At 59.0% G+C, this 55089-nt stretch carries 60 protein-coding genes (2 of these 60 only partly in view); 32 read left to right on the top strand and 28 right to left on the bottom strand.

Annotated features, from left to right (window positions below):
• A protein-coding gene (locus tag Q1A44_RS01945) for an ABC transporter ATP-binding protein (RefSeq protein WP_299618792.1) crosses the window boundary here: on the bottom strand, positions 1-173 show its 5' portion. 928 nt of this gene lie to the left of the window's left edge; only the first 173 of its 1101 coding nucleotides appear in the window; its start codon is at positions 171-173; the stop codon falls past the left edge of the window.
• Positions 174-352: 179 nt separating this feature from the next.
• On the opposite strand from Q1A44_RS01945, the gene Q1A44_RS01940 reads away from it, so the two are divergent.
• Entirely contained in the window at positions 353-1513 is a 1161-nt protein-coding gene (locus tag Q1A44_RS01940; RefSeq protein ID WP_299618789.1) for a M24 family metallopeptidase, read from the top strand.
• 247 nt (positions 1514-1760) lie between these two features.
• On the opposite strand, the gene Q1A44_RS01935 is transcribed toward Q1A44_RS01940, so the two are convergent.
• A complete protein-coding gene (locus Q1A44_RS01935) occupies positions 1761-3158 on the bottom strand; it encodes an aspartate aminotransferase family protein (protein ID WP_299618785.1) in 1398 nt (465 codons plus the stop codon).
• Positions 3159-3305: 147 nt separating this feature from the next.
• Between Q1A44_RS01935 and Q1A44_RS01930 the strand changes: the two genes are divergently transcribed.
• Genes Q1A44_RS01930 through Q1A44_RS01910 form a run of 5 tightly spaced genes read left to right on the top strand, consistent with a single transcriptional unit; the run spans position 3306 to position 8576 of the window.
• Positions 3306-4388, top strand: coding sequence for a polyamine ABC transporter substrate-binding protein (locus Q1A44_RS01930; protein ID WP_299618782.1), 1083 nt, complete (start codon positions 3306-3308; stop codon positions 4386-4388).
• 60 nt (positions 4389-4448) lie between these two features.
• Positions 4449-5573, top strand: a complete 1125-nt coding sequence (locus Q1A44_RS01925; protein ID WP_299618779.1) for an ABC transporter ATP-binding protein — start codon at positions 4449-4451, stop codon at positions 5571-5573.
• The gene (locus Q1A44_RS01920; protein ID WP_299618776.1) at positions 5570-6445 is read left to right on the top strand and encodes an ABC transporter permease subunit; all 876 of its coding nucleotides are present in this window, start codon (positions 5570-5572) and stop codon (positions 6443-6445) included. Before Q1A44_RS01925 ends, Q1A44_RS01920 begins: the two co-directional genes overlap by 4 nt.
• Complete coding sequence (locus Q1A44_RS01915) at positions 6442-7260, top strand: ABC transporter permease subunit (protein WP_299618772.1); 819 nt, start codon at positions 6442-6444, stop codon at positions 7258-7260. Before Q1A44_RS01920 ends, Q1A44_RS01915 begins: the two co-directional genes overlap by 4 nt.
• Positions 7257-8576 (top strand): FAD-binding oxidoreductase, encoded by a 1320-nt coding sequence (locus tag Q1A44_RS01910; protein ID WP_299618769.1) that lies wholly within the window; start codon positions 7257-7259, stop codon positions 8574-8576. The genes Q1A44_RS01915 and Q1A44_RS01910 overlap by 4 nt, the downstream gene beginning before the upstream one ends.
• On the opposite strand, the gene Q1A44_RS01905 is transcribed toward Q1A44_RS01910, so the two are convergent.
• Positions 8573-9241: a flagellar hook capping FlgD N-terminal domain-containing protein gene (locus tag Q1A44_RS01905; RefSeq protein WP_299618765.1), complete on the bottom strand. Its 669-nt coding sequence runs from the start codon at positions 9239-9241 to the stop codon at positions 8573-8575. The genes Q1A44_RS01910 and Q1A44_RS01905 overlap by 4 nt on opposite strands.
• 3 nt (positions 9242-9244) lie before the next feature.
• Complete coding sequence (locus tag Q1A44_RS01900) at positions 9245-11158, bottom strand: flagellar hook-length control protein FliK (protein WP_299618762.1); 1914 nt, start codon at positions 11156-11158, stop codon at positions 9245-9247.
• A 116-nt stretch (positions 11159-11274) separates the two neighbouring features.
• Here Q1A44_RS01900 and Q1A44_RS01895 point away from each other — a divergent pair, with 116 nt between their 5' ends.
• From Q1A44_RS01895 to Q1A44_RS01870, 6 genes are all read left to right on the top strand, one after another.
• Positions 11275-11556 (top strand): rod-binding protein, encoded by a 282-nt coding sequence (locus tag Q1A44_RS01895; RefSeq protein ID WP_299618759.1) that lies wholly within the window; start codon positions 11275-11277, stop codon positions 11554-11556.
• Positions 11546-11905 carry a flagellar biosynthesis protein FlgN gene (locus Q1A44_RS01890; RefSeq protein ID WP_299618756.1) on the top strand — a complete coding sequence of 120 codons (360 nt, stop codon included), beginning with the start codon at positions 11546-11548 and terminating at the stop codon, positions 11903-11905. The genes Q1A44_RS01895 and Q1A44_RS01890 overlap by 11 nt, the downstream gene beginning before the upstream one ends.
• A 207-nt stretch (positions 11906-12112) precedes the next feature.
• On the top strand, positions 12113-13432 hold the full coding sequence (locus Q1A44_RS01885; protein WP_299618753.1) for a flagellin: 1320 nt from the start codon (positions 12113-12115) through the stop codon (positions 13430-13432).
• A 72-nt stretch (positions 13433-13504) separates the two neighbouring features.
• Entirely contained in the window at positions 13505-13882 is a 378-nt protein-coding gene (flaF, locus tag Q1A44_RS01880) for a flagellar biosynthesis regulator FlaF (protein WP_299618750.1), read from the top strand.
• The gene (gene flbT, locus Q1A44_RS01875; protein WP_299618747.1) at positions 13879-14280 is read left to right on the top strand and encodes a flagellar biosynthesis repressor FlbT; all 402 of its coding nucleotides are present in this window, start codon (positions 13879-13881) and stop codon (positions 14278-14280) included. The genes flaF and flbT overlap by 4 nt, the downstream gene beginning before the upstream one ends.
• 3 nt (positions 14281-14283) lie before the next feature.
• The gene (locus tag Q1A44_RS01870) at positions 14284-15072 is read left to right on the top strand and encodes a DUF1217 domain-containing protein (protein ID WP_299618744.1); all 789 of its coding nucleotides are present in this window, start codon (positions 14284-14286) and stop codon (positions 15070-15072) included.
• A 103-nt stretch (positions 15073-15175) separates the two neighbouring features.
• Here Q1A44_RS01870 and Q1A44_RS01865 read toward each other — a convergent pair whose 3' ends face one another.
• Positions 15176-16552 (bottom strand): FliI/YscN family ATPase, encoded by a 1377-nt coding sequence (locus Q1A44_RS01865; protein WP_299618740.1) that lies wholly within the window; start codon positions 16550-16552, stop codon positions 15176-15178.
• Between the two features lie 82 nt (positions 16553-16634).
• Between Q1A44_RS01865 and Q1A44_RS01860 the strand changes: the two genes are divergently transcribed.
• The 9 genes from Q1A44_RS01860 to Q1A44_RS01820 are packed head-to-tail and all read left to right on the top strand — an operon-like array spanning position 16635 to position 21177.
• On the top strand, positions 16635-17027 hold the full coding sequence (locus tag Q1A44_RS01860) for a FlgB family protein (protein ID WP_299618737.1): 393 nt from the start codon (positions 16635-16637) through the stop codon (positions 17025-17027).
• Between the two features lie 12 nt (positions 17028-17039).
• Positions 17040-17432, top strand: a complete 393-nt coding sequence (flgC, locus tag Q1A44_RS01855) for a flagellar basal body rod protein FlgC (protein WP_299618734.1) — start codon at positions 17040-17042, stop codon at positions 17430-17432.
• A gap of 26 nt (positions 17433-17458) precedes the next feature.
• Entirely contained in the window at positions 17459-17743 is a 285-nt protein-coding gene (fliE, locus tag Q1A44_RS01850) for a flagellar hook-basal body complex protein FliE (RefSeq protein WP_299618731.1), read from the top strand.
• The gene (locus Q1A44_RS01845; RefSeq protein ID WP_299618728.1) at positions 17744-18013 is read left to right on the top strand and encodes a flagellar biosynthetic protein FliQ; all 270 of its coding nucleotides are present in this window, start codon (positions 17744-17746) and stop codon (positions 18011-18013) included.
• Position 18014: 1 nt separating this feature from the next.
• Complete coding sequence (locus tag Q1A44_RS01840) at positions 18015-18734, top strand: flagellar hook-basal body complex protein (RefSeq protein ID WP_299618725.1); 720 nt, start codon at positions 18015-18017, stop codon at positions 18732-18734.
• 10 nt (positions 18735-18744) lie between these two features.
• Entirely contained in the window at positions 18745-19530 is a 786-nt protein-coding gene (gene flgG, locus Q1A44_RS01835; protein ID WP_299618722.1) for a flagellar basal-body rod protein FlgG, read from the top strand.
• Positions 19530-19949 (top strand): flagellar basal body P-ring formation chaperone FlgA, encoded by a 420-nt coding sequence (gene flgA, locus Q1A44_RS01830; RefSeq protein WP_299618719.1) that lies wholly within the window; start codon positions 19530-19532, stop codon positions 19947-19949. The genes flgG and flgA overlap by 1 nt, the downstream gene beginning before the upstream one ends.
• Positions 19946-20683: a flagellar basal body L-ring protein FlgH gene (flgH, locus tag Q1A44_RS01825; protein WP_299618716.1), complete on the top strand. Its 738-nt coding sequence runs from the start codon at positions 19946-19948 to the stop codon at positions 20681-20683. Before flgA ends, flgH begins: the two co-directional genes overlap by 4 nt.
• A gap of 11 nt (positions 20684-20694) precedes the next feature.
• Entirely contained in the window at positions 20695-21177 is a 483-nt protein-coding gene (locus Q1A44_RS01820; protein ID WP_299618713.1) for a flagellar basal body-associated FliL family protein, read from the top strand.
• Here Q1A44_RS01820 and Q1A44_RS01815 read toward each other — a convergent pair whose 3' ends face one another.
• The 6 genes from Q1A44_RS01815 to Q1A44_RS01790 all read right to left on the bottom strand — a co-directional run bounded on the left by Q1A44_RS01815 (position 21178) and on the right by Q1A44_RS01790 (position 27141).
• Positions 21178-21576, bottom strand: coding sequence for a hypothetical protein (locus Q1A44_RS01815; protein ID WP_299618710.1), 399 nt, complete (start codon positions 21574-21576; stop codon positions 21178-21180).
• Between the two features lie 3 nt (positions 21577-21579).
• Positions 21580-22665 (bottom strand): flagellar biosynthesis protein FlhB, encoded by a 1086-nt coding sequence (locus tag Q1A44_RS01810; protein ID WP_299618707.1) that lies wholly within the window; start codon positions 22663-22665, stop codon positions 21580-21582.
• A complete protein-coding gene (locus tag Q1A44_RS01805) occupies positions 22662-23411 on the bottom strand; it encodes a flagellar biosynthetic protein FliR (RefSeq protein ID WP_299618704.1) in 750 nt (249 codons plus the stop codon). The genes Q1A44_RS01810 and Q1A44_RS01805 overlap by 4 nt, the downstream gene beginning before the upstream one ends.
• Positions 23412-23428: 17 nt before the next feature.
• The gene (gene flhA, locus Q1A44_RS01800; RefSeq protein ID WP_299618701.1) at positions 23429-25525 is read right to left on the bottom strand and encodes a flagellar biosynthesis protein FlhA; all 2097 of its coding nucleotides are present in this window, start codon (positions 25523-25525) and stop codon (positions 23429-23431) included.
• On the bottom strand, positions 25518-26222 hold the full coding sequence (locus Q1A44_RS01795; protein ID WP_299618698.1) for a transglycosylase SLT domain-containing protein: 705 nt from the start codon (positions 26220-26222) through the stop codon (positions 25518-25520). Before Q1A44_RS01795 ends, flhA begins: the two co-directional genes overlap by 8 nt.
• An 88-nt stretch (positions 26223-26310) precedes the next feature.
• Entirely contained in the window at positions 26311-27141 is an 831-nt protein-coding gene (locus Q1A44_RS01790; RefSeq protein WP_299618693.1) for a 3-keto-5-aminohexanoate cleavage protein, read from the bottom strand.
• 163 nt (positions 27142-27304) lie between these two features.
• Between Q1A44_RS01790 and Q1A44_RS01785 the strand changes: the two genes are divergently transcribed.
• Positions 27305-27691: a RidA family protein gene (locus Q1A44_RS01785; protein WP_299618690.1), complete on the top strand. Its 387-nt coding sequence runs from the start codon at positions 27305-27307 to the stop codon at positions 27689-27691.
• A 3-nt stretch (positions 27692-27694) separates the two neighbouring features.
• Here Q1A44_RS01785 and Q1A44_RS01780 read toward each other — a convergent pair whose 3' ends face one another.
• The 4 genes from Q1A44_RS01780 to ilvD form a co-directional block, all read right to left on the bottom strand.
• Positions 27695-28066 carry a hypothetical protein gene (locus tag Q1A44_RS01780; protein WP_299618687.1) on the bottom strand — a complete coding sequence of 124 codons (372 nt, stop codon included), beginning with the start codon at positions 28064-28066 and terminating at the stop codon, positions 27695-27697.
• Positions 28067-28082: 16 nt separating this feature from the next.
• Entirely contained in the window at positions 28083-28856 is a 774-nt protein-coding gene (locus Q1A44_RS01775) for a DUF6478 family protein (protein ID WP_299618684.1), read from the bottom strand.
• 81 nt (positions 28857-28937) lie between these two features.
• A complete protein-coding gene (locus Q1A44_RS01770) occupies positions 28938-29549 on the bottom strand; it encodes a hypothetical protein (protein ID WP_299618681.1) in 612 nt (203 codons plus the stop codon).
• A complete protein-coding gene (ilvD, locus tag Q1A44_RS01765; protein ID WP_299618678.1) occupies positions 29530-31293 on the bottom strand; it encodes a dihydroxy-acid dehydratase in 1764 nt (587 codons plus the stop codon). Before ilvD ends, Q1A44_RS01770 begins: the two co-directional genes overlap by 20 nt.
• Positions 31294-31473: 180 nt before the next feature.
• Here ilvD and Q1A44_RS01760 point away from each other — a divergent pair, with 180 nt between their 5' ends.
• The 5 genes from Q1A44_RS01760 (at position 31474) to Q1A44_RS01740 (ending at position 38430) form a co-directional block, all read left to right on the top strand.
• Entirely contained in the window at positions 31474-34557 is a 3084-nt protein-coding gene (locus tag Q1A44_RS01760) for an ABC transporter transmembrane domain-containing protein (RefSeq protein ID WP_299618675.1), read from the top strand.
• Positions 34558-34568: 11 nt separating this feature from the next.
• The gene (locus Q1A44_RS01755; RefSeq protein ID WP_299618672.1) at positions 34569-35459 is read left to right on the top strand and encodes a CPBP family intramembrane glutamic endopeptidase; all 891 of its coding nucleotides are present in this window, start codon (positions 34569-34571) and stop codon (positions 35457-35459) included.
• A 58-nt stretch (positions 35460-35517) separates the two neighbouring features.
• Positions 35518-36447: an acetyl-CoA carboxylase, carboxyltransferase subunit beta gene (gene accD, locus Q1A44_RS01750; protein WP_299618669.1), complete on the top strand. Its 930-nt coding sequence runs from the start codon at positions 35518-35520 to the stop codon at positions 36445-36447.
• Complete coding sequence (locus tag Q1A44_RS01745; protein WP_299618666.1) at positions 36444-37724, top strand: folylpolyglutamate synthase/dihydrofolate synthase family protein; 1281 nt, start codon at positions 36444-36446, stop codon at positions 37722-37724. The genes accD and Q1A44_RS01745 overlap by 4 nt, the downstream gene beginning before the upstream one ends.
• A 130-nt stretch (positions 37725-37854) precedes the next feature.
• Positions 37855-38430: a hypothetical protein gene (locus tag Q1A44_RS01740; protein WP_299618663.1), complete on the top strand. Its 576-nt coding sequence runs from the start codon at positions 37855-37857 to the stop codon at positions 38428-38430.
• Here Q1A44_RS01740 and zapE read toward each other — a convergent pair.
• Positions 38427-39482 (bottom strand): cell division protein ZapE, encoded by a 1056-nt coding sequence (gene zapE / locus Q1A44_RS01735; protein WP_299621315.1) that lies wholly within the window; start codon positions 39480-39482, stop codon positions 38427-38429. The genes Q1A44_RS01740 and zapE overlap by 4 nt on opposite strands.
• A gap of 136 nt (positions 39483-39618) precedes the next feature.
• On the opposite strand from zapE, the gene Q1A44_RS01730 reads away from it, so the two are divergent.
• Complete coding sequence (locus Q1A44_RS01730; RefSeq protein ID WP_299618659.1) at positions 39619-40860, top strand: MFS transporter; 1242 nt, start codon at positions 39619-39621, stop codon at positions 40858-40860.
• Here the strand turns inward: Q1A44_RS01730 and Q1A44_RS01725 are convergent.
• The 7 genes from Q1A44_RS01725 to mbfA form a co-directional block, all read right to left on the bottom strand.
• On the bottom strand, positions 40857-41771 hold the full coding sequence (locus tag Q1A44_RS01725) for an alpha/beta hydrolase (RefSeq protein WP_299618656.1): 915 nt from the start codon (positions 41769-41771) through the stop codon (positions 40857-40859). The genes Q1A44_RS01730 and Q1A44_RS01725 overlap by 4 nt on opposite strands.
• Entirely contained in the window at positions 41768-42682 is a 915-nt protein-coding gene (locus Q1A44_RS01720) for an ornithine cyclodeaminase (RefSeq protein ID WP_299618654.1), read from the bottom strand. The genes Q1A44_RS01725 and Q1A44_RS01720 overlap by 4 nt, the downstream gene beginning before the upstream one ends.
• A complete protein-coding gene (locus Q1A44_RS01715) occupies positions 42679-43299 on the bottom strand; it encodes an HAD family phosphatase (protein ID WP_299618652.1) in 621 nt (206 codons plus the stop codon). The genes Q1A44_RS01720 and Q1A44_RS01715 overlap by 4 nt, the downstream gene beginning before the upstream one ends.
• Positions 43296-43745, bottom strand: coding sequence for a YaiI/YqxD family protein (locus Q1A44_RS01710; RefSeq protein WP_299618649.1), 450 nt, complete (start codon positions 43743-43745; stop codon positions 43296-43298). The genes Q1A44_RS01715 and Q1A44_RS01710 overlap by 4 nt, the downstream gene beginning before the upstream one ends.
• Positions 43742-44572: an S-formylglutathione hydrolase gene (fghA, locus tag Q1A44_RS01705; protein WP_299618646.1), complete on the bottom strand. Its 831-nt coding sequence runs from the start codon at positions 44570-44572 to the stop codon at positions 43742-43744. The genes Q1A44_RS01710 and fghA overlap by 4 nt, the downstream gene beginning before the upstream one ends.
• A 99-nt stretch (positions 44573-44671) precedes the next feature.
• Positions 44672-45595: an AEC family transporter gene (locus Q1A44_RS01700; RefSeq protein ID WP_299618643.1), complete on the bottom strand. Its 924-nt coding sequence runs from the start codon at positions 45593-45595 to the stop codon at positions 44672-44674.
• A gap of 32 nt (positions 45596-45627) precedes the next feature.
• Positions 45628-46602, bottom strand: a complete 975-nt coding sequence (gene mbfA / locus Q1A44_RS01695; RefSeq protein WP_299618640.1) for an iron exporter MbfA — start codon at positions 46600-46602, stop codon at positions 45628-45630.
• A gap of 137 nt (positions 46603-46739) precedes the next feature.
• Here mbfA and Q1A44_RS01690 point away from each other — a divergent pair, with 137 nt between their 5' ends.
• The gene (locus Q1A44_RS01690) at positions 46740-47357 is read left to right on the top strand and encodes a TetR/AcrR family transcriptional regulator (RefSeq protein ID WP_299618637.1); all 618 of its coding nucleotides are present in this window, start codon (positions 46740-46742) and stop codon (positions 47355-47357) included.
• A gap of 85 nt (positions 47358-47442) precedes the next feature.
• Positions 47443-49101, top strand: a complete 1659-nt coding sequence (locus tag Q1A44_RS01685) for a DNA polymerase Y family protein (protein ID WP_299618634.1) — start codon at positions 47443-47445, stop codon at positions 49099-49101.
• A gap of 32 nt (positions 49102-49133) precedes the next feature.
• On the opposite strand, the gene Q1A44_RS01680 is transcribed toward Q1A44_RS01685, so the two are convergent.
• Entirely contained in the window at positions 49134-50657 is a 1524-nt protein-coding gene (locus Q1A44_RS01680) for an ABC-F family ATP-binding cassette domain-containing protein (protein WP_299618631.1), read from the bottom strand.
• A 296-nt stretch (positions 50658-50953) separates the two neighbouring features.
• Here Q1A44_RS01680 and Q1A44_RS01675 point away from each other — a divergent pair, with 296 nt between their 5' ends.
• Positions 50954-51634, top strand: coding sequence for a dimethylsulfonioproprionate lyase family protein (locus Q1A44_RS01675; protein ID WP_299618628.1), 681 nt, complete (start codon positions 50954-50956; stop codon positions 51632-51634).
• On the opposite strand, the gene paaK is transcribed toward Q1A44_RS01675, so the two are convergent.
• Together paaK and paaI are read right to left on the bottom strand one after the other, a co-directional pair.
• Positions 51631-52935: a phenylacetate--CoA ligase PaaK gene (gene paaK, locus Q1A44_RS01670; RefSeq protein WP_299618625.1), complete on the bottom strand. Its 1305-nt coding sequence runs from the start codon at positions 52933-52935 to the stop codon at positions 51631-51633. The two genes, Q1A44_RS01675 and paaK, sit on opposite strands and share 4 nt — an antisense overlap.
• The gene (paaI, locus tag Q1A44_RS01665; protein ID WP_299618622.1) at positions 52932-53366 is read right to left on the bottom strand and encodes a hydroxyphenylacetyl-CoA thioesterase PaaI; all 435 of its coding nucleotides are present in this window, start codon (positions 53364-53366) and stop codon (positions 52932-52934) included. The genes paaK and paaI overlap by 4 nt, the downstream gene beginning before the upstream one ends.
• A 111-nt stretch (positions 53367-53477) precedes the next feature.
• Between paaI and Q1A44_RS01660 the strand changes: the two genes are divergently transcribed.
• Complete coding sequence (locus Q1A44_RS01660) at positions 53478-53825, top strand: DUF2794 domain-containing protein (RefSeq protein WP_299618619.1); 348 nt, start codon at positions 53478-53480, stop codon at positions 53823-53825.
• A gap of 133 nt (positions 53826-53958) precedes the next feature.
• Here Q1A44_RS01660 and Q1A44_RS01655 read toward each other — a convergent pair whose 3' ends face one another.
• Both Q1A44_RS01655 and Q1A44_RS01650 read right to left on the bottom strand, forming a co-directional pair.
• Positions 53959-54732, bottom strand: coding sequence for a C40 family peptidase (locus Q1A44_RS01655; protein ID WP_299618616.1), 774 nt, complete (start codon positions 54730-54732; stop codon positions 53959-53961).
• On the bottom strand, positions 54729-55089 hold the 3' end of the coding sequence (locus Q1A44_RS01650) for a M17 family metallopeptidase (protein ID WP_299618613.1). It continues 1022 nt past the right edge of the window; 361 of the gene's 1383 nt are visible here — the last part of the coding sequence; the start codon falls outside the window, past its right edge; the stop codon is at positions 54729-54731. Before Q1A44_RS01650 ends, Q1A44_RS01655 begins: the two co-directional genes overlap by 4 nt.

The raw sequence follows: 55089 nt of genomic DNA, 5'->3' as shown, positions 1-55089 counted from the left end.
GCCAGCATCATCAGGCAGGTCGTCTTGCCTGAGCCGGAGGGCCCAAGCATCGTGAGGAACTCGCCTTGCGGCAGTGAAAGGTTGAGGTCTTTGACAACGAGCGTTTCGCCATCATAGCTTTTCTGCACGCGCTCGAATTCGACGAACGCCTGTTTGGTCGCACTATCAGCCAAAGGTGGCTCCCCATTTTATCCCAGCGGTGGTCCGCTTTGTTACGCATATGTAAAACGGCACATCGTCCGCATTGCAACCGGCTTGCCCCGAATCCGGGGTTTGATTGTGCAATCTGGTCGATTTCACTGCAATTTCAGGCTTCTTTGGGTCAAATGGCTGCAACCAGCAGGAGGGAACGATGGGAATCAAGGATTTGCCGTTTGCCAGAACAGAGTATTCCGCGCGGCTGAAAAAGGTACGACATGCCATGGCGGCGCGCGATATTACCTGCCTTTTTGTCACCGACCCGTCGAACATGGCCTGGCTGACGGGCTATGATGGATGGTCTTTTTACGTTCACCAAGGGGTCGTCGTCACCCATGATACCGGTCCGCTTTGGTGGGGCCGGATGCAGGACAAGGCGGGCGCGCTGCGCACTGTTTGGATGGATGATGATCGCGTCGCGGGATATGCCGAACACTTCATCCAGACCACCGACTGCCACCCGATGGAGGACCTGGCGCAATATCTGGGCGGTCGGGTCGGCGTCGAAATGGAGAATTATTACTACTCCGCCAAGGCACACGCCGTGCTGGCCCAGGCAGGGGTGGACATGGTTGACGCAACTGCGCTGGTGAACTGGTGCCGGGCCGTGAAATCGGACGCCGAGATCTGGTTCATGCGCAAAGCGGCCCGCATTTCCGAGGCTGTGGTCGACGGAATGGCCGAACGTATCGCCCCCGGCGTGCCCAAGAACGAGGTGGTGGCAGACGCCTTTCGCGATGCTATCCGGGGTGTGGGCGATGATTGGGGGGATTACCCGGCTATTGTCCCGCTTGTGCCCTCGGGCGCGGATGCTGCCGCCCCGCATCTGACGTGGGACGGCCGCCCATTCGTCGAGGGCGAGGCGACCACAATCGAGATTGCAGGCTGCTATCGCCGTTACCACGCGCCTCTATGCCGGTCTGTATTTTTGGGAACGCCCCCAGATGAGATGAAGCGGGCAGAGGGCGCAATCCTTGAGGGATTGGAGGCAGGGATCAATGCCGCGCGCGCGGGCAACCGCACTTGTGACGTAGCAGAGGCGTTGAATGGCGCGATGCGCAAGATCGGCATCGAGCGCACGCCACGCTGCGGCTATCCCATCGGTCTCAGCTATCCGCCAGATTGGGGCGAGCGGACGATGTCGTTTCGCGCCACCGATCAGACGGTGCTTGAGCCAAACATGACGTTTCACTTCATGCCTGGCCTTTGGATGGACGGCTGGGGGCTGGCCATTACGGAAAGCATCCGCATCACCGATAGTGGGGCCGCCGAGTGCCTTGCTGATCGACCCAGGGGTATAATTGTAAAGACCTGAGGGGGCCCGTCTGCCCCCCGGCTTCGCCTCCCCCCGAGGATTCTTGGAGCCAAAAGAAAACAACCAAATATTAAGGTTAATGCGTTGGTATGTGGACACGGTACAGGCGGGGACGCCGATGGCCGTGCCAGAAGAAGAAAAACTTCTTTGTTTTGGGAGGCATCTTAAACGGTGTCTCCCATATTCTTTTGGCCCTAAATATCCCGGGGAGTGTGAGGGGCTGGCCCCTCACGGCAGAACAGACAACTCACGCGGCCGGTTTGAGCATGTCACCGTCTTTCAACTGCGCGTAGCATTCGTCTAGTGCCAGGCGCGCGCGTTTACCCATCTCTACAATCTCGTCAGGATTGATCACAAGCGGGGGCGAGATCACCATGCGATCATAGACGTGGCGCATGATCAGGTTGTTGGCAAAGCAACGCTCGCGGCACATGAAGCCAGCGGTGCCCGCATCCATTGCGAATTTTGCGCGGCTTTCCTTGTGGGGCGTCAGCGCAAGCGAACCCATCATGCCGGTGATCGTTGTCTCGCCCACCAACGGGTGATCATTCAAGCTATGCCACATCTCGGCCAGGGCCGGTGCCGCCACGTCGCGAACATGGTCGATCACGTGTTCTTCCTCGAGGATGCGCAGGTTTTCCAAAGCCACGGCAGAGGCCACAGGGTGCCCGGAATAGGTGTAGCCGTGGTTGAATTCGCCCGAGCCGATCACCTCGGCCACCTCGTCACAAACAATCGAGCCACCAATGGGCTGGTAGCCAGAGCTGAGGCCCTTGGCGATCGTCATGATGTGCGGTTTGATCCCGAGCGTCTGTGAACCAAACCAATTGCCGGTGCGACCGAAACCGCAAATGACCTCATCCGCGATCAGCAGGATCTCGTACTTGTCGCAGATGCGTTGGATTTCCGGCCAGTAGGTGCTGGGCGGGATGATCACGCCGCCCGCCCCCTGGATCGGCTCGGCAATAAACGCGGCGATGCGGTCCTCGCCATGGGAGAGAATCGCCTGCTCCAACTCCTGAGCGCGGGCGTGCCCGAAATCTTCGGGCGTCATGTCGCCCCCTTCGGCCCACCAGTTGGGTTGATTGATGTGGTGGATGTCGGGGATGGGCAGGCCACCTTGTTCGTGCATGGGCGTCATGCCCCCCAAAGACCCGGACCCGACGGACGACCCGTGATAGGCGTTCTTGCGGCTGATGATCACAGTTTTGGTCGGCTTGCCCTTGATCGCCCAATAGGTGCGGACCATGCGGATGTTGGTGTCGTTCGCCTCGGACCCGGATCCGGCAAAGAACACGTGATTCAGATCACCTGGGGCCAGTTCCGCGATCTTTTGGGCCAGGGCAATCGCGGGGACGTGGGTCGTTTGGAAAAACGTGTTGTAATAAGGCAATTCGCGCATTTGCCGGGCGGCCACATCCGCCAGTTCGCCCCGGCCATAGCCGATGTTCACGCACCAGAGGCCCGCCATACCGTCCAGAATTTCGTTGCCCTCACTGTCATGCAGATACACGCCCTTGGCCCGGGTGATGACCCGCGCTCCTTTGGCTGCCAATTCGCCCCCGGCGGTAAAGGGGTGCATGTGATGCGCCGCGTCCAGCGCTTGCAGCTCGGACGTGGGCAGGTGGTTGGTGATTGCGGGCATGGAAACCTCTGAGATTTGAACGTGCCGAGAATATGAGCATCGCGCGCGCCGTCAATGCGCCAACTGCGATGCCGCTGGACGCCCGTCAAAAAACTTGGTTTCATAATGGCGGACCCGGAAAAACCGGGCGTGTTACGGGAGTACACCATGAAGAAGATGATGCTGAGCACCGTTGCAATCGTTGCCCTGACCGGGGCTGCGCTTGCCGATGAGGTGCGCGTTTACAACTGGTCTGATTATATCGACGAGGAACTGCTGACAAAATTCGAGGAAGAGACGGGTCTTGACCTGATCTATGACGTTTTTGACAGCAACGAAGTGTTGGAGACCAAGATGCTGGCCGGGTCGTCCGGTTACGATGTTGTTGTGCCATCCGGCACCTTCCTGCAACGCCAGATCAGCGCGGGGGCGTTCCAGAAACTGGACGTGAGCCAGCTGCCCAATGCCGAAAACCTGTGGGATGTGGTCGAGGCGCGTACGGCGCAATACGACCCCGACAACGCCTATTCGATCAACTATATGTGGGGCACCACCGGGATCGGCGTGAACGTGGGCAAGGTTCAGGAAATCCTGGGCGCGGATGCGCCGCTTGGCTCGCTTGAGCTGATCTTTAACCCCGCCAACATGGAAAAGTTGCAAGCCTGCGGCGTGCATTTCTTGGATGCCCCAACCGAGATGATCCCGGCGGCGCTGAAGTTCATTGGCGAAGACCCCGACAGCCATGACCCCGAGGTCATTGCCAAGGCCGAGCCGATCCTGACTGGTGTGGCCCCTTATGTGCAGAAATTCCACAGCTCGGAATATATCAACGCGCTGGCCAATGGTGACATCTGCGTGGCCTTTGGCTGGTCCGGCGATATCCTTCAGGCCCGCGACCGGGCGGCAGAAGCCGAGAACGGCGTAGAAATCGCCTATAACGCGCCCAGCGAAGGTGCGCTGATGTGGTTTGACCAAATGGCCATTCCCGCGGATGCCCCGAACCCAGAAGGCGCACACAAATTCCTGAACTTTATCATGGATGCGCAGAACATGGCGCAGGCGTCGAACTACGTGTACTACGCCAACGGCAATGCCGCCTCCAAGGAGTTTCTGGTCGAGGATGTGATCGGTGATCCGGCGATTTACCCCGACGAGGCAACGCTGGAAAACCTGTACACGACCACGCCTTATCCGGCTCGCGTTCAACGGACTGTGACGCGCATGTGGACCAAGGTCAAATCGGGCACCTAAGCCCCGATCTCTGGGCGCGAGGGACCCCTCGCGCCCATCTCATTTTGAACGGAATTCCCCTTGGCAGAGACTGTTTTCGCCCCCTGGGACGACCCGGACGCCAAACCGCTCATCCGGTTTCGCAACGTGACCAAACGCTTTGGCGACTTCACAGCCATTGATGATTTGACGCTGGATATATTTGCGCAGGAATTCTTTGCCCTGTTGGGTCCATCGGGCTGTGGCAAGACAACGATGATGCGTATGCTGGCCGGGTTTGAAAACCCCACTGAGGGTGCCATTGAACTGGCTGGTCAGGACATCGCAGGCGTGCCCCCGAACAAGCGGGCGGTGAACATGATGTTCCAGTCCTATGCCTTGTTTCCGCATCTGTCTGTCTGGGAAAATATCGCCTTTGGTTTGAGGCGCGAAAGCCGTGACAAAGGCGCGATTTCGGCCCGGGTCGAAGAGATGCTCAAGCTTACCCGGCTTGAGAAGTTCGCCAAGCGCAAACCGCATCAGATTTCCGGTGGCCAGCGCCAGCGCGTGGCCCTCGCTCGGTCCCTGGCCAAAGCGCCCAAGCTGCTGTTGCTTGATGAGCCACTGGGCGCACTGGATGCCAAATTGCGCGAGGCGACGCAGTTCGAACTGATGGATATTCAGGAAAAGACCGGTACCACTTTTGTCATCGTTACTCATGACCAGGAAGAGGCAATGACCGTGGCCAGTCGTGTGGCCGTAATGGACGAGGGGCGGATCATGCAGGTGGCGACGCCAGAGCATATCTATGAGGCCCCGCAAAGCGTCTATGTCGCGGATTTTATCGGGGACGTAAACATCATCCGCGGTACGACCAAAGCCGCAGGAGAGGACCGTTACCAAATCAACTGGGCCGATGGGCACAGCCCCCTTCACGCTGTCAGCAACCGACCTTTTTCCGATGGCCAGAATTGTCATCTGGCGATCCGCCCGGAAAAAGTGTCGATCCACTCCGGACAGCCGCAAGCCGACAATGCGGTGCAGGGCAAAGTGCTTGATATCGCCTATCTCGGGAACCTCAGTACCTATCACGTGGAACTCGCCAGCGGTGAGATTATCAAGGCACAAGTCGCCAACACCCGCCGGATCTCGCGCCGTGATTTCACCTGGGAAGACCCGGTCTGGATCAGCTGGACAGAAACCGCCGGAGTGCTTTTGGACCAATGAAGCGCGGCGTTCTCATAGCGGTACCATATGTCTGGCTGCTGGCGCTGTTTCTGATTCCGTTTGCGGTCGTTTTCAAAATCTCGCTGTCTGACATTGCGCTGGCCATTCCGCCCTATACGCCCACGGCGAAAGACGGCATCTGGAACATGCTCACGCAGCTGGATTTCGAGAATTTTGTCTTTCTGACCCAAGATGATCTGTATTGGAAAGCTTATCTGAGCTCGCTCCAGATCGCGTTGATTTCGACCATTCTGACGCTCATGGTCGGCTATCCGATGGCTTACGCGATGGCCCGCGCGCCCGAACAATGGCGGCCCACCTTGCTCATGCTGGTCATTCTGCCGTTCTGGACGTCGTTTCTGATCCGGGTCTATGCGTGGATCGGCATCCTGTCGACCGAAGGGTTCCTGAATCAGTTCCTGATGTGGACTGGTATCGTCGGTGAACCGCTGACCATCCTGAACACCAATACTGCGGTCTATATTGGCATCGTTTACACCTATCTTCCGTTTATGATCCTGCCGATCTATTCGGCTTTGGACCGGCTGGACGGGTCACTGATCGAAGCGGCCGAAGATTTGGGTTGTTCCCGGCTCAAAGCCTTCTGGCTGGTCACCATCCCGCTGTCGAAAAACGGCATCATCGCGGGCTGTTTTCTCGTGTTTATCCCGGCGCTGGGCGAATTCGTGATTCCCTCGCTCTTGGGTGGGTCGGGCACTTTAATGATCGGTAAGGTCCTGTTCGAAGAGTTCTTTTCCAACCGCGATTGGCCTGTCGCCTCAGCTGTTGCAGTGATCCTGCTGCTGATCCTGATCATCCCCATCGTGCTCTTCCAACGCAACGAACAACGCCAGGCGGAGGCCGAGGGATGAACCGCCTCAGTCCCTTCAATGTCGTTTCGCTGACCCTGGGGTTCGTGTTCCTCTACGTGCCGATGCTGATCCTTGTGATCTACAGCTTTAATGAATCCAAACTGGTGACGGTCTGGGCCGGGTTTTCGACGAAGTGGTATGGCGAGTTGTTGGCCAATGACGCATTTCTTGATGCGGCTTGGGTGACCCTGAAAGTCGCCGTGCTGTCGTCGACAATCGCCACCATCCTCGGCACGATGGCAGCCTATGTGCTGGTGCGCGGCGGGCGGTTCTTTGGCCGGACCCTGTTTTCTGGAATGATCTATGCCCCGCTGGTGATGCCCGAAGTGATCACTGGTCTGTCGCTCTTGCTGCTGTTTATCGGGATTGGGCTGGATCGCGGTGTGCTGACCATTGTGCTGGCACATACGACCTTCTCTATGTGTTTTGTGTCGGTCGTGGTGTCGTCGCGGCTGATGACCTTCGATCAATCACTCGAAGAGGCGGCACTTGACCTCGGGGCCTCGCCGTTTGAGGCGTTCCGTCTGATCACTCTGCCGATTATTGCGCCTGCGGTCATTTCTGGCTGGCTCTTGGCATTCACGCTCAGCCTTGATGATCTGGTCATTGCGTCTTTCACCTCCGGTCCGTCCGCCACGACTTTGCCAATGAAAATCTGGTCGTCTGTTCGCCTCGGCGTCAGTCCCGAGATCAATGCGCTCAGCACGATTCTGATCGGGTTGGTGACGGTTGGCGTGATTGCGGCATCACTGGCCAGCAAACAGGCGGCCCTTCGCGCCAAACGGGACGAGCAACAGGCCGCGCGCACCGCATGAAGCGCATCTTTTCCGACTATGCCTATGGTGAAGGTCCCCGTGACGGGTGCTGGTGGGACGAGACCTGTGATTTGCCGCCGCAGCCGGTGCTTGGCGGTGACATCACGTGTGATGTGGCGATCATCGGTGGCGGATTTACGGGCCTGTCCGCTGCATTGCATCTGGCGCAATCCGGCGCATCGGTCGCCCTTATCGAGGCAAAACACATCGGTTGGGGCGCATCCGGGCGCAATGGCGGGTTCTGTTGTCTGGGCGGCGGCAAAGCGTCGGATGCCATGCTTGATCGCCGTTTCGGTAAGGACGGACGATTGGAATGGCGGCGCGCTGAACGTGCCGCAGTCGAGCTGGTTGGCGCGCTGATTGATATGTACGGCTGGGATGTTGACCGCCATTCAAGGGGTGAAACCCTGTTGGCACATCGGCCGCGGGATGTGGCTGCGTTAGAGGCCGAAGCGGAAAAAGTGGCCGAGAATTACGGGGTGACAGCCGAACTCATCGCCAGTGATCAGTTGCGTCCCCTAGGAATGAGGGGGCCCTTTCATGGTGCGTTGACCACGCCGGTCGGGTTCGGGCTGAACCCGCGCAAATATCTGCGCGGGCTTTTGGATGCGACGCTGCGCGCAAGGGCGCAGGTGTTCGAGCGCAGTACTGTGGTGGCCATTGACGGCCCGGTTGTTACGACTGATCAAGGCAGGGTGCGTGCTGAACGGATCATTCTGGCGACCAACGGTTATTCCAGCGAGGATCTGCCGCGCTGGATGGCCGCGCGCTATATGCCGACGCAATCGACTGTGATGGTTACCCGGCCACTGACCGATGACGAGATTGCGGCGCAGGGCTGGCACATAGATCAGATGGCCTATGATACCCGCAATCTCTTGCACTATTTCCGCTTGATGCCGGATCGCCGTTTCCTGATCGGGATGCGCGGCGGGCTAAGGTCGTCTGAGTGTGCGGAGGTGCAGGCGCGCGCTGCGGTTGTTCGTGACTTCCAACGCATGTTTCCGGCCTGGGCGCACGTGGATGTCACGCATTGCTGGTCTGGTTTCGTGTGTCTGACAAGGGATCAAATGCCATTTGTCGGCCCGGTGCCCGGTCATCCACACTTGCTGGCGGGCTTTGCTTTCCACGGCAATGGTGTTGCCATGGGCAGCTTTGCGGGCCGCACCCTGGCCGACTTGGCACAAGGGCAGACGCCAGCGTTATATCCAAAAGCCGTGCAGCGGCCTGTGGCGCGGTTTCCATTAGGCCAATTCCGCCGTGCGATCATGCCACCGGTCTATGCGGCCCTCGGGCTGAGGGACAGGTGCGGTTAGGTCACGGGCGGCTCGCGCAGGCCCGCGACATTGTTGGCCAGGATCATGTAGCCACTTTCCAACACCAACAGAGTTGTACCGTTTTCGATGCGCGCTTCGGTGACGCGGGAATAGGACATTGCGGGTTCGGTCACCAGGATTTCACCATTTGCACTGCTCTCGATCTGGAAGGTGTATTCGCCGTGAGGCAAGGGCACGCCGTCATCGTCAAGGCCCGTCCATTCAAAGGGTTCCGCGCCCGTTGGCATCGGCACGCGCTGAACCTCATTGCCCTGTTCATCATTCACGATCAGTACGACGGTGTCGGCAGTGATTGGTGGATTGGGCGCAATTGTAACCGAATCCCCCTCAAATTGTGCGGGGCCTGTGACCAACGCCTCCATTCCAATCCAGTTTGCCGCGCTGGACATATCGCTGGTGCCAAGGTTGAACAGCAACTGTTCCATCAGATCGTTTGTTGTGACCTGTTGTTCGACCATCGAAAACTGCGCCAGCTGGGCGGCATATTCCGAGTTGTCCATAGGTTCGAGGGGATCCTGATACTGCGCTTGTGCCGTCAACATTTGCAGAAACACTTCGAAATCAGAGCTGAGCACGCTGCTGCTTGCTGCGGCAGCAGATTGGGATGTGGTATTCGCGCTGGGTGCGATCTGGTTCAGTTCCATCGGTCAAAGCCTTATGTCTACGCCCTCGGCAACGATCGCCAGGCGGGGTGTGTTGGGAATATCGTTCGACGTGTCGTCAGCGGACTCTAGAGTCAGCGCGACTGCATCCGGGTCGCCACCATCGCCGTCGCCATCCATGTCAGCAGGATCACCACTTTGACCAAAGGCAAAGGCGATTTCGTCATAGCCCAGGTCGGAAAAAGACTGGCTCAGATCGTCGATGTTGCGTCGCATCAGGTCTAACGTATCGGCGCGGTCCGCAAGAATGTTGACTGTGATGCCTGCTTCGCTCGCGGTCAGCGTCATGCGGACGCGCCCAAGCTCGGCCGGGTTCAGCGCGATTTCAAGCGGTCTGTCCGGGTTGCGGTGCAGGATTTGAGCCATTTGTTGGGCAAGCTGGGTGGGCATTTCTGGCCGGGCTTGCAAGACTTGCGTGGTTGTCGTGGTGTGAGGGCGAATATCCCAAGCGATGTTTTCTACGGCCTCACCACTGAGCGTTTGGAATGGATCAGAGATGCGCACCGCCAAAGGTTGTGTCGTCGCCTGTGTGCTGGCTACCGAAACGGTTGGTCTTGGTGCCTTTATTTGGCGCGGGTCACCGTTTGAAGGCTGGCTGTTGTGCGACACCGTGCCGTCGCGGTGGTCCGACAAGGCCACGATCTTGCGGGCCTGTGGCACAGAAATCTGAGTTGATGCGGGCGCAGTTGGCTCGGTAGGTTGAGCGGTGTTTGAATGCGCCGCTGGTTGGTTTGCAACTGGCAATGCGGTGCGCTGTGACCGGCGAGCCTTAAGGTCGCTTTCAATCGGGCGCGGCCTCGGGTCTGCGTTTGCTGCCTGTGCAAAAGCTATTTCGGTGTGGGCCAAGACACCAGTCGATTTTGGGTTTGATGTCGTGAAAACAGGCATAACCTCGCGGGCTGTGGCCGTTGGAGAAACGGTAGAGTTGTGACTGTTGGGTTGCGTGGGCACCGCACCGGAGTTCTCCTCGACGTTCGAACCAACCGTATTCGCAGTTACCTGAATGGCCGCAATAAGTTGTGTGCCTGTATCCGTTTTTGTTGGACCGGATGTTTGAATTGCGGCCGTTGTAGCTGCTGGAGATGTGGGCGGCTGTACGCGCAAGAGACCGGCCGCTTCACTCGCTGACGCTGCAACGGTGTGCGGCGTTCGCGTAGACGGTGGGCTTGCTGTGAGCCGGGGCTGCACAAGAAAATTCTCTGGCTCTTTCACAACTGGCGCATTGTTGGCGTGGGCTGGACGAGCTTTTTGCAGGTCGTTGATCGGTAAATAATGAGCGGCGCTGCCCTTTGGATTTGTGCGACCGGCATCGGGTTGATCTGCAGCCGGCCCCCTCATTTGAGGTAAGACCTCCGTGTTTTCTGGCTGTTGCCAATTCGCGTGGGCCGGAGGCAATTTTGCGATGCGTTCGTCCCCACCTGGCTCGGGCATAGTGAGCGCTTCCGCCGGTCCGGGATCGATTTCTGGCACGGTAGTCGGCATCATAAACGCTGTGGCAACAGTTTCACTGAGGCTTTTGGCTCTGTTCGGTCGATCGGGAGTCGCCAAAGCAGCCTTTTCCTCAAATCCGTTCGTCTCTTCGAGGTCAGTCGCTTGGTTGGTATCCCAAGATGCGTCTTCAGCTGAAAGTAATGGAGCATCGTCTTGTCCCGCGGCGGAACGCGACGGATGAATCTCTGATTCTGGCGTTTCAGATGGAGCCGTCGCCTCATTCTTCGCCAACGGCTCCACGACCTCTTTGATCACTTGTTGCTGCCCCGCGTCAGCGTCGCGTCCTTCATTTCGAAACACATTTGCGAAATCGGTGCGACCATCTCGCGAGAGTGACTGCGGCGCGTCGGCATTCGCCTGCGCCTTGTCCCTTGCGGCGGTCAGATTGGACAAAACTGTGATCTGCATATGCGTCTCCGGCGAATTCTTTCGCGTTGGCGCAACATGGCCTGTGGATGGTTACTGGTTCTTTACCGCTTTGCGTGCATCATCAGAAAAATCTGTAGAATTGAAAGGAAACCTGGATGGAGATGCAATTGATTGGAGCCGCTTCCGTGGCCCAGCCGCAGTCGAAAGACGCGGCTTTGCGTGGTGCGGCACAAAAGCTAGAGGCGACGTTTCTGGCCGAAATGCTGAAAGCGGCGGGTTTGGGCGAAAGCCGATCCGGCTTTGGCGGCGGCACTGGAGAGGACCAGTTTACGTCTTTCTTGGTGCAGGCGCAGGCCGAAGAAATGGTCGAGGCTGGTGGCATTGGCCTCGCTGAGGCCCTGTTTGATGCATTGAAGGAGCGTGAAAATGACCGCTGATACGTTGCAGGGTACTATAGACTCTATGGACGACCTTTTGGATGCGGAGCGTACGGCGCTGTTGGCAGGAAATATCGAAGAGGTGTCGCGCCTGCATTTACGCAAAGAAGAATTGATCGACCAGCTGAACGCGCTGGATGCCGAGGATACTGCGCGTCTTGCAGCACTGAATACCAAGGTAGAACGCAATCAGGCCCTGCTGAACACTGCGCTGGATGGCATCCGATCCGTTTCCCGTCGGTTGGCCGCAATTCGGCGGGTACGTCAGTCCTTGGACACTTACGATTCGCGCGGCTGCAAAAAGGCAGTGGATTTGGGCGTGAATCGTTCGATCGAAAAGCGGGCGTGAAGACGGTTGAATCAAATGCGAACAACAAGAGTGAGATCGCTTAGGGAAGCATTAGTCAAATAGACGGCATGGTGCGCCTGCACTCAACGCGAGTGGCGCATGACCCCGATGAAGGGGAGTGCATTTGTCAGAACGGCAATTGGTCCGTCCCACGGGGGGGCGGGACGTAAACCTTGGCGCAAAGCGCCGTGACAAAAGGAAATGCACATGTCGAGCATTCTTACAAACAACAGCGCAATGGTTGCGTTGCAAACGCTGAAATCCATCAACAAAGACCTGTCGATGACTCAAAACGAGATCTCGACCGGCAAATCGGTCTCAAGCGCCAAAGACAACTCGGCCGTTTGGGCGATCTCCAAAGTGATGGAATCCGATGTCGCCGGTTTCAAGGCCGTGTCTGAAAGTCTTTCGCTCGGCGAAAGCACCGTGGCCGTAGCAGCAAACGCGTCTGAAACGATCACTGATCTGCTGAACGATGTCAAAGGTCGGATCGTTGCTGCACAGGAAGAGAACGTTGATCGCGATTCGATCCAACAAGACATCACGGCCCTGACGGAACAGATCGGCTCGGTCGTGGCGGCGGCTCAGTTCAACGGTTTGAACCTGATTGACGGCACCAGCACCGAAGACGTCCAGATCCTGTCCTCTCTCAACCGGGACAACAGTGGTGCAGTGACCGCGGGCCAAATTGATGTTGTGCGCCAGAACCTGTCCACAACGACACCGGCAAGTGCACAGGCCTTTGGTACAGGTGTGTCCACTCAGCCATTGGCCAATGACGCAATTCAGGTTGGTGCGGCCAACACTGGCTTTGCTGCCGCGGCCACTGACCCGGTTTCCTCTGTCACAGTGACGGGTGGTAACAGCACGACTGTAGCCTTTGGCGCGGTCTCTGCTGGCAACAGCTACCAACTGACTTTGGATGGTCTGTCGATCAACACCGCCGATGGCAGTTCTGCGACAGGCCGTCGTGACTTCCAGTTCGTCGCGAGTGCGGAGGATGGTCAGGCAGATGTGATCAACGGCTTGGCAAACCAGCTGACAGCCTTCTTTGACGCCGCAACAGACGGCGCTGATGGTTACGGTGTAACGGTTGATATTGCCGCTGGTACGCTGACGTTCTCGACCGGTGCAACGGCGGGTGACGTGGATGTTGGCGCCGTGTTCCAAAATGGTGGTACGCCCGGTTCAACCGCGTCGACCGGTGGTCTCGGAGCGCTTTCGACTCTTGATGTGACATCGGATTCGGGTGCTGCGTCCGCGCTGACTGCGATCGATGGCCTGATTGAGCAGTCGATCAACGCCGCTGCGTCCTTTGGTACAGTACAGAACCGCATCGAAACGCAATCTGACTTTGTCAGCAATCTGACAGACTCGTTCAAGTCGGGTATCGGTTCGTTGGTCGATGCGGATATGGAAGAAGTGTCGGCGCGCTTGCAGGCCCTGCAAACCCAACAGCAGCTGGGCGTGCAATCGCTGTCGATCGCGAACCAGGCGCCGCAGACAATCCTGTCGCTGTTCCGCTAATCCAAAAGGGCCAGGCGTTGGTGACCCATCGCCTGGCCCACACTTCTCTCTCCATTTGACATAGGTGAATACGTGAACGCTACGTCTCAGGCCCTGCGCGGATATGCGGAAAACGCTGTTTCCACACGAAACGGCCGCCGTGCCGAATACGACGTCATCGCGCGCGTGACGCAACAGCTTCGCGACACGGCTGTTCGGTCAAAAACGGATTTTCCTGGCTATGCAGAGGCGCTGCATCGCAACCAGAAACTTTGGGCTGCCTTGGTTGTGGACATTGTCGACAAGAACAATCCACTGCCGGAAGAGTTGAAAGCGCGCATCTTATATCTTGCAGAATTTACACAACATCACACGCGCAAGATATTGCGGGAAAAAGCATCGATCATGCCGCTGCTCGAAATAAATATGGCCGTCCTGCGTGGCCTGAAAAAGGAAGGACCTTCGCAATGAGTGGTCTCATTCTCAAGCTGAGCCCCAGAGAACGCATTTTGATTAATGGTGCTGTGATCGAGAATGGAGACCGGCGCAGTCGCCTCGCCATCATGACCCCGGATGCCAATATTCTGCGCCTGCGGGACGCGATCCATCCTGAAGATGCGAAAACGCCTGTCCGACGTGTCTGCTATGCTGTTCAACTTGTGTTGTCCGGGGATGCAGAACCAGCTGAAGCACGTCGCAATTTGCTGCGCAGCGTCGAAGAGTTGAGCCAGGTATTTATTGACCACGACAGCCGCAAACATCTTGATCAGGCGTCTCACGCACTTGTCGACGGTGACTATTATCGGTGCCTGAAGGCGTTGCGCACTCTGTTGCCGCGGGAAGAGCGGTTGTTGGCAGCTGGAGCGTAAGACATGTTCCAACCTGTCCTTCCTTCATCCGGGCTGAGTGGCTGGCAGTTTTTGCAGCGCACCTATGATCGTCAGCTTGAAACCTTCAATCAGTCAGTCGCGCTTAAACGAGATACCGAGTATTTTGCCGAGAATATCAGCAGTGTGACCTCCGCCGAAGACCTGGTGGCGGATCGTCGTCTTTTGACCGTCGCGTTGGGCGCGTTTGGTTTGCAGGATGACATTAACAACAGTTTCTTTATCCAAAAGATGTTGAGCGATGGCACCACTGCGGATGACGCTTTGGCCAACCGCTTTACTGACAGCCGATACCAAGATTTTTCGGCGGCTTTTGGACTTGGTCCGGGTGAAATTCCAGGCGCGCTATCACCAGATTTTGCGGGCGATATTATTGCCAGATTTCAGGCCAACAGCTTTGAAGTGGCAACCGGCGCGCAAGACGACACAATGCGCATTGCGCTTTATGCGGAGCGGACAATGGGCGAGGTCGTCGGCACGGAAGGAAGTGATGCTTCCAAATGGTTTACCATCATGGGACAGCCGCCGCTTCGCAGCTTGTTTGAAACCGCGCTCGGGCTTCCAACGGCGTTTGGCCAGGTGGACATCGACCAACAGTTAACCGTCTTTCAAGATCGGAGCGCAGAAATTTTCGGGGTAACGGATCCATCTCAATTTGCTGATCCAGAGGTGCTCGACAATGTGATTTCAACTTACTTTGCAAGGTCGCAATTGAGCTCATTTGGAAACGGTGCCAGTGGTGCAGCGATCGCGCTCACACTGCTGAGCAGTTGAGAGGCCTGGTAGTTCCGCCCGCAACTTGGACACCGAAACGACACTTTTTGAAGAACACTTCCCACACCTGGCCAACAGAGTTTATTGCGACGCCAAATCATCTTTAACTTGATTGACGCGCCATCGGCATCGGGGCCTTTTTTGTATTGCTGGCACGGCCTGTACGTCTGAGAATTAGACGTATTTGGTCAAAGCTGTGCGCAGGGTCCTGATCATGCGCGACTGCCATTGCTTCGTCCAGTGGGCTGAAGAGCTGTATTGCCTGGTCAATTTCGTTGTCCGTTCCTTGCGTATACAAGCCCGCCGAAATCATCATTTGGTTCTGCGCATAAGTACTGAAGTACTTTCGTATCTGGGCGATTGTCTTGTTCTCCTCGTCGGTCGCGGCCGCAGGCAGGCTTCGGGAAACGGAACGCAGTACGTCAACCGCCGGAAAACGGCCACGTTCCGCGATTGATCTGTCCAGAACGACGTGCCCGTCCAGCACACCGCGCAGAATATCGGCGATGGGTTCATCCATATCTGATCCGGCAACCAAAACGCTGAACACCGCCGTGATGTCGCCTTGCGTGTCTGACCCGGGGCCGGCTCTTTCGCAAAGCGACATGATCAGATGGGCCGTTGTCGGCGGGAATCCACGCAGAACCGGCGCTTCGCCAGCGGCCACGGCCACTTCGCGGTGAGCTTCTGCAAACCGCGTGATCGAATCGGCGAGAAACAATACCGACAATCCTTGATCCCTGAAATGCTCGGCTACGGCCATCGCCGTCCAAGCGCACCGGCGGCGCATCAGCGGGGATTGATCGGAGGTTGCGGCCACGACAATTGTGCGCGCCCGCCCCTCTGGGCCGAGAACGCTATCGACGAAATGGCGCACCTCGCGCCCGCGCTCGCCAATCATTGCGATCACGACGATATCTGCGGTAATGCGTTTGGCAAACTCGCCCATCAGGCTGGTTTTTCCGACACCGGAACCTGCAAACAGGCCGACCCGCTGACCACGCACAATTGGCAACATCGTGTCAAAAACGATATGTCCGGTGTTCAAACGTGCGCCCATCGGCTTGCGCGTGGCGGCGGCAGGCGGTGCGCAGCGCAAAGGTCGGGCAAGTGCACCACTGATCACGGGCGCACCATCCAGCGGATTGCCGTCTGGATCGATGATTCGGCCAACCCAGCTTGAGTCCGGCGCGATTGTCCCGCCGCGGGTCAGCACCACGCGATCCGCCATTGCCACCCCATCCACTGCGGCATCCGGCAGCAACGTTATTCCCTCTGGTGTGAGTTGAATAACCTCACCTTTCAGAACCTTGCCATCGCGGCAGGAAACTTCGGCGCGGTCGCCAATGCGCGCGATATGATCCAGCCCCGTCACCTGTAAAATGCCACCTTGAACGCGGGTGACGCGCCCAACACTGCGCGTGATTTCAAGCGCACCTAATTGCGATTGCAGGGTTTTCAGTCGAACAGCTCGCCGCATCGGATCCTCCGGATGTCTGCAAACTGTTTTTAAAGGAATCAGGGTTAAGCCTTGATTGAAATCACTCGAGGGAGAAGCCCCGATGTTCCAGAACCTCGCCGTCTTTGAAACGGCCCACGCAATGGCAGTGCACGCCGGGAAAAAGCAGGCTGTCGTTGCCCAAAATGTCGCCAATGCCGACACACCGGGCTATATCGCCCGCGATCTCCCCAGTTTTAAGGACATGTATGCGCCGCGCGAAACGGGTGGTCAAATGGCACGCGCCACGCGGGATGGCCACTTGCACGGCGTCCGGGCTGGTGCGGTGGCGGACATTATGGTGCAGGACAAAACTTTTGCCTCACCGGATGGAAATACCGTCTCGATCGAGACTGAAATGCTGCGCGGAACGGATGCCAAGCGGCAGCATGACCGCGCCCTCGCCATCTATAAATCCGCCATAACCGTGCTGCGCAGCAGCCTTGGCCGACAATAAGGAGGGCGGGAGATGAGCGAATTTGCCAAAGCCTTGTCAATCTCAGCCAGCGGCTTGCAAGCCCAGTCTTCGCGTTTGCGGCATTTGTCCGAGAACATCTCGAACGCGGATACGCCAGGATACAGGCGCAAAACCATTGCTTTTGAAACGGCGTTCAACGGTTCTCGAGGTGTTGCCGAGGTTGAAGCGGGCCGCGTGTCGCTCGATATGCGCGAGCTGGAACTGATCCACGATCCGTCCCACCCGATGGCGGATGAGACCGGGCATTATCAAGGGTCCAATGTTGAGCTTCTGATCGAGCTTGCGGACGCCCGTGAGGCGCAGCGCAGCTATGAGGCAAACCTCAAGATGTTTGAGCAGGCGCGACAGATGTCGTCCAGCCTGATGCAGTTGTTGCGCCGTTAAGCGGCGCATTTGAAAGGAGATCCAGAATGGATATTGCAGCACTCTCAGCGGTACAGAAATACGCGGCATCCCGCCCCGCAACCGAACCATCGACCCAGGACGGGGGCAGCATGTTTGGCCGTGTCGCCATGGATTTCGCCCAGACGGTGGCACAGGGCGAAAAAGTGGCCAAACAGGCGATGACTGGCGATGCAGACCCGCATGCGCTGGTCCAAGCCTTGGCTCAAACCGAGTTGGCCGTCGAGACGGCCGTGACCGTGCGCAACAAGGTTGTTGAGGCGTATCAGGAAATCCTGCGGATGCCTGTCTAGATGCTGAACGAAGTGATCTTTTTCGACACGTTGCGGCAAGGGCTTTGGGTGGCGGTACTGGTTTCCATTCCGATCCTGACCGTGGCCTTGGTCGCGGGTGTTTCTATCGGTTTGGTACAGGCGCTGACCTCGATCCAGGAAATGACACTGACCTTTGTGCCCAAGCTAGCGGCCATCGTGATCGTATTCTGGATGTCGATGGGCTTCATGACCCAAACCATGGTGTCGTTCTTTCAAGATCGCATCATCCCATTGATCATAGGAGGATAATTTGGACAGCACCGGATACATCACGTTGACCCGTCAGTCGGGCTTAATGCGTGAAATGCAAGTGGTCGCCAACAATATTGCCAATGCGGCTACGACGGGCTTTCGTCAGGAAGGCGTTGTGTTCTCCGAATATGTGCAAAGTATTCAGGGGGGCGGGTCGCTGTCGATGGGCAACGGCAACGTGCGCCAGACCTCTCTGGTGCAGGGGGCGTTGAATGAAACCGGCGGCACGTTTGATTTCGCCATTGAGGGCGACGGTTACTTTCTGATTGAAACGCCTCGCGGCGAACGGCTCACCCGGGCGGGCAGCTTTACCCCGAACGGAGAAGGTGACCTGGTCACTCATGACGGTTTTCCGGTTTTGGATGCGGGTGGTGCACCTATTTTTGTCCCGCCTGATGCCCAAACCATCAGCGTCGGAACCGATGGCACGATCAGTGCGGATGGCGCTCTTGTCGGTCAAATTGCTGTCGTGGTTCCCACTAATCCGACAATGATGGCACGTGAAGGTGGAGTGGTGTTTCGGGCCGATGACGGCTTTGAACCTGCTGAAACCGCCCGTGTCCTGCAAGGCTTTGCGGAGGCGTCCAACGTTGATCCGATCTCGCAATTGGCCCGCATGATTGAAGTGCAACGGTCTTACGAGATGGGTCAGAGCTTTCTTGATTCCGAAGATGAACGCGTGCGCCGTGCGATGGACGCGATGATGAAATCCAACTGAGGAGACTGACATGCGCGCCCTACAAATCGCTGCAACTGGAATGCTGGCCCAGCAGATGCGGGTCGAGACGATTTCCAATAATCTCGCGAATATGAGCACCACCGGCTACAATGCGCGTCGCGCAGAATTTGCCGATCTACACTATCAACAAATGGTGCGCCCCGGTTCGATCAACGCCTCTGATGGCACGGTTCTGCCGACCGGTGTGCAACTGGGTTTGGGTGTGCGTCCGGCTGCGGTTTCGGTGCACCTGGCGCAGGGTTCGCTGGCGGCGACTGGCGGGGACTTGGATGTGGCCATTGATGGCAAGGGCTACCTGGAGGTGACCCTGCCGTCAGGCCAAACGGCCTATACCCGCGATGGTGCTCTCAAAAGCACTGGCGAAGGTGTGATTGTGACTTCCGACGGTTATCCTGTGTCACCCGAGATCGTGATCCCAGCCGATGCGCGCAGCCTGTCGATCAATGCGGATGGCGAAGTCTACGCCTATTTCGCTGACGCAACGGCCGCGCAGTTGGTGGGTCAATTCGATCTCACGGGCTTTACCAATCCCAAGGGCTTGGAGGCGATGGGCAGCAACCTGTTTGCCGAAACTGAAGCGTCAGGGCCACCTTTGGTGTCGACCCCGGGCCAGGACGGGCTGGGCAGTTTGCGCCAAGGCTATCTTGAAGACAGCTCCGTTGATGCGGTGCGCGAAGTGACTGAACTGATCGCCGCACAGAGGGGTTACGAGATGAACTCCAAGGTGATTTCTGCCGCCGATCAGATGATGGGCGCAATGACGCAGGTGCGTTGATGCGGTTTGCTCTGATCCTTTTGGTGGTTCTGTGCGGGCAGCAAGCCGTGTCCGATGTGGTTACGCCGGTGCGCACCCTGCGGCCCGGAACGTTGATTGCGCCCGCAGACCTGACAGTCAAACCGGGCGAGCGGCCCGGTGCATTTGACCGCATCTCTGATGTGGCGGGGCAAGAGGCGCGTACGGCTCTTTATGCTGGTCGGCCTATTCCGTTTGATGCAATCGGCCCGCCGGCCCTCATCAATCGCAATCAGATCGTTTCGCTGCGGTTTGAAGGGAACGGCTTGATGATCGCCACAGACGGTCGCGCCCTTGAGCGTGGCGGCATTGGCGACCGGGTGCGGATCATGAATCTCAGTTCGCGCGCAACACTCTTTGGATACGTGCAAGCGGATGGAACGGTAAAGGTGACACAATGAAAAACCGGGCAAGAACTGCATGCGGCGCTTTGTTGTGCCTTGGATTGGTGGCCTGCGGTCGCGGAGATCACCTCGGCAAAGCGCCATCCTTTTCCGATCCGCTGAAAACGCGCGAGCACACAGCCATGGTTGCCAGCAGTTTGCCAACGGTGGTCGAGGAACGTTCGGCCATTGATCAGGCGTCACTTTGGAGCAGGCATCGCGGCTCCCTTTTGGGGGATCGCCGGGCCATTCAGCGTGGCGATATCATGACCGTCGTGATCGAAATCGACGATGAAGCAGAGATCTCTAATCGAACAAACCGGTCGCGCTCGGGTTCGGAAACTCTCGGTGTGCCGCAACTGATCGGCCTCCCGCAACGGCTGGATGAACGCCTCCCGGAAGGGGCAAGTTCGTCTGAATTGGTGTCGATTAATTCCGGCAGCAATTCTACAGGTGATGGGTCGGTGCGGCGCAACGAAAAGCTGACCTTGCGGGTTGCGGCCACGATCATCGACGTCTTGCCGAACGGGGTATTGTCGATTGCAGGTTCGCAAGAGTTGCGGGTGAACTTCGAAATGAGAGAGCTGTTGGTCTCCGGCTATGTCCGACCTGAAGACATCTCGCGCAAGAACGAGATCACATATGACAAGATCGCCTCGGCGCGTGTCTCGTATGGCGGTCGCGGACAAATCACAGATGTTCAGCAACCACGTATCGGCCAGCAGGTGCTGGACGCCGTGTTGCCGTTCTAGGGGGCCGCGAGATGAAGAAACTTTTGCCGCTGATATTGTTGCTGGTTGGGTCTGGTGCGGGTGTCGGTGCTGGAATTTTCCTGCGTCCGGCGCCTGATCCGGCTGACCCTGCGATGGCCAAGGAAAAGGTCTCGGTTGAAAAGACTGCGGCCGAACAGTCAGGCGGCACAGAGCATGAGTACGTCAAAATGAACAACCAGTTCGTCGTACCCGTTGTCGATGGGGCCCAAGTCAGCGCATTGGTGGTCATGTCGCTCAGCCTTGAAGTGCCGGCTGGGCAAAAGGACGCGATTTATGCCAGAGAGCCAAAATTACGCGATTCCTTCCTGCAAGTTCTGTTTGATCACGCCAATATTGGCGGGTTTGATGGCGCTTTCACCGATGCCAACAACCTTGATGTGCTGCGCGGTGCCCTACGTGAGGTTGCGCAGAAGGATATGGGTGATCAAATCACCGACGTGCTGATTGTCGAGATCGCCCGCCAGGATTATTGATCACAGTACCGTTCGGTCGATTGCCTGTGCCAATGCCTGATCGCGCCGCGCCCGCAGCTTTGCGTCGCGCTCGTTTTCGGCCAATGTTTCCGAAACCTGCATTTTGCCAAACGCTTTTCTGTGCCGCGCCATATGTCCTTCTTTCTGAGCCATCACCTGGGCTAACTCGATATTCAGCTGGTCTTGAGTCTTGGTCACCCAACGCAACCAGATCACATCGGCACCAATGGCACGCATTTGGCATTGTTCAGGCGGCAGGGCACGGCCTTCGGCCACATAACCGCGCAGCTTTGCCAATTCAGCCCTAAGCGTGTTTTCGCGCTTTAGGATCTGGGCAAGCTGTTGCTGACTGTGGCGGTATTTCAACGCGGTCAGTGCATGGAGTTGGTCAAAATTCATCGGTCAAGCTCCGCGTCTGGCGCGGTCGCGCATCTGGTCTGCAAAACGGATTGCAGCAGCGACGGCCTGGTAGTGATCGGGCGCAATCTCGTGTCCGATCTCGGTCACCGCATAAAGCGTGCGTGCGGTGGGTGGATCGCTATGGATAGGCACGCCTGCCTCCATTCCGGTTTCGCGGATCCGCAGGGCAATTTCGTCCACTCCCTTGGCCACACAGACCGGTGCGGTGCCAACATCGCGTGCCCATTTGAGGGCCACGGCGTAATGCGTTGGGTTGACGATGATCACGTCTGCCTTTGGCACATCGCCCATCATCTGCTGCGCGGCGATGGCCTGCGCGCGCGACCTGCGTTCTTGTTTCAGGTGCGGGTCACCTTCGGAATTCTTGGTCTCGTCCATGATTTCCTTGCGTGACATTCGGTTCTTGCGAATGTGTTCCTGGTGCTGCCAAAGCGCATCGATCCCGCCGATAACGACAGAGACGAGCACCACCACCAACAAGAATGCCACGCAGAGTTCGGCCAGTAATTGCACCACGATCCCGGGGCTCGCGTGAATAACAGAAACCATCTCGGGCAGGCGCGCGTTCAGAAACGCAGCGAGGCAAATGGAATAGATCAGCAGTTTCGCAAAGCTTTTGCCAAACTCGAAAAACCCGCTCCGCCCGAATTTCTGTTTCGCGTTCTGGATCAAAGACAGGCGTGACATCTTGGGCTGAAGCTTGGTCGGGGCCACGACAAACGCGCGTTGCGCCAGGATCGCAGTGAGCACAGCAAGCCCTGGCAGCACAAAGATCGGGGCCAAGGCCAGCCCTGATTGAAGCAAAACGCCACTCATCGGTGCGGCTGGCCCGCCTTCGAAAACCACCTGCGCCATGCTGTCGGCCTGATCAATCATCACTTGAAGCTGTATGCCAAGCGACTGGACGACCTGGGCCCCCATTGCAAGGAAGGCGAGGGTCAGCCCCGCGTATCCTGCCGCTGTTTGCAGGTCGACAGACTTGGCAATATCGCCCTTTTTTCGCGCATCCAGCAGCTTTTGCGGCGTCGGGTCAAAGGTCTTGTCATTGTCTTCGTCCTGGTCACTCATGGTGCAGGCCCAAAGGGATTGGCCATGAACTGGTCCAGTGCGGACAGCCACACAGCCAACATTGTCGGTGCCGCAAGAAACAGCAGGAAAAGGCCGCCCAAAGTGATGACCGGCGCACCGACAAAGGCCACCATGAGCTGCGGCATCGCCTTGTTGATGACGCCAAGCGCAAGGTTATAGAGCACCGACATCAGCACAAAGGGTGCTGCCAGAACAAAGGCCAGTTCAAAGGCCCTGGCCACTTGGGCTGCGCCCCAATCCGCCACATCGCTGCCCCCTGCAAAAAAACCCATTGGCAAAATGGTGTAGGAATGGATCAGAAGTTGTGCAGCCTTGATGTGCAGCCCGGCCATGACGGCCAGCGCGATGGCGCCCACCGTCAGGACGTAGCCCATGGCAGGCAATGGCTCGATCGCCGCGCCACCAAGGATTTGCGACAGAGATGTGGATTGCGCGGCGATGGCGCCTGCGGTTTGCAGGGCCAGAATGAACAGGCGGATGCCCAAGCCGATCAATGCGCCTGACAGCGTTTCGGTCAGTGCGAGTGTGGCGATGACGCCCGCCGTGGCTGGCGGCGGAGCGCTGGAAACGGCGGGAGCGACAATCAGAGTGAAGGCGAGCGCAATGACCAGTTTGATCCGCATGGGCACCGTGCGTTCGCCAAATCCTGGCAGCAATGAAACGGTTGCGCCCACGCGCAGAAAGACGACAAAGCCGACCCACAATTGTGCTTGCAATAGCGCCATCAGATCATCCGCCACTGTCACGCTGCAACAACCCCGACCAGGGCAGGACGCGCGTCGATACCGATCTCTTCGAAAGACAGAACCGGGTTCGAGATTCCCTTGGCCCGCATCAAGGTTTTGAGGAAACGACGCCGTCTGGTGTGTGTAACCACGGCAGCAAAGACGCCTTGTTCACTGGCATCCTGCAAGCGTTCCGACATGTTTTGCGCCAGCTTGTTGAAAAGGTCAGGTGGTAGGGCGACGTCCAGACCCCGATCTGCATCGACCTGATAATTGGCGAATGCATCCTCCCATTCCGGGGCAAGTTGCACGAGCGGAAGTGTGCCATCAGGGCGGCGCATTTCGGCGACCAATTGAAAGCCAAGGCGTTGGCGCACATGTTCGCAGATCGCTTCGGGCTGGGCGTTCTGGCCGCGCGCTTCGGCCGTTGCCTCAAGGATCAGAGGCAGGTTTCGGATCGACACTTGTTCATCAAGAAGTAATCGCAGCACTGCATGCAAGACGTCGATTGGCACTTTGTCGGGGATCAGCTCATCCAGGAGTTTTCGGTTTGCATCAGCGCGCCCGGGATCAGAGATGTTTGTCATTTCCTGCAACAGACGGCGCAGGGATTTCAGTGTCAAAAGGCGGCTGAAGTTCTGCTTGATCACCTCCAGCAAATGCGTCGCCAAAATCTCTGTCGGTGTCACCAGCGTTATGCCTGCGAGGGCAGCGTTCTCCTGATCCTTTGGATTGATCCAACGGGCAGGCGCGCCATAAACCGGCTCGGTCGTGTCCTTGCCAGCGGGCAGCGCGCCTGCTGCATCCGACGTGAGGGCAAGAATATCTGTGGCGCTCAACTCGCCGCGCGCCTGTTCGACCCCTTGGATGCGCAACACATAGGTGCCGCTCGGCAGGCCGGGGTGATCGGTCAACCGAATTTCCGGCAGGATCAGCCCAAACACCGAGGCCACATGCGTTCGCATGTTTGCGATCCGGGCATCAAGGCCAGTGCCCGGGTCCAGCACCATGTTGACCAGGTCAGGCGAAAACTCAACGTGGATGTCGTCCAGCTCAAGCACATCGCCTAGTGACTTTTCGGCGGGGATGGCGGTGCTGTCGTCAATCTCGGGCTGGATAACGGCGCGCGCCTTTTGTTGCTTGTGCATCAGGAACGCGGCGATGCCCAATCCCACGCCACCCGCCATGAACGGCGCAAAGGGCAAGCCGGGAACGAGTGCAAACAGAATCATCAGAATGGCAACCGTGGCCAGAGCCGACGGATGCTTGCCCAACTGGTCGAACACGGCCAGATCGGTGGCCCCTTTGGCGCCCCCCTTGGCCAGCAACAGGGCAGAGGCGATGGAAATCACAACCGCCGGGATTTGCGAGACCAATCCGTCACCAACTGTCAGTATCGCGTAGGTTTCAAAGGCGCTGCCCAGCGGCATACCATGCACGACGGTGCCCATGATCAGCCCGGCCACGAGGTTCAAGAGCGTGATCAAAAGGCCCGCTATTGCGTCCCCTTTGACGAATTTCGACGCGCCATCCAGTGAGCCGAAAAAAGTGGTTTCGGCCTGTTCCAATTCGCGCCGCTCTTTGGCTTCCTTGTGGTCGATTGCGCCCGCGGACATGTCGCTGTCGATGGCAAGCTGCTTGCCTGGCATCCCATCAAGGGCAAAGCGTGCGCCGACCTCTGCCATGCGGGTCGCGCCTTTGGTGATAACCATAAAGTTCACGATCAAAAGCACGCAGAACACCACGAGGCCTAGGAACACACTGCCGCCCATGATGAACTGGGCAAAGCCGTTGATGACGTCGCCGGCGGCCTGCGTGCCTGTATGCCCTTCGCCGATGATCAGTTTTGTTGATGACACGTTCAACGACAGCCGCAACATTAGCGAGGCCAGCAAGATCGTCGGAAAGGCCGAAAAATCGAGTGGCCGCTCGATGAACAGCGTGACGGTAAAGATCAGGATGGCCAAGGCAAAGGAGGCCGCGAGCCCGATATCGAGGACCCAAGCGGGCATTGGCAGGATCATCATCACGATGATGGCCATCAATGCGACAGCCAGTAGGACGGTGGGGTTGAACGCAGCGCGTGCGCTTAGCTTTAAGCTCCGCTCAGCCATTGTCGCCACCTGTGCCAAAAAGCGAACGCCGCGCTGTGCCGCCCAAGGGGACCAGCGACCCGCGGCTTGTTGCCGCCGATGTGCCAGTCAGGAGAGGAAACGTATTGGCGCGGTTGGTGACGGCTGCGGGTGCGGCGGCTACTTCGACCGGGGCGAGGTCGCGATGGATGCTGTCAAAGCGTGCTTTGTAGATCTTGGCGAATTTCGGGGTGCGCGAATGATAGGCCCCTGCCGCCTCGCGCCAGCTTCCCATTTCGCGGTGTAATTGCGACAGAAACTGTGCGGCATAGCGCGCGTTCTTGACCGGGTCGAACATCTCTTCGATCGATTCAAAGGCAGCACTGTGCCATTTGTAATTGATCTGAAAACAACCGACATCAAAGCTGCGCGCGCCACGTTTGAAATGCTTGAATACAAAGGCGCGTGCGGCGTCTTCAGTCTCGAACCAGTGGCCCTTGCCCTCCATATTCACGGTCCAGGGCCAGGGTTGCAGCGTGCCTTGCCGCCCGCGCCCGGTTTCCGTGCGTGTCACGGCCCGCAATATGTCGAGGGGGACGTCAAATTCACCCGCTACCTGTGCCGCCGCCCGGTCACAATAGAGCCCCGGACGCGCCAGTGCTGGCGTGCCAAACAGCCCCGCAAGGCACATCAATGCCACACCTATCCGCGGCGACAGCCGACAGAGAATCGTTTTCACAATTATGCCCTCATCACGTTCTGTGATGGGCAGAGGTTAGGGCGGCTCGGTTTAGAAATAGTAACCAAGTTCGGGGACAAGCATGGCTTTAGCCGGGGCGCAGGCCCAAAATCTTTCGCGCCTGCTGCCATGTGGCGACGGGGCGTTCGTATTTGTCACAAAGCTCAGCCGCGCGCTGGACCAATGCCGCATTCGACGGGGCAAGCCTGTCACGGTCCAGCCGCATGTTGTCTTCCAGCCCCGTGCGGGTATGCCCGCCAGCCGCGATGGCCCATTCGTTTACCTTGATCTGGTTTGGGCCGATCCCGGCGCCGCACCATTGGGCATCAGGCAATAGCCTTTGGACCGTTTTGATATAAAAATCAAAGGTCTCCTTGTCCGCAGGCATAGCGTTTTTGACGCCCATAACGAATTGCACATAAAGCGCGCCGGGAATGCGCCCGTCGCGATTCATCGCAGCCGCCTGGTGTATGTGGCTGAGGTCGAAGGCTTCGATTTCCGGCTTGATCTCATAGCGACGCATCTCGGTCGCCAGCCAATCCACAAGGTCTGGCGGGTTCTCGTAGACCCGCGTGGGAAAGTTGTTTGAGCCGACCGAAAGCGACGCCATGTCAGGGCGCAGCGGCAGCATCCCGCCGCGTTCCCGCCCCGCGCCCGAGCGTCCACCGGTCGACAGTTGGATGATCATGCCGGGACAATGCTTTTCCACCCCTTCCTTGAGACGCGCAAATTTCTCTGGATCTGAGGAGGGCGTTTCGTCGGTGTTGCGCACATGGGCGTGACAGATGCTGGCGCCCGCCTCGAACGCGGCATGGGTGGACTCCACTTGTTCCGCAACGCTGATCGGAACCGCCGGGTTGTTGGCCTTGGTCGGGACGCTGCCGGTGATGGCAACGCAAATGATGCAGGGTTTGGTCATGATGTCGGGGCCAGTTCGGGGTTAAGACGATGGAATGCAAAGCCCGCCATTTGTATCTTGCCCGCACTTTTGATCAACTCAAACTTTGAACAGCGTGGTCGTCGTTGCGTGGCACATGTGATCCGGCCTATCACAAACCATGCAGAGCGGAACGGGCCATGCCATGACCAAGACATTGAACCCCAATACAATTGCGCCGCCATTTGGCGCCTATAGCCATGGGATCTCGGCGGCGGCGGGACAACTCGTTGTCACGTCAGGCCAACTGGGGTTGAGCGCGCAAGGCGAAGTGCCGACAGGTGTCCGCGAACAGGCAGAGATTTGTTTTGCGAATATCGACGCGATCCTGCGCGAGGCCGGTCTGGACCGTGTGCATGTCTTGCGCCTGAATGCCTATGTGACGGACCGCGCGCATATGGCTGACTATATGGCCGCCAGAGATGCCTGGTTGGCCGGTGTGCAGCCTTTGCCCGCCTCGACACTGATGATTGTTTCGGGCTTTAGCCGCCCTGAGTTTCTGGTTGAGGTCGAGGCGACCGCGATGGGCTGAGACCTAGCTGGTTTCAACACAATGGCGGCGAAAGGCGCGCTTGAGCATGTCCAACTCGGCCCGCAAAAGCTCAACCTCGGCCCGGATATCGTCGCCCAAGGTCTCGCCTGCAATAATGGTGAATTGCCCGATCTTTTCGTCGTCCACCGCATCGGTGATGACAAAGACCTGAACCCCATCGGCAATCGCATCGGGCGGGATCGGCACCTGCAGCAACCAGTGCCCTTCGGCCTCATTCTCGGTCAGTTGCACGTTGGGGATGTCGGTGTTCTGGTGAGTCACCTTGATCTGAGGTACGCCGGTGCCGGTCTGGTGGATCAACCCTTGCCAAATGCCATAGCGCATCTTGATCGGGGTGAGGGTCAGCGTGCTCATCGCGGGCGTCCTTTCCTTAAAGTGCGGCGCGCGGGCGGCGCGAGAAGGTTACATCGCGCAGCGTCACCTGGTTCATCTCCGGCCCTTCAAAGATGATGTCCATCCATGCCCGGTCCACGCGTTTTTCATTAAGCTTGGAATAGGCGAGGTCAAATTCGACGCTCACCTCCTTTTCGTTCAGGGGCAGTTCGCGGACGATCTGTTCAGTGTTGGGCCCGTGGCGAATATTGAGGCGAGCAAAGATTTCCAGCGGTTTTTCCATCTCGACAATGGCATTCATGCCAATCAGGTGCGTCTTTCTCATTCCCTCAACGGCCTCGTGGGGCAAGTCCACCACCAGCGACAGGAAAGATCCATCAAAGCGAAAGACATCCATGCGCAGGCCGTAGGGGGCCAAGTCTTCTTCGCGGGTGTTGCGCAATTGGCGCAAGGTCAATTCACTAAGGGTGCAGTCGTGGAACAGGGTGATTTCACTGCCCAGCATGGATTTGGTTTCGACCGAGGACATGCCGGGTGTGGCAAGTGAGCCACGCCAAAGTTCAGGCCGCCAGGCCCAATCGGCATTGTGCGGGCGGGCAAAGCTGGTTGATCCGATGACCGGCAGGGCAAGCCGTTCGTCGGCCTTGTGCACAAGGCGGTCGAGATGGCTGCGCAAAAGCCGCGCCGAGTTGCGCGTCGCACGCAGTTCATCCATAGGCAGGTCGCTTGCGTTGCGCGCAGCACGGGCCCACCTGCGCATCGCCCGGCGGTGCGCAAGTTTGTCGATGAAACTGATTTTTTTGCCTGCCATATGCCCTATTTAGCCCTGATGCGTTCGGCCCCTTTATCTAACGCAAAGGTTTCCCGCAAATAAACCGGCGATTGTCTTTGATCAGCCGGGATTCGTGTCTAACGTTGCAGAATTGTCTTGTCTGGCCACCGTATTAGCAACGGAACGGTTTTGGCTGCGCTGCATGGTTTGCACCAACAATTCCGGCGCAAGGCCTCCAAGTGTGGGGGTATTGCTGCCCTGATAGATTGCCAAACCGATTGTGTGGTCTCCTATCTGCCCTGCGCCACGCCAATAGACGCTCCTTGCATCTGCAATTGGCGGCGCGCCCTCTACCCGGATCATCGACAGGATCGGCGCATCGCGACGCTCCAGCACGGTTTCTGATCCTGCCCCTGCTTGGGCCGGCGTGATCGTTGCGCCGGCTCGCGTGGCGACAGATGTCGCGGTGATCACTGCCGCGGGCAGACCGGCACCGCCCTCGCCACCCAGCACATCGCAACGCGCCATGAGCGCAAAATTCTGGCGCAGGCTGCGTGGATCAACGCAGAACCCTGTGGGCGGCACAATTGTAACGGCCCCGCCCGCCAGTTCGGCAAAGCCAAGTGGGGCGGTTTGACCGGGCAGGTTCAGGTTCAAGTTGCTGAGGTCGTCGCAGCCTGCCAAGGCAAGACAGGCTGCAATCGCTAGACCCTTAGAGGTCCATGTAATCATGGCGCTCGGCCTTGGCGCCGGGATGCGTGACCGCCCCTTTGTAAGCGCCGCCTACAAGCTGCGCGTATTTCCAAAGCGCACCCGAGCCATAAAGCGTTTCGCGGGGACCTTCCCAGGCGGCTTTGCGCGCGGCCAGTTCCTCATCCGTGAGGGCGACGTTCAGGGACCCTTCGATGGCATTCAGCGTGATCACGTCACCATCTTTCAGCAGGGCAATGGGGCCGCCATGGGCCGCTTCTGGACCGACGTGACCCACGCAGAAGCCGCGCGTCGCGCCGGAGAAACGACCATCCGTGATCAAAGCCACCTTCTTGCCCATCCCTTGCCCCGAAAGGGCGGCCGTAGTGGCCAGCATTTCGCGCATGCCGGGACCGCCCGCAGGGCCTTCGTTGCGGATCACGAACACGTCGCCTTCCTCGTAGGTACGGTTTTGAACGGCCTCAAAAGCGTCCTGTTCGCATTCGAAAACACGGGCGGGGCCGGTGAAAATCTGATGCTGGGCTTCCATGCCCGCGACCTTCACGATGGCGCCTTCAGGAGCAAGATTGCCCTTGAGACCCACAACGCCGCCGGTCTTGGTGATGGGCGTTTCGACGGGATAGATGACTCGGCCATCTGCCTCTAAGGTGTTTTTGTCCAGCTCTTCGCCGATGGAATAGCCGGTGGCTGTCATGCAATCCTCATGGATCAGGCCCGCCTTGCGCAATTCCTTCATCACGACGGGAACGCCGCCCACTTCGTACATGTCCTTGGCGACATAGGCCCCACCGGGCTTGAGGTCGACAAAGTAAGGCGTGTCGCGGAAAATCTCGCAAACGTCTTCGAGGAAGAAGTCGATGCCTGCCTCATGAGCCATGGCAGGCAGATGCAGACCCGCGTTGGTGGACCCACCTGTGCAGGCCACGATGCGCGCCGCGTTCTCGAATGCCTCACGGGTACAGATGTCGCGGGCGCGGATGTTTTTCTCGATCAGGTTCATGACCGCCGCGCCGGATGCCTTGGCATATTCATCACGGCTCTCATATGGCGCGGGGGCACCGGCAGAGTTGGGCAGAGCAAGGCCAATGGCCTCGGACACGCAAGCCATGGTGTTGGCGGTGAACTGGCCACCGCATGCACCCGCAGAGGGGCAGGCGACGCGTTCGAGGATCTCAAGCTCGGCCTCGGTCATCGTGCCGTTTTGCTGGTGACCCACGGCCTCGAACATGTCCTGAACAGTCAGGTCGCGATCTACATATTCGGCAGGGACTTTCGCACCGTCAGGGGCGCGACCGGGCAGGATCGACCCGCCATAAAGGAACACAGAAGGCACATTCAGGCGGATCATCGCCATCATCATACCGGGCAGGGATTTGTCACAGCCCGCCAAACCCACGATGGCGTCATAGCAGTGGCCGCGCATCGTCAGCTCGACCGTATCGGCAATCGCCTCGCGAGACGCGAGGGAGGAGCGCATACCCTCGTGGCCCATGGCGATGCCGTCAGTGACGGTGATTGTGGTAAATTCGCGAGGCGTGCCAGAAGCGGATTTGACGCCGACCTTGACCGACTGGGCCTGACGGTTCAGCGCGATGTTACAGGGGGCCGCCTCGTTCCAGCAGGTGGCGACGCCGACCAGTGGCTGGTGAATCTCTTCTTCGGTCATGCCCATGGCGTAGTAATAGGACCGGTGCGGCGCGCGCGCGGGCCCTTCGGTGACGTGACGGCTGGGCAATTTGGATTTGTCGAATTTGCCTGTGAGCATTGGGGCCTCCCGGATTTCAGCGTTGCGATCCGGAATACCCATTGCCCCCCCAACCTGCAAGCGCCAGACAGGTCTGCCTGCGGTTGTAATGGGGCATCACGGGCACTAGGTTGTCGAAACGGCGCGGGCCGGGTTGTGATTGCAGCCATTTACCGGCGGCCTTGCCGATCAGGACAGACCATGGATTCCAGCCTTTTCGCTTTCATCTGGAAGCATTCAAAGCGCGATCAGCTGATGCTGCTTGGGCTGACGCTTGTGACTTTCCCGTTCCTTTTTGTGACGCTGGAATTGCCCAAGCGGATCATCAATGATGCGATCGGTGCCGAAAGTGGCTCGATTGACGTCTTTGGTTTTGAGCTGACGCAGATTCAGTTTCTGCTCGCTTTGTGCTTTGGCTATCTGGGCTCTGTACTGGTGCATGGCCTGCTGAAAATGCGCCTGAATACGATGAAAGGGGTTACGGCCGAACGGCTCTTGCGGCGGTTCCGCTTTACCCTGATCTCGCGGATGTTGCGCTTTCCGCGCAACTATTTCCGCACGACCAGTCAGGGTGAACTGGTCAGCATGGTCACGTCAGAGGCCGAGCCAATGGGCGGACTGATGGGCGATATGGTGGCCCAGCCCGTGTTTCAGGCCGGTCAGATGCTGATCATCGTCTTTTTCCTGTTTCTGCAATCGGTGTGGTTCGGGTTGGCGGGGATCGCCCTGATCCCTCTGCAAGCGTGGATCATTCCGATGCTGCAACGCCGGATCAACTTGCTGAACAAGGCCCGGATCAAAGAGGTGCGCGCCTTTTCGTCAGAGATCGGCGAGAGCGCGGCTGGCATCTCTGATCTACGGACGAATGGCGGCCTGCGCTATCGCCTTGCCCAGTTTACCGATCGTTTGGGCCGCATCTTTGAACTGCGATTCAAAATCTACCAGCAGAAATTCTTTATGAAGTTTCTGAACAACTTCATCACACAACTCACGCCGTTCTTTTTCTATTCGGTGGGTGGTTATCTGGCGATCCGTGGCGACATCACCGTGGGTGCGCTGGTCGCGGCGCTGGCAGCCTACAAAGACCTGTCCAGCCCGTGGAAGGAGCTGCTGACCTATTACAATCAGACCCAGGACATGGCGCTGCGTTGGGAAATCGTGACCGAAAAATTCGGCCCGCGCGATATGATCGACGAAAAGCTGTTCGAAGGGATGCCAGACGAAGTGCCTCACCTGAGGGGCGACATCGTGCTGGACAATGTGACAGTGCGCAACGCCGACAACAATCCAGTGCTTGACCGGATCGACCTCACGATCCCGCAAGGCGCGCGCGTCGCCATCCAATCCAAGAACCAGTCCGAGCGGACGGCCCTGGCCGAGCTGTTGGCCCGCGAGGTTCTGCCGACGCGCGGCAAGGTCACTATGGCGGGGCACGACTTGTCGCAAATGCACCAGGCGGTTGTTTCAGCGCGGATCGGCTATGCGCATTCGCGGCCCTATCTTTTTGACGGGACGTTGGGCAGCAACCTGATGATGCCCTTGATGACCTCGCCCAAAGCGTTGGAGGCCGAGCGCGGCAAACGCGACCGCTTTGATTATGAGGCAAAACGGTCGGGCAACAGTCTGGATCGAATGGACGCCGATTGGATTGATCCGGGGCTTGCGGGCCTGGAATCGGTGGATGACATCCGCAAATGGTGGTTCTCGCTGGTTGAGGCGATGGGCATCGACGAATTCATGTTCCGCCGCATGCTGAACAGCCGCATTGATGCCACACGTCATCCTGAACTGGCCAAGGCGATCGTGGCATTGCGCCCCGAGGTCGAAAAACGGCTCGGCGAAACGGAATTGGCCGATGTTGTCTACCGCTTTGACCCGGATGAATTTAACCCCGCGGTGCCCTTGGGCGGTAACCTCTTGTTTGCCTCGCCTTCTCGCGAGATCAGCCAACAGGGCCTTGCCTCTGACCGGCGGTTTATCAATCTGGTGTTTGAACATGGGTTGGCCGAACAGGGCATCGCGATTTCGCAAACTCTGATCGAGACACTGCACCAGACCTTTGGGATGGATGGCACCAATCACCCGCTCTTTACCTCGCTCAACATCGAAGAAGAGATGTACGAGCAGTTGGTCGATATCTCGGCGCGCCGCCGGGAAAAAGGCGACGCGGCGCTGTCCGATGATGAATTCGCACTGCTGTTGACGGTACCTTTTGCCTTTACGGCGGAACAGATCGGGCCTGCCTTTCCTGACAGCTTCAAAAAGGAAATCGTCCAAATTCGCAAATCCAGTGCGGCCGCGCTGCGCGAACAAACAAACAGCTTTTTTGTGCCAATCACGCCCGACAATTACCTGCCACGTCTGACGGTCGTGGAAAATGCGCTCTATGGGCGGGTGTCGATGGTGGCAGGCTCCAAAGAAGATATGATCGAAGATCTGGTGGCTGACTTGGTGACGGAAAACGGCCTGCGGCGGTTGGTTGCCGAGACGATCTTTGACATTAGCACGGGACTGGGCGGGGCCAACCTGCCTACGATTTTCCACGAACGCGCGGCGTTTTCGCGTGCGGGCATCAAGCGACCCGATGTGTTGGTGCTGGACCGGGCCCTGGCCAGCCACGGGGCCGAACAGCGCCGCCGTACCCGCAGCGCGCTGCGTGAGTTGTTGCCTGACGCCACGCTGATCTTTCTCGAAGACAACTTTGAAAACCCTGACGCCTATGACTTGTTTGTCGAGATCAAGGACGGCCATATCGACGGTGTCACACGCAACGATGACGATACCGAAGAAGGCGACGACCTGAGCCGCAAACAGCGCGTGATTGCACGCACTGAATTGTTCTCAAAGCTCGACAGCCGTAACCAACGCCTGCTTGCTTTTGCCGCACAATGGTACACCGCCCAACCTGGCCAACGCATCTTTTCGATGGAGGAAAAGGCCGATGCGGCCTATTTGTGCGTCTCTGGCAAATCAGTGCTGAGCTACGATTCCGAAGATGGTCAGGATCGCGCGGTTACAACGGTGGAGCCCGGGCGGTTGATCGGTGACCTTTCGATTATCCTGGACGAGCCGCGCCAGCTGCATTTGACCGCAACCACCGAAACCCAGTTCCTGCGGATCGGGGCCAAGGAATTCCGATCGGTTCTGGAAAACGACCCGACCGTGCTGATGAGCTTGCTGCAAACCGTGGCGAGCCATCTCACCGGAGCGGCCGAATTGCTGCGCCGGTCCAATATCCAGATTCCGCAAGACGAGGGCCCGCCACAGCCACCGCTGGACGCATGATGCGTTGGTCGATGAACTACCGTCCACACGAGGCGCTTGTTGCCCCGGCGCGGGCTTACCCCCAACTGTGGCGGCTGGTTTTGGGCATCGTGCTGGCTGCTGGAATTTTCCTGGTCCTGACGCAGGTACTGTTCGGAACGCTCTTTGGCTTGATGCAGCCTGATACCGCTCGGGCGCTGGCACGGGGCGCCCGCGACGGGCAGACGGCGGGCGGGATGTTGATCCTTCTGGGTCAGTTGGGCCTTCTGGCGGTGTCGGCGGGAATAGTCTGTGTGATGGTGCACAAGCGACAGCCCTTGACGCTGATCGGCCCATTTGGCCGTGCCGTGCGGCAATTCGTGGCTGTCGGGCTTGCGATGATCGTGCTGCTGATCGCGCTTGGGCTCTTGCCCCCTTACGACATGGGCGAACCGATGCGCCAGAACATGACGTTTGGGTCGTGGCTTCTGTTGTTGCCCTTTGCATTGTTGGCTGTGCTGATCCAGTCCGGTGCCGAAGAGATATTTTTTCGCGGCTATATCCAACAGCAATTGGCAGCCCGGTTCAACGCACCGATCATCTGGATGGTGGTGCCTGCAGTGTTGTTTGGACTGGCCCATTACAACCCGGGCAGTGCGGGGAGCAACGCGGTAACGATTGCGGCCTTGGCCACTGTGTTCGGTCTTTTGATGGCGGACCTGACGGCGCGGGCCGGCACACTGGGCCCGGCGATGGCGATCCACTTTTTCAACAACGTGTCGGCCATTGTCGTGATCAGCACCCCGGACATGATGTCGGGCCTGGCCCTTTACGTTACACCATTTGGACTTGGAGACGAGGCAGAGATGGCGCAATGGTTGCCGGTCAGCCTTGGTTTCATGGTGGTCAGTTGGCTGGCGGCGCGCCTCGCGATCCGCGCCTGATTGCATTTGTGGTGCCGGCGGATTATCTGGGCACAAGAACGCGCAGCAGGAAGACCCCATGAACTGGATCACCAACTATGTCCGGCCTCGGATCAACTCGATCTTTTCGCGCCGCGAAACGCCGGACAATCTGTGGACCAAATGTGATGAATGCGGCACGATGCTGTTTCACCGCGAGCTAAGCGATAACCTGAACGTCTGCACCAACTGCGATCATCACATGGCGATCACGCCGCGGGATCGCTTTACGGCTTTGTTTGACGGCGGGGTGTTCACTCAAGTTGCCGTGCCTGCACCCGTGGCCGATCCGCTTCAATTTCGTGACCAGAAACGATATCCTGATCGCATGCGCGCGGCCCAGAAGGCCACGGGCGAGGATGAGGCGATGTTGGTCGCCACAGGAGAGATCGGGCGCACGCCCATCGTGGCTGCGGCCCAGGACTTCAGCTTTATGGCCGGTTCCATGGGTATGTATGTGGGCAATGCCATCATTGCGGCGGCCCAAGAAGCGGTGAAGTTGAAGCGCCCTCTGGTGCTGTTTTCGGCCGCTGGCGGTGCGCGGATGCAAGAGGGCATTCTAAGCTTGATGCAGATGCCCCGCACCACCGTGGCGGTGCAAATGCTTAAAGAGGCGAACCTGCCTTACATCGTCGTGCTGACCCACCCCACGACAGGGGGCGTCACTGCATCCTATGCGATGCTGGGCGACGTGCATATCGCCGAGCCCAACGCGCTCATCTGCTTTGCAGGGCCACGCGTCATCGAACAGACGATCAGAGAAAAGCTGCCCGAAGGGTTCCAGCGGGCCGAATACCTGCTTGATCACGGGATGCTGGACCGGGTGACAAACCGAACCGAGATGCGGGACGAGTTGATCGGCATCATCCGCATGCTGATGGGCCTGCCCCCTGCGGTCAAAGGCGACCTGCCCGCCCCTGATCCGGTGGCCGATGCGCCAACGGACGTGCCGGGCAAACCCCAGGAATGACGTCGGCGACCTCGGACGTCATCCTGTCACGGATGATGGCGCTGCACCCCAAGGTGATTGATCTGACGCTGGACCGGGTGTGGCGATTGCTGGATGCTTTGGGCAATCCTCAGAACGACCTGCCGCCTGTGATCCACATCGCGGGCACCAATGGTAAAGGATCAACCCAGGCCATGATCCGCGCGGGACTAGAGGCGGCGGGGCACAGTGTCCATGCCTATACCTCGCCGCACCTTGCACGCTTTCACGAACGGATCAGGTTGGCCGGAGAGCTGATTTCAGAGCCGGACCTGACCGCCTATCTGGACGAATGCTATGCCGCCAATGGCGGCGGTGACATCACCTATTTCGAGATTACGACCTGCGCCGCGATCCTCGCCTTTGCCCGGACGCCCGCGGATTATACTCTGCTCGAGGTCGGCCTGGGAGGGCGGCTTGACGCAACCAATGTGGTCGATACCCCCGCGCTGACGATTATCACGCCTGTCTCGATGGATCACGAGGCGTTTCTGGGCAACACCATTTCGGCCATTGCCGGCGAAAAGGCCGGGATCATCAAGCGGCGCGTTCCCTGCATCGTCGGCCCGCAGGATGAAGCGGGTTTGGATGTGATCGAGGCGCAAGCCGCCAGACATGGCGCGCCCCTTCTGGCTTATGGTCAACACTGGCACGCCAGCCCGGAACGTGACGGGATGATCTATCAGGACGAGGCGGGCCTGTTGGACCTGCCACGTCCGGCCTTGCCCGGAGACCACCAGATCCAGAATGCAGGCATGGCGCTTGCGGCCCTGAGGCATTTGGGTTGTGACGAGGCGGCTTGCGCGGCGGCAGTGACGAAGGCGGTCTGGCCCGCGCGGATGCAACGGTTGCGCAGCGGGCCCTTGGCTGAAATGGCGGCGCAATCGGGGGCCGAGCTCTGGTTGGATGGGGGGCACAACCCAGCCGCCGGGGCGGCCCTGGCTTCTGTACTGCATAGCTTGCCCAAACGCCCTGTGCACATGATTTGCGGCATGCTGAACACCAAGGATGCGCGCGGTTACTTTGCGCCGCTGGCCGATGTGGCAACCAGCTTGACCGGCATTTCGATCCCTGGCGAGGCTAACACTCTTTCTGCCTCAGATACGGCGGAAGCGGCGCGAGACGTTGGCATTGCGGCGTCAGAAGGCGCAGATGTGACCCAAGCGCTTGCCGCCATTCTGGCCAAAGACCCGCAAGCGCGTGTGCTGATTTGCGGATCGCTCTACCTTGCCGGCGCAGTTCTGCGCGAAAATGGTTAGGAAGCGGGCAAAACTGAAGCATCAACTGCACCTTATATTGACGGTTTCGCCTGAAATAAGCTATATTTTGTTGTACTAAGCACCAATAGGCGTCCAGCGCGCCGCAAGGTGTAGCTTTGGGGGAAGCGGTATGGACAGGCGCGAGGATGGCGCGCCCGGCGATGGGCAAATAGATGGGTCATACGCGCCTGACCCCTCTGCCAATTTCAAGATGTTGTTGATTGCAGCAGCGTTTCTGATGGTGACCATCGGCCTCGTCTTGCTACAGCCGGGCCAAGAGCCTGACGTGGACGTGGCAGACCCAATTGCGCCGCTGCTGAGCGATCCTGCTCCTGACGCGACCGAAGTGACACGCGCCGATGCGTCGCTGCTTGATCTAGACGGATTGTCGGCTTCCGAGGCGGTTAGTCGCCAATTGCGCCAACCGATCCGGTTGACCGAAACAGGCGTTAAGCACCGCGATTTGCGCACCTTGACCGCGGATGTGTTGCAAGGGTTCGGCCATACGGTTCATGACGGTGACCCGCTGCATGCGCTGCTGGTTCAGGCCCTGACCGAGGGGCAATCGAACGCCTATATCGACGCGCTGTTGAACACGGCGCTAGCGCGTGGGGATTTCAAGCTGCCCACACAGTTGCGCCTGACCTCTGGCCGTCTCAACACGCCCGCATTGCTTGCCGCTTTGGTCCGGCAGTCGCGCAGCTAGGCCGCCCAATCGTCGCTTTGCATTTCGCGCAGCCGTGATGCGGTGCGTTCAAATTCAAAGGTGCCTTCCCCTTCAAGATACAGCATCTCGGGCTTTGCCGCCGCCGAACAGATCAGCCGCACATGCGCCTCATAAAGCGCGTCGATCAAGGTAACGAACCGCTTGGCCTCGTTGAAGTTGCTGCGCGAAAGGGTCGGAATATCGTCGATCATCAGCACTTTGCAGGCGTCGGCAATGGCCAGAAAATCGGCAGGACCCAAAGGCTTGGCGCACAGGTCAAAGAAATTTGCACGCCCCACGCCGCTGCGAAATTGCGGGATCGTGACGGTGCGCCCGTTCACGGTCAGGTCCAGCGGCTCGGCGCTGCCCCCTGTAAAGTCGGCCCAGACCGCATCCATCTGCACACGCGCATCAGAGCCAAGAGGCGTAAAATAGGTCGGGCTGCCAGACAGGCGGTCTTGGCGATAATCGGTGGATGAGGCGAGCTCCCATACCACCATTCGTTCCTTGAGCAATTCGATAAAGGGGACGAAAAGCTGGCGGTTCAAGCCATCCTTATACAATTCATCAGGCACCCGGTTTGAGGTCGTCACAACGACCACGCCTGCCGCAAAAAGCGCTTCGAACAACCGGCCCACGATCATGGCATCGGTGATGTCGGTGATTTGCATTTCGTCAAAGGCCAACAACCGGACAGAGGCGGCCACATCGGCGGCCACGGGCGCAATCGCATCATCGACACCGCGTTTGCGGGCAATGTGCATGGCCGCGTGAATTTCCTGCATGAAAGCATGAAAATGGACGCGGCGGGCGGGAACGGTGACGTGGCTGACAAAGAAATCCATCAACATGGATTTGCCGCGCCCCACGCCGCCCCAAAGGTAAAGCCCACGAATAGGCTCTGGCGCCTTGCGGAAAAAACCACGCTTGACGGGAACGGCCAAGGCACTGCGAATACGCTCGAATTCCGGCAAGGCCGCCAGTTGGGCGTCATCGGTTGTCAGCGTGCCAGCTTCGACCAGCGCCTGATATTCTGTCAGTAAATCCGTCATCTTTTCCCGTGGTAGCCCGCCGCGCGGCCCGAGAAAAGCCATCACGGTTCAGCTTTTGTGATGCGCGCGCAAGAATTGCTGATTTGACGCATGGGCGTGGCTTTGTACTGTCGCCGAACCAAACCGGAGAACCGTCATGCAAAGCCGCGCGCCCTTGTTCACTCCCGTCCTGATTGTGGGCTGCGTGATCATCATCATCAGCTTTGCGGTCCGCTCTACATTTGGGGTGTTTCAGATCCCGATTGCAGAAGAATTTGGCTGGGCGCGCGCCGAGTTTTCCATGGCCATCGCCATTCAGAACCTCGCCTGGGGCATCGGCCAACCCATTTTCGGGGCGATTGCGGAAAAGATCGGAGATCGCAAGGCCATCGTCATGGGCGGATTGATGTATGCGGTTGGGTTGGTTCTGTCCGCCTGGTCAACGACCCCGTTGGAACATCAACTTTATGCGTGGTTCGTGGGCTTTGGCGTGGCGGGCACCGGCTTTGGCGTGATCCTGGCCGTTGTGGGCCGTGCCTCCAGCGACGAGAACCGCTCTATGAGCCTTGCCATCGCCGCCGCTGCGGGTTCGGGGGGGCAGATATTTGGCCCGCCGATGGCCGAATGGTTGCTGAGCATGATGAATTGGTCCAGCGTCTTCATGATCTTTGCCGCGGCCATCCTGGCCGTACTGCTGACCCTGCCCATGATGCGCGTTCCGACACCCGCGACCCGCGCCGAACTGGAAGAAAGCATGGGTCAAATCCTGATCAAGGCTTTCAAGGACCCGTCTTATACCCTGATCTTTATCGGCTTTTTCTCTTGTGGCTATCAGGTCGCCTTTATCACCGCGCATTTCCCTGCGTTCGTTACAGAACTTTGCGGGCCGATCATGCCCGGTGGGATGCTGGACAATATGGGTATCTCGACAACCTCGGCCTTGGGGGCGGTAGCGATTTCGCTGATCGGTCTGGCAAATATCGCAGGCACCCTTCTCGCCGGTTGGGCGGGCAAGCGGTACTCGAAGAAATACCTTTTGGCGGGCATTTATACGGGCCGCACCATCATTGCCGCGCTCTTTATCATATTTCCGATCACACCCACGACCGTCATCATTTTCTCGGTTGCTATGGGGACGCTGTGGCTTGCCACGATCCCGCTGACCAGTGGCCTGGTCGCGCACATTTATGGGCTGCGCTATATGGGCACGCTTTATGGCATCGTATTTTTCAGCCACCAATTGGGCTCGTTCCTGGGTGTGTGGCTGGGCGGACGGATGTATGATGTTTATGGCGACTATACCCTTGTCTGGTGGATCGGGGTCGCCGTCGGCGCATTCAGCGCAGTCGTCCACTTGCCCATCCGGGAACGCCCCTTGGGCACGCCCGCACCAGCCTAGCTGCGGCTGGCGCGCAGGGCCTCAAGCACCTGATCGGTATGGGTATAGGTCACCCCGTGGCCTGCATCGGCAATCACCGCATGCCGGGCACTGGGGTTCCATTCGGCCAACACCTCGCGCGCAGCGAGCGGGATCACATCATCCTCTGCCCCCCAGATTGCAAGTACGGGGATGCCAGCGGCGGCCACCGCGCGATGCGCCTCTTCGGTCGTATCGCGCAACACGCCCCGCAGGCTGGACAATACGGCGGGAAAATAACCACGTTTGTCCGTCTCGGTCTGTTGCAAGGCTGTGATGCCCTCGACACTGCCGGGCAGGCCCGCCTCGGCGGCGATGCCTTTGCGCAAAAGACGTGGGTAAGTCATCAGGAACAGCCAATCGCCAAGGATCGGCGTGTCGCGGGCAAAGGTAGCAGCTTTGCCCATCACATGTTGCATTCCCGCAGGGGCAATGAGAACCAGCTGTTTCACCAGCCCGGGCCGGGCTGCGGCAAAGTGCGTGGCGACCGCGCCGCCCATGGAATAGCCAATGACGGTCAATGGCTCCTGGACCTTTTCATGGAGGAGCAGATCATCAATTTGTTGCAGGAAAAAGGCGGCGTCCTGTTTGCCTTTGATCCGTTCGGAATACCCGCGTCCGTAATGGTCATAGACCAGCACGCGAAAGCCCATCAGGGCGAGGCCCTTGGCCATACCGCGCCACACAAAAGAGGGCGTGGTCAACCCGTGAATGCACAAAGCGACAGGCCCGCGATTGGGCCCCAACCACTCGTAATGGGTTTGCCCCTGCGAGAGCAGGGCGAATTCGCCCGGGGCGGTTTTCAGGTACTTTTCGCTCAGCCCATCGCGCATCCATTCGATGGTGAAGGGCATCGCAATCAGGGCCGCAACAAGCAAAAGAACCCAAGTCACCGCGCTTGCCACCGATCCAGGATGTAGCGGCTGGTCATCAGGTCCAGATGCGCGCCACCACCGTTTTTGAACAAGGTGATGTCGTCTGGCGTGCGGGTAAAAGCGGGTAGGTCGTAGTAGTCGGCTTGCAGGTGGTCGCGGGTGATGGTCCCTGTTTCTAGTGGGATTTTGACCTCGCCAATATGGCCGACGGTGGTGTCAAAGCTGTCTACAAAAACCCGCGATTTGAGCAGGGCTGCATCGTCGACTTCTCGCATATCCGGGCGGTAAGCACCGATCAAGTCGATGTGCTGGCCGGGGCGGAGCCATTCGCCTTTGATCAGTGGATCGGTTGACATGGTCGCACTGGTGACGATGTCGGCGGCATGGACCGCGTCGGCCAGAGTGTCTGCCACTTGCATGCCCGGGAATTCGGTCGCCATCGCTTCGGCATTTGCGCGGGTCCGGTTCCAGATGGTGAAACCCGCACCGGGGAAGGCTGCCCGATAAGCATCATGCAAGGCGCGGCCCACGGTGCCTGCGCCCACGATCAGAATGGATTTGCTGTCCGGCCGCGCCAGACGCCGCGCCGCCAACAGGCTGTCGCCTGCCGTTTTCCACTTGGTCACCAAATGAAAGTCGATGATGGCGGCCAGCGTCCCGTCCGCATCAGAATACAGGTTCACGCCTCCGTTGATCATTGGCGCACCCTTACCGGGGTTCCCCGGAAACACTGTGGCGGTCTTCACGGCCATGCCCAGCCCATTGATCCAGGCCGCACGCGACAACAGCGTGTCAGGATCGCGGTAGAGGAATGTATCGCCAATCTCTGCCTTTGGCAGGTCGTGACCCGCCGCCAAAGCATCGGTCAAGCCGATCCAATCCAGTAGGGCCTCGCCCTCGGCAAAGGGGATATACGGGACAGACGTCATGCCGCCTCGTCTTTGGTCAGCAGCCCTTCGGCGACGAGGCGGTCGGCCCAGCCTTGGGGTTCTTCAAACAGATGGGTGTGCCAGCCCCGGACCTCTGCCGCGGCGATGTTGTCCGCCCGGTCATCGGCAAAAATCAGGTCGCCGCCGGACAGGCCGCTGGCCTCCTCCAGCATCTGATAGATGGTTGGATCAGGCTTGATCACCGCCATATGACCCGAGATGAAATCGCGGTCGAACTGACGCAAAAAAGGATAGTGCGTCGCGGCGAAGTCATAGCTTTGGATACCAAAGTTGGTGAGGGAAAAGACCGGCATGCCCTTGGCTTGCAAGGCTCCCATCAGACGGACGGAATGATCGATCACAGGGCTCGCCATCTCGATCCAGCGGTCGTGCCACATGCGGATTTCGCTGCGCCAGTCGGGATACTCCTCGGCGGTGGCATAGATGGTGTCGGTGAAATGGTGACCCATATCGACCTTGTCATTCATGCCATGCAGGTCAACAGCCTCGAACATGGCGCGGCGGCGGTCCGCGCCGATAACGCTGTCAAAGAACCGCTCGGGCTGCCATTCGATCAGAACGTTTCCGATATCGAAAACGACGGCTTTGATAGTCATGATTTGGCTGCCCTCAATTCGCGTTCCAATGCGTCCAGAAAACGCGATCTGTCTGCTTTGGTAAAGCCTTTGCCACCGCCTTGGCGAAACGGGTCGGCGGCGCGTAAGTCTGTCATCAGGTCTCGGGTGGCTAGCACATTGCCGATATTGGCCGCGGTCAGTGCCTCGCCATTGTGTTTCAGAACGCGCGCTCCGGCCTCGACGCATTTGGCGGCCAGGGGGATGTCGCCGGTGATGACGACATCGCCGGGGCCTGCGCGCTCGGCAATCCACATATCTGCCACGTCCGGGCCATCTGGCACGATCACCGTCTCGACCAGCGGGTTTTGCGACAAGCGCAGCCCCCCGTTCGAAACGACTTTCATGGGCACCTTATGGCGGGTCGCCACCTTCTCCGCCTCGGCTTTGACGGGGCAGGCGTCGGCATCCACGTAAAGGGTGGTCACGCCCAAAGCGCCTCTGCATGGAAGTTCACGTGATCCTCCATGAAAGTCGAGACAAAGAAATAGCTATGATCGTATCCGGGCTGCATCCGGAACGTCATTTGCTGTCGCCGGGCGGCGGCGGCCTCGGCCAGCGCTTCGGGCTTCAGAAGATCAAGGAATTGGTCCTTGGTTCCAGTGTCGATCAGCATTGGCCCCTCAAACCCGTTTTTCCGCATCAAGAGCGTGGCATCGTGAGGGGACCAGGTGTCTTCATTGTTCCCCAAGTATGCATTGAACTGCTTGCGCCCCCAATCGCTGGCGGTCGGATTGACGATGGGCGAAAAGGCAGAGACGGAGCGGTAGCGCTCTGGCAAACTCATCGCCATGGTCAGTGCACCGTGCCCGCCCATGGAGTGGCCTGTAATCCCTTGGCGGTCCATATCAACGGCAAAGCTGTTTCCCAGCACCTCCGGCAGTTCAGCCGTCACGTAGTCCCACATGCGGTAATGCGCGGCCCAAGGCTCCTCCGTGGCGTTCAGGTAGAACCCCGCCCCTTTGCCGAGATCATAGGCATCATCATCGGCCACAGCGTCGCCGCGCGGAGAGGTGTCGGGAAAGACAAGTGCGATGCCTTGCTCGGCGGCCCAGGCCTGCGCGCCCGCTTTGGTCATCGCGTTTTCGTGGGTGCATGTCAGGCCTGACAGATACCACAGCAGAGGCACCGGCCCGTCGCGTGCCTCTTCGGGCAGGAACAGACCAAAGGTCATGTCGCAAGTGCAACTGGTCGAGGCATGGGTATAGACCCCTTGCGTACCGCCAAAGCAGGCGTTTTCGGATTGTGTTTGCATGGCGTAATCCTCCTGTTGGTTCATCGCTATCGGGCCTTTGGTCGTGCGGCAAGCGGTCGGAGCCTCCGGCGGGCATTTATTGGGAACGATGAAGGGCGTTCAACTGATCCATGCGATGACGGCCGTGAGGGTCACGATGCTTAGCGTGGTTGAGACGAGGATTGCGGCGGACACCCGTTGTGGGGCCACGCCGTAATGCTGCGCCAGCATATAAATGTTGCCCGCCACTGGCATTGCGGCGCAGGCAATGATCATCGCGGCCCCAAAGCTTTCTACATTGAAAATATAGATCGCGGACACAGCCACGAATGCCGGATGCAGCACCAGCTTGCAAAAGCTGAGCCAGCCCGCAATCTCCATTCGCTCCGCCGATTTTGAGGCCAGCGATGCGCCGATGGCGAAGAGGGCACCCGGCGTTGCCGCCCCGCCCAGAATGCTCAGAAAGTCGTTCATCGGGGTCGGAATGGGCAGTTTTAGGCCCGACCATGCCAGCCCGAGTGTCATGGCGACGATCATCGGGTTGCGCACCAGCCCGGACAGGATCGTCTTGATAATCGACAGGGACATGCGCCCATCGCGCCCAATCGTGATCAATATCACGATCAGGCTGGAAAAGACGATCAGATCAGTGGCCAATACCAGCATGACAGGGCCGATGGCTGCGGGCCCAAAAAGCAGCGCCAGCATAGGCAGACCCAAAAAGCCCGCATTGCCGATTACGGCGCATTGCGCCTCGACGGCTGTCGTTTCGATCCTAAGGCCGCGCAGCGCGCCCACCGCTGTCGCGATGCAATAGACCACGATTGTGCCGGACAAATAGGCCAGAACCAGCTGCGTGTCCCAGACTTCTGCCAATTCTAGATTGGCGGCAAAGCGGAAGATCATTGCCGACAGTGCAAAATAGAACACGAATTTGGTGAGGTAGGCGGTGGCCTCTTCGGTGAAAAACCGGGTGCGTCCCGCCCAGTAACCCAGGCCGATCAGTGCAAAGAAGGGGAGCGTTTTCAGAAGGATCGGCAGCATGCACCAGACTTAGCTGCGCACGCCGCCCAAGTCTATCCGCTGCCGATTAATACGCCTGCGGCAAAGACCAGCGCGCCGCCTACCACAACCTGCAGCGTGGCCCGCCAGAACGGCGTGTCCATATACTTGTTCTGAATCCAGGCGATGGCCCATAGTTCAACAAAAACCACGGCGATGGCCGTGATTGTGGCCGTCCAAAAGTCAGGGATGAGGTAGGGTAAGGCGTGCCCCAACCCCCCTACGGTCGTCATAATGCCAGAGGCAAAGCCGCGTTTGATCGGTGATCCGCGCCCTGACAGTTCGCCATCGTCCGAGGCGGCCTCGGTAAAGCCCATCGAAATTCCGGCGCCGACTGACGCGGCGAGGCCGACCAAAAAGGTTGTCCACGTGTCCTGGGTGGCAAAGGCCACGGCAAAGATCGGGGCGAGGGTCGACACCGACCCATCCATGAGGCCCGCAAGACCCGGCTGCACCCAGGTCAGTATGAACTGTCGCTTGTCCTTGTCGTCCTCAGAGGTGCGCGTGGCCTCGTCCAAATGTTGATCTTCGAGCGCGTTTGCGGTTTTCTCATGCCCGGCCTCGGCGGCCGCTAGATCGCCCAGCAGTTTGCGCGTCGCCGCATCTGAGGTGCGGGCCGCGGCGCTGGTATAGAAATGGGCCGCCTCGCGTTCCATCGCTTCAGCTTCGGAGCGGATGCGATCAAGGCTGAGGTTTTCGACCAGCCAGACAGGACGACGGTTGTAATAGCCCGACACATGTTCGCGGCGGATGAGCGGGATTGTTTCGCCAAAGCGGTCTCTGTGCAGATCAATCAGTCGCTGGCGGTGCCCGTCTTCCTCGGTTGCCATACCATCGAAAATGGCAGCACTCGCCGGGAACTCTTCGCGCAAGGTTTCGGCATAGCCACGGTAGATGCGCGCGTCGTCCTCTTCGGACGAGATGGCCAGCGCCAGAATTTCCTGTTCAGAGAGGTCTTTGAACCGTTTGCGATTGAATGAGAAACGCATATGCGCCCCTTTGCTTATTTAGAATGATTCCAATCTATGATGGCGTGCATCGCGCGAGTTGCAAGCCGATCCGCCGATTTTTCTGTCGGAACTGAACGAAACGGTTTATATCCATTAGGCCGAAGACAGGAATACACATGAACGACGCCAGCCCCATCGTCCGCAAAGGCCGAAAATTTGACCAGGTTCTTGAGGGCGCGCGCGCGGTGTTCATGGTGGACGGGTTCGAGGGGGCAAGCGTCGATGATATCGCCAAACAGGCGGGCGTCAGCAAGGCGACGCTTTACAGTTATTTCCCCGACAAGCGGCTGCTGTTCATGGAGGTGGCCAATCTGGAATGCGCCCGCCAAAGCCAGGATGCCGTTGACAATATCGACATGAGCGCGCCGCCGCGTGACGTTTTGTGCCAGGCAGGACGGCATTTTTTGCGTTTTTTGACCTCAAAGTTTGGCCAGCAGGTGTTTCGCATCTGCGTGGCGGAATCGGATCGGTTTCCCGAGATCGGGCGTGCCTTTTACAAGTCCGGGCCTGAGCGGATGCGGGCCGAAATGCGGGAATACTTTACCGCCTCAATCGCCCGGGGCGAGCTGAAGATTGACGATCTGACCCTCGCGGCGGATCAGTTTGGCGAGCTGTGCAAGGCGGATATCTGGCCGCGCCTCATGTTTGGCGTGATTTCATCAGTGAGCGATGAGGATATCGAGCGGGTTGTTGAAGGTGCTGTCGAGACCTTTCTGGCCCGCTACGGCGTTTGAGTATTTATTGGAACAATGAAGGTGGGTCGACTCGTTCGGGCGACTCAGCGTATTCAGGGCTGGAACAAAATGTGAACTTTTTGCAATGTCCGACCGCCGAATCCTGTCCCTATGGTTTCCCCGATTGGGGGCTGAACGCCTGATCCGGCGGCGGCCTGCGCTGGCCGATCAGCCTTTGGCTGTGATTGAAGACCGTCAAAATATGCAAGTGGTGTCGTCCCTTAACGATGTGGCGCAGGGTTTGGGCCTGACGGTGGGTCAACCCGTGCGGGACGCCCATGCGATGTGTCCGGGGCTGATGACCTTTCCGCGCAGCACGGTGGCGGAGCAGCGGTTTCTTGAGACGTTGCAGCGCTGGGCGGGCAAGTTCAGCCCCTGGGTTGCGCCCGAGGACGGCGACGGGCTGGTGGTGGATCTGACGGGTTGCGCGCATCTGTTTGGCGGTGAGGGGCCGTTGATGCAGGTGGTTGAGGATGATTGCACCGATCTGGGGTTGAGTGTGTTGATGGGTCTGGCCGACACCCGCGGGGCAGCTTGGGCGCTGGCGCGTTATGCGGGGCGGGCCACGGGGTCGGACCGATCGGGTGATGCCATTGACCAAGAGGCGCGCGCGACCCGATCGCGGGCGGGCAAGCGGCGGCATTGGACCAAGGGTGGGGCCGCCCCGCCTGTGCGGGCAGGGCGCGCAGATGTGGTGCGGATCGCGCCACCCGGCCAGACATATACTGCACTGACGCCCCTTCCCATTGCGGCCCTGCGCCTTGATCCGGACACCAGTGCCCAACTGGCGCGGCTGGGGCTGCGCCGTGTGGGCGACCTGTTGGGTCAACCACGGGCGGGGCTGGCGCGGCGCTTTGGCCGGGGCCTTGTCCTGCGGTTGGATCAGGCAATGGGCAGCGCGCCCGAGCCGGTGTCGCCCGCCAAGGCGCCTGACCATTTTGCAGTGCGCATGACCCTGCCAGAGCCGATCGGCTTGACCCAAGACGTGATGGCGGGGGTGGATCGGTTACTACCTCGTCTGTGCAAAACGTTGGAGAACAAGGGAAAAGGCGCGCGCCACGTGACCCTCTACGCCCATCGCAGCGATCATTCCGTTGAGGTGGTCGAGGTGGGCCTAGCCCAGCCCAGCCATGATCCCAACCGCATTCGCCCCCTGCTGGAGATGAAGGTAGATAGTATCGACGCAGGCTTTGGTATTGACATGCTGCGCCTTGTCGCTGTGCAGGTCGAGCCGCTGTATGAAGCCCATGCGGTGGGACACCTGGAGGCAGGCGCCGCAGTGCAGGCCCGCCTGAACCAGGCCAATGCGCTGGATGATCTGGTGGGGCGGCTGGGCGCACGTGTGGGGCTGGAGGCGATCCGCCGCCTGCACCCGTCCGACAGCCATATTCCTGAAAAGTCTCATAAAGTCATGGCTGCTGCTTGGTCAAAACCGCATGATGGGGCGTGGCCTGCACCCAGCAACCCGCGCCCCTTGCTGATGTGGCACCCCGAGCCCGTGCACGCGCCTGCGACCCCGCGTCTGCCCGAAACTTTCCGCTGGCGGGGCCAGACTCTGACCCGCAAACGCGCCCTTGGGCCAGAACGGATCGCGCCGGAATGGTGGCTGGACGACCCCAATTGGCGCAGCGGCGTGCGCGACTATTGGGTCACAGACACCGGCTGTGGCCAGCGGCTGTGGCTGTTTTACGGCCATGGCGGGGCGATGTCGCCGGGGTGGTTTTGCCAGGGCAGTTTTGTCTGAGCGCGCAGCGTGTTTTGCGATCAAGCTGTACGCTAGGCCACACTGGCTGCCATCTCGCCTTCCAGGAACGCTTCGGCGCTGTCGACCTCTTCCAGCTTTTTGCCTTTGATCCACCAGAACCGGTTGCCGACATTGCGTAGAAAACTGCGGTCGTGGCTGACCAGAAGGCAAGAGGTTTCATGGGCGATCAGCTCATCCTCCAACGCCTCTTGGCCGTCGATATCGAGGTGGTTCGTGGGTTCGTCCAGCAGGTAAAAGTTCGGATTCTTGAGGCGCAGGATCAGCATCGCAAGTCGCGCCTTTTGCCCGCCAGACAGCGCGCTGACCCGCGTGTCCTGCATCTGGATGTTCACGCCTGCGCCTGCCAACACGCCCCGCGCCCGCTGGTCCCCAATGTCGAATTGTTCGGCCACACAGCGCATGGGTGTCATGGCCTCAGGCAACTGGCTGAGATGCTGGTCGGAATAGGCGGGTACGACGGAAGGGGCGCATTTAACCGGGCTGTTGTCACCCGCCAAGGCCCGTTGCACCAACTTGACCAGTTGCGTCTTGCCCGTACCGTTGGCGCCAAGCAAAACGACCCGGTCGCCGGGCGAAATCCACTTCTTCCCCGTGTCGTAAAGCGCCCGACCGTCGGGCGTTTCCACCACCACATTGTCCAGCGTGATTAGGGCCTTGGCGTGGGTGCCGCTGTTGACCAGCTTAATGTCGCCCGCACTGTGTTCGCGGTGGGCGGGGCGGGCCGCCGCCTCTAGCCGTTCAGCGCGGTCGATCAGCTGTTTGGTCTTGGTCAACAGCAGGTCAGAGCCGGAATTGATCCCCACATTCTTGAGCTTGGCCGCCTGTTTGCGCATCCGCTTGGCCTTGTTATGGTCATTGGCAAAGCGGCGCGCGTCGGCCTCATCCGCCTGTTCAAGGGCGATGCGGGCGGGGGTGAAGGGCACGGCAAACACCTGTGACCGCTCGGGGCGCAGAAACAGCGTGCGGTTGGTTGTGGCATCCAGGAACGCACGGTCATGAGACGTCATGATCACCGGCACATCGCGGGGCAGGGCGGCGAGCCAATCCTGCAAGAGCGCAATACGGTGCAGGTCGAGGTGGTTTGTCGGTTCGTCCAGCAGCAGCACGTCGGGCTCAGTGATCCAGGCAGCGGCGAGCATGGCAGTCCGTTGCCAGCCGCCGCTGAGTTCTGCGAGAGGTTTTTGTTGCAACTCATAGGGCACGTTCAGGTCGCCCAGCACCACGTCGACCCGCCAGCTTTCGTAGTCGGCCTCGTCCTGTGGCAGGGCCGCCAGCACATGATCATAGAGGGTTCGGGTCAGTGCATCCTCGGGCACGTATTGTTCGACATAGCCGACGCGCGTGCCCCGCGCCCGGGTGATGTCACCTGTGGTCGGCTCGGCCTGTCCCGCGATGCAAGCCAAAAACGTTGTCTTGCCCCGGCCATTGGCAGCCACCAGCCCGATCCTGTCCCCGGCGGAGACGGTTAGGTTGAGGTCAGTGAAAAGCGGGTCGCTGAGCGTAACGCCCAAGCCATTGATGTTGAGAAGCGCCATGATGATCTGATGTCCAAAATATTGAATGCCGCAGCGCGGCTTGGGGCAGACCTGAGTTGTGGTTCATGGCCGGCCCTGCAAACGAGTTTACAGGGCGAAACGGGGACCATGCTGAAGTCGGCGGATTATACGCATGTTCAGCTTGTGCCCTCCTGTTGTTCGATGTGACCGGATATAGCCGATGTTAGCGCTGGTTTTCTGTGCGCGCAATGTGGCCTGTACGGGAAACCATTGCGCGAGCTTCACGTCATATATACGGGGGGCCAAATTCTGTCTCGTTTGCATGAGGGTGCGCGATGTCTGAAACACTTGGGTCTGATGTGCGGATGTTGGAACGCCCCAATTGGGTGTATTTGCTACGCGAGTTTGATGCGCTTTATCGCTATGGGTCGGCGGGGGGCAGCCCCTCGATCCGGTCCCATCGCAAGCGGGTGCGTGATCGTTTGTCGGCAGCCATGGCCAAGAACCCGGTGATCTTGCCCCGCAGTCGCGAGGACAAGCCGGTGGTTGCCCATTTTGCCCGCGCTCTTGATCTGGGGGAACGCGGCGCAATGCAGGGGATGGCCCGTGCCCTGCGCGAGGTGCGTGACGATCTGACTTGGGAATATGGCTATGAAAAGCTGTCCAAGGCTCTGGCCCAACGTTATGCCTATTGCGAGGTTTTGGGACCACAGGGGCCAGTGCACTGCGAAACGTTGATCCTGGGCTTTGTCTTGTTTGCCCCGAATACCACTTATCCCCAACACAGCCATAGCGAGATCGAAGAGAGCTATATTTCGATTTCGGGCGCGTGGTCCGAGAATAACGAGGCGGTGTTTGCGCCTGGGTCGCTTATTCTGAACCGGTCAGGACACGAGCATCGGATCACCACCGGCGATCGGGAGCCGTGCCTGTTGGCCTATGCTTGGACCGGGCCGGAAGAGCGATTGGCCAAGCCTGATATGAAGCTGACCTCGACCCGCAAGCGCGCCACCTAACCGCGCTTGTCGATGATCCGGACGGCTTTGCCCTGCGAGCGGGCGACGCCGCCCACTTCTGCCACGTCAACCTGAACGCTGATGCCGATGGATTGCTTGATCTGGCTGGCCAGTGTTTGGCCCGCGGCTGATTTGGCGTCAACGCTGAGGCTGCCATCGGCGGCCTCGCACAGTATCCGCATTTGATCCATACGGTCTGGTTTGGTCAGCTCGATCTGAAAATGCGGGGCGAGGCCGGGGGTGGCCATCAGGCATTCCTCGATCTGGGTGGGGAAGACGTTGACGCCGCGCAGGATGATCATGTCGTCGCTGCGGCCTGTGACTTTTTCCATCCTGCGCATCGAGCGCGCGGTGCCCGGCAGCAGGCGCGTCAGGTCGCGGGTGCGGTAGCGGATGATGGGAAAGGCCTCTTTGGTCAGGGAGGTAAAGACCAGTTCGCCCTGTTCGCCGTCTGCGACGGGGGCACCGGTGTCGGGGTTGATGATTTCGGGGAAAAAGTGGTCCTCCCAGATGTGTAGACCATCCTTGGATTCCACGCATTCCATTGACACGCCGGGGCCCATGACTTCGGAAAGCCCATAGATATCAACGGCATGCATGTCGAACGCCTCTTCGATTTCGCGGCGCATGGCATTCGTCCAGGGTTCGGCCCCGAAAATGCCCACCTCCAGGCTACTGGCGCGCGGATCAAGCCCTTGGGCGTTGAACTCGTCGAGGATCGAGAGCGCGTAGGACGGCGTGACGGTGATCCCCTTTGGTTTGAAGTCCACGATCAGACGGACCTGACGCGGGGTCATACCGCCCGAGATCGGGACGGTCGTGAGTCCAAGCGCGTCGGCGCCCAGATGGACGCCGAGACCGCCGGTAAAAAGGCCGTAGCCATAGGCGTTGTGTAAGAGATCGCCGGGCTGCATTCCCGCAGCGCGGAGCGAGCGGGCAACGACATTGCCCCAGTTCTTAAGATCGGCCTCAGTGTAACCGACGACTGTGGGCTGGCCGGTGGTGCCAGAGGAGGCATGAATGCGGGCCACCTGATCGCGGGGCACAGCGAACATGCCGAACGGGTAGTTGTCGCGCAGATCCTGTTTGACTGTGAAAGGGAACTTGGCAAGATCGGCAAGTGACTTCAAGTCATCCGGATGCACACCCGCCGCGTCAAAGCTGGCCGTGTAATGCGGCACGTTTTTGTAGGCGTGAGCCAAGGACCATTTCAGGCGATCAAGCTGTAGCGCTTCGATCTCGTCCCGGCTTGCAATCTCGATCGGGTCGAGGGTGGTTGTGGCGGGTGTGAGATCTTTCATGTCGCGTCCTCGTCGAAATGCTGGCCTGTGATCGCGCGGGTGTGACCGCGAAACACGGCAATCTTGCGCCCACCTTCGCCCGTGACGGTCACGTCGTAAATCCCGGTGCGCCCCGCATGGGCGGTTTGGGTCGCAGTGGCGGACAGAACCTCACCGGGCTGACCCGGAGCGAGGTAGGTTATCTGGTTCATCTGCGCAACCATGAGTTGGTTATAGCTGTTGGAGGCGAAGGCCAGGGCGCTGTCGGCTATGGCAAAGATTATCCCGCCATGGCAGATGCCGTGCCCGTTCAGCATATCCGGGCGGACCGTCAGGGTGAGTGTCGCAGCACCCGGTCCAATATCCTCGATCTGCATTCCCAACGCCTTGCTGGCGGCGTCGTGCGCCCACATGGCAGCAGCGCTGCGCTCGGCCCGGTCCTGAGGGGTCATGATGTGCCTATATGTTTCCGATCTTGGCAATGCTGCACTCATTTTGTAACGCTTTCAAGCATCCTGTTGATCCCTCTTGAATTGTCGGTCAACGCGCGCAAGTCTATGCGCATGACGCTTCATACCCCTCCCCCTTCAAACAGTCGCGAAATGCCCAGCCCGCAGGTGGCCTTTCACCGGACCGAACTGTCGGTAATCCTATCGCTTTATGGGCGTATGGTGGCGGCGGGCGAATGGCGCGATTACGGAATTTCGTCCTTACGTGAAGTGGCGGTGTTCTCCGTATTTCGCCGAACGGCTGAAAATCCGCTGTACCGGATCGAGAAGCGTCCCAAGCTGCGCGGCAAGCAGGGGATGTATGCAGTGATTGGCATTGATGGTCAGATCCTGCGCCGCGGTCATGACCTGAAGACCGTGTTGCGCGTGTTGGAACGCAAGTTGATCCGCGCGGTGGATTGATCCAAAGGGCCGCTGGCGCGGACACTATCTATTTTTGCTGATGAGGGGTTTCACCCCTCAAACTCCCCATTTTTTGAAGGGGCTGTCTGCCCCCTCAAACGCCCCCGAGGATATTTTCGGCCAAAAGAAGGGGTCAGAGCCGTTTGTGGGCTGTGACCGGACCAGTGGTATCTGCAATTCTGGTGAGGGCTGGGACAATCGCTTCTTCGACCACGCGCATGTGGTGGGCGTTTGCGTGGATCATTGTGTTTTTGCTGGTGATCAGTGCCACATGCCCTTTCCAGAAAAGAAGGTCGCCGGGTTGGTAGTCCTGGTGTGCCACAGAGTGCCCGAGCCGTTCCTGCTGGTCGCTGTCGCCGGGGCAGGCGATATCTGCACTCAGCATAGCCGTCTGGATCAGACCGGAACAGTCAATCCCCGCGCGCGTATTTCCACCCCAGAGATAGGGTGTGTTCAGGAACAACCGCGCCGTTGTGATCGGGTCTTGGGGCTTGGTTGGCAGTTCTGAAAGCGCCTGTTTCGGAATGAAACCTTGGGCGGTTTCGATAAACTCCTGGTCGTCACTCAAGGCCGTGACTTTGCCACCAAAGCTGAGGCAGATCAGGTCGTGCGATTTGATCGAGGCATCGGCATAGCCATGGGTGGCGGCCGCAGTGATCTGATGGGTGACCTTTGTAGGCTCCGTCAGGCTGTCACTTGGGACATAGCCGACATAGCCGTCTTTTTCCGCCTGGACGTAGATGTGGTCGTCTCGTGACCCGAGGATTGTGACAGCGTCGCCCAACAGGAGTTGCCGGTCACGGGGACCGTTGGGGTGCCGCAGCAGGTCAACATCGGCCCATCCGATCTGTCCCGCCTTGCTGGTTTTGGCGATGGCAGGATCCGGTGTGACCCGTGCGTCCGTCATAGATCGAGCGCCTCTGGCAGGGCTGCGAGCAGTGCCCGTGTGCCCTGACCCACGCCCCCTTTGGCGCGTGCGGGTGCGTCGCTGGGTTGCCAACCATAGATGTCGAAATGCATGTATTTCGCCGTGTCGGTGACAAAGCGGCGCAAGAAGAGTGCCGCCGTGATCGAGCCTGCAAAGCCGCCTTTGGGGGCGTTGTCCAAATCGGCAATGCCCGGTTCGATCATTGCCTCATAAGGCGTGTGAAAGGGCATCCGCCAAACCGGGTCGGCGCTGGTTTTTGCGGCGGTTTCGAGGGCCGCGACCAAGTGGGTGTCATCGGTGTAGTAGGGCGCAAGATCGGGGCCCACTGCCACGCGT

The sequence above is a fragment of the uncultured Tateyamaria sp. genome (assembly GCF_947503705.1).
GTDB lineage: Bacteria > Pseudomonadota > Alphaproteobacteria > Rhodobacterales > Rhodobacteraceae > Tateyamaria.
Note: the sequence above shows the minus strand (reverse complement) of the source record. Positions and strands in the feature narration are given on the sequence as shown.

Excerpts from the sequence above, each read along its gene's own strand:
- Q1A44_RS01940 (WP_299618789.1), top strand. The coding sequence starts at position 353 with ATGGGAATCAAGGATTTGCCGTTTGCCAGAACAGAGTATTCCGCGCGG.
- Q1A44_RS01935 (WP_299618785.1), bottom strand. The coding sequence starts at position 3,158 with ATGCCCGCAATCACCAACCACCTGCCCACGTCCGAGCTGCAAGCGCTG.
- Q1A44_RS01930 (WP_299618782.1), top strand. The coding sequence starts at position 3,306 with ATGAAGAAGATGATGCTGAGCACCGTTGCAATCGTTGCCCTGACCGGG.
- Q1A44_RS01920 (WP_299618776.1), top strand. The coding sequence starts at position 5,570 with ATGAAGCGCGGCGTTCTCATAGCGGTACCATATGTCTGGCTGCTGGCG.
- Q1A44_RS01915 (WP_299618772.1), top strand. The coding sequence starts at position 6,442 with ATGAACCGCCTCAGTCCCTTCAATGTCGTTTCGCTGACCCTGGGGTTC.
- Q1A44_RS01910 (WP_299618769.1), top strand. The coding sequence starts at position 7,257 with ATGAAGCGCATCTTTTCCGACTATGCCTATGGTGAAGGTCCCCGTGAC.
- Q1A44_RS01905 (WP_299618765.1), bottom strand. The coding sequence starts at position 9,241 with ATGGAACTGAACCAGATCGCACCCAGCGCGAATACCACATCCCAATCT.
- Q1A44_RS01900 (WP_299618762.1), bottom strand. The coding sequence starts at position 11,158 with ATGCAGATCACAGTTTTGTCCAATCTGACCGCCGCAAGGGACAAGGCG.
- Q1A44_RS01895 (WP_299618759.1), top strand. The coding sequence starts at position 11,275 with ATGGAGATGCAATTGATTGGAGCCGCTTCCGTGGCCCAGCCGCAGTCG.
- Q1A44_RS01890 (WP_299618756.1), top strand. The coding sequence starts at position 11,546 with ATGACCGCTGATACGTTGCAGGGTACTATAGACTCTATGGACGACCTT.
- Q1A44_RS01885 (WP_299618753.1), top strand. The coding sequence starts at position 12,113 with ATGTCGAGCATTCTTACAAACAACAGCGCAATGGTTGCGTTGCAAACG.
- flbT (WP_299618747.1), top strand. The coding sequence starts at position 13,879 with ATGAGTGGTCTCATTCTCAAGCTGAGCCCCAGAGAACGCATTTTGATT.
- Q1A44_RS01870 (WP_299618744.1), top strand. The coding sequence starts at position 14,284 with ATGTTCCAACCTGTCCTTCCTTCATCCGGGCTGAGTGGCTGGCAGTTT.
- Q1A44_RS01865 (WP_299618740.1), bottom strand. The coding sequence starts at position 16,552 with ATGCGGCGAGCTGTTCGACTGAAAACCCTGCAATCGCAATTAGGTGCG.
- Q1A44_RS01860 (WP_299618737.1), top strand. The coding sequence starts at position 16,635 with ATGTTCCAGAACCTCGCCGTCTTTGAAACGGCCCACGCAATGGCAGTG.
- flgC (WP_299618734.1), top strand. The coding sequence starts at position 17,040 with ATGAGCGAATTTGCCAAAGCCTTGTCAATCTCAGCCAGCGGCTTGCAA.
- fliE (WP_299618731.1), top strand. The coding sequence starts at position 17,459 with ATGGATATTGCAGCACTCTCAGCGGTACAGAAATACGCGGCATCCCGC.
- Q1A44_RS01845 (WP_299618728.1), top strand. The coding sequence starts at position 17,744 with ATGCTGAACGAAGTGATCTTTTTCGACACGTTGCGGCAAGGGCTTTGG.
- flgG (WP_299618722.1), top strand. The coding sequence starts at position 18,745 with ATGCGCGCCCTACAAATCGCTGCAACTGGAATGCTGGCCCAGCAGATG.
- flgA (WP_299618719.1), top strand. The coding sequence starts at position 19,530 with ATGCGGTTTGCTCTGATCCTTTTGGTGGTTCTGTGCGGGCAGCAAGCC.
- flgH (WP_299618716.1), top strand. The coding sequence starts at position 19,946 with ATGAAAAACCGGGCAAGAACTGCATGCGGCGCTTTGTTGTGCCTTGGA.
- Q1A44_RS01820 (WP_299618713.1), top strand. The coding sequence starts at position 20,695 with ATGAAGAAACTTTTGCCGCTGATATTGTTGCTGGTTGGGTCTGGTGCG.
- Q1A44_RS01815 (WP_299618710.1), bottom strand. The coding sequence starts at position 21,576 with ATGAATTTTGACCAACTCCATGCACTGACCGCGTTGAAATACCGCCAC.
- Q1A44_RS01810 (WP_299618707.1), bottom strand. The coding sequence starts at position 22,665 with ATGAGTGACCAGGACGAAGACAATGACAAGACCTTTGACCCGACGCCG.
- Q1A44_RS01805 (WP_299618704.1), bottom strand. The coding sequence starts at position 23,411 with ATGGCGCTATTGCAAGCACAATTGTGGGTCGGCTTTGTCGTCTTTCTG.
- flhA (WP_299618701.1), bottom strand. The coding sequence starts at position 25,525 with ATGGCTGAGCGGAGCTTAAAGCTAAGCGCACGCGCTGCGTTCAACCCC.
- Q1A44_RS01790 (WP_299618693.1), bottom strand. The coding sequence starts at position 27,141 with ATGACCAAACCCTGCATCATTTGCGTTGCCATCACCGGCAGCGTCCCG.
- Q1A44_RS01785 (WP_299618690.1), top strand. The coding sequence starts at position 27,305 with ATGACCAAGACATTGAACCCCAATACAATTGCGCCGCCATTTGGCGCC.
- Q1A44_RS01780 (WP_299618687.1), bottom strand. The coding sequence starts at position 28,066 with ATGAGCACGCTGACCCTCACCCCGATCAAGATGCGCTATGGCATTTGG.
- Q1A44_RS01775 (WP_299618684.1), bottom strand. The coding sequence starts at position 28,856 with ATGGCAGGCAAAAAAATCAGTTTCATCGACAAACTTGCGCACCGCCGG.
- Q1A44_RS01770 (WP_299618681.1), bottom strand. The coding sequence starts at position 29,549 with ATGATTACATGGACCTCTAAGGGTCTAGCGATTGCAGCCTGTCTTGCC.
- ilvD (WP_299618678.1), bottom strand. The coding sequence starts at position 31,293 with ATGCTCACAGGCAAATTCGACAAATCCAAATTGCCCAGCCGTCACGTC.
- Q1A44_RS01760 (WP_299618675.1), top strand. The coding sequence starts at position 31,474 with ATGGATTCCAGCCTTTTCGCTTTCATCTGGAAGCATTCAAAGCGCGAT.
- Q1A44_RS01755 (WP_299618672.1), top strand. The coding sequence starts at position 34,569 with ATGAACTACCGTCCACACGAGGCGCTTGTTGCCCCGGCGCGGGCTTAC.
- accD (WP_299618669.1), top strand. The coding sequence starts at position 35,518 with ATGAACTGGATCACCAACTATGTCCGGCCTCGGATCAACTCGATCTTT.
- Q1A44_RS01745 (WP_299618666.1), top strand. The coding sequence starts at position 36,444 with ATGACGTCGGCGACCTCGGACGTCATCCTGTCACGGATGATGGCGCTG.
- Q1A44_RS01740 (WP_299618663.1), top strand. The coding sequence starts at position 37,855 with ATGGACAGGCGCGAGGATGGCGCGCCCGGCGATGGGCAAATAGATGGG.
- zapE (WP_299621315.1), bottom strand. The coding sequence starts at position 39,482 with ATGACGGATTTACTGACAGAATATCAGGCGCTGGTCGAAGCTGGCACG.
- Q1A44_RS01730 (WP_299618659.1), top strand. The coding sequence starts at position 39,619 with ATGCAAAGCCGCGCGCCCTTGTTCACTCCCGTCCTGATTGTGGGCTGC.
- Q1A44_RS01720 (WP_299618654.1), bottom strand. The coding sequence starts at position 42,682 with ATGACGTCTGTCCCGTATATCCCCTTTGCCGAGGGCGAGGCCCTACTG.
- Q1A44_RS01715 (WP_299618652.1), bottom strand. The coding sequence starts at position 43,299 with ATGACTATCAAAGCCGTCGTTTTCGATATCGGAAACGTTCTGATCGAA.
- fghA (WP_299618646.1), bottom strand. The coding sequence starts at position 44,572 with ATGCAAACACAATCCGAAAACGCCTGCTTTGGCGGTACGCAAGGGGTC.
- Q1A44_RS01700 (WP_299618643.1), bottom strand. The coding sequence starts at position 45,595 with ATGCTGCCGATCCTTCTGAAAACGCTCCCCTTCTTTGCACTGATCGGC.
- mbfA (WP_299618640.1), bottom strand. The coding sequence starts at position 46,602 with ATGCGTTTCTCATTCAATCGCAAACGGTTCAAAGACCTCTCTGAACAG.
- Q1A44_RS01690 (WP_299618637.1), top strand. The coding sequence starts at position 46,740 with ATGAACGACGCCAGCCCCATCGTCCGCAAAGGCCGAAAATTTGACCAG.
- Q1A44_RS01685 (WP_299618634.1), top strand. The coding sequence starts at position 47,443 with ATGTCCGACCGCCGAATCCTGTCCCTATGGTTTCCCCGATTGGGGGCT.
- Q1A44_RS01680 (WP_299618631.1), bottom strand. The coding sequence starts at position 50,657 with ATGGCGCTTCTCAACATCAATGGCTTGGGCGTTACGCTCAGCGACCCG.
- Q1A44_RS01675 (WP_299618628.1), top strand. The coding sequence starts at position 50,954 with ATGTCTGAAACACTTGGGTCTGATGTGCGGATGTTGGAACGCCCCAAT.
- paaK (WP_299618625.1), bottom strand. The coding sequence starts at position 52,935 with ATGAAAGATCTCACACCCGCCACAACCACCCTCGACCCGATCGAGATT.
- paaI (WP_299618622.1), bottom strand. The coding sequence starts at position 53,366 with ATGACCCCTCAGGACCGGGCCGAGCGCAGCGCTGCTGCCATGTGGGCG.
- Q1A44_RS01660 (WP_299618619.1), top strand. The coding sequence starts at position 53,478 with ATGACGCTTCATACCCCTCCCCCTTCAAACAGTCGCGAAATGCCCAGC.
- Q1A44_RS01655 (WP_299618616.1), bottom strand. The coding sequence starts at position 54,732 with ATGACGGACGCACGGGTCACACCGGATCCTGCCATCGCCAAAACCAGC.